The following is a 57,671-nucleotide window of genomic DNA, read 5'->3' as shown; positions in this document are numbered from 1 at the left end:
TCGTGATTAGCGGTTAAAGTTTCTGTACTGTGCCCATTGGGTTCTTTTGCTTGCGCTAAAGGATGAGAAGTACTGTCCTGTTCTTGACTCCGTTGCTGTTCTTGTGATTGATGCTTTCATAATTATTGTTTTAAATTGTTCGTTATGATTTTTGATGTTACAAAGGTGCTATAGAACTTGCAGCAACCTGTAGGAGCTATGCGCAGAACTATGTAAAGTTTCAGGAGGGCATAAAAATTATGGCGCGGCAATGTAACTTATGACGCAAAAGATGCTTTTTCCTCTAAATCGATGGCCGTTGGCGATAACGCATAATTCTCTATATTTTCCCTAATTTAGAGCCAGCAAAAAACAACATGTCAAATCCATCGGCCAAAAAACCAAACTTTATAGAACAAGCGGAAGCCCTAATTCTGGAAAATTTGGCCAACGAACAATTTGGGGTGTCCGAACTTGCGGAAGCTCTGCACATGAGCCGATCCAACCTGCTCCGGAAGATCAAGAAACAGACACAGCTTTCTGCAAGCCAGTTTATACGTCAAGTCCGTCTTAAGGAATCAATGAAACTGCTAAAGGAAGATTCTTCAACGGTTTCCGAAATTTCATATCAAGTAGGTTTTGGAAGCACTTCCTATTTCATTAAATGCTTTCGAGAACAGTACGGATATTCTCCTGGGGAGCTTGGAAAAAGTGATGTAGAAGTTGAAATCGAACAGATTAAACCAAACTATTTGAAACTATACCAATGGCCGATTATTGCTGCAACATCCTTAGCACTGATACTTGTAGCCATAATACTGTTCAATAAAAAGGATGCTATAAATGAACCGAAAATTGAAAAATCCATTGCAGTATTGCCCTTTAAGAATGAGAGCAGCGATTCCACCAATCTTTATTTTGTAAACGGACTGATGGAATCTGCTTTGAACAACATTCAGAAGATTGAAGACCTGCGGGTCATCAGTAGAACCTCGGTAGAGAAATATAGAAAAACGGACAAGGGTATTCCAGAGATTGCCGAGGAGCTGCATGTGAACTACTTGGTAGAAGGTAGCGGTCAGCGTGTCGGTGATCAGGTGTTGCTCAACATACAATTGATCAACGCTTCTACGGACACCCCTATTTGGGTAGAACAGTACAGTCGGGAAGTTGAGGACATTTTTGAATTGCAAAACGACGTGGCCAAGAAAATTGCAGATGCCATTGCAGCCGTCGTAACACCGACAGAACTGGAGCAAATTGAAAAAAAACCAACTGAAAACCTATTGGCCTATGATTACTACCTACAGGCATTGGACCCTTATTATTCTCGCTCAGAAGAAGGCTTGGAAAAGGCCATTTCATTATTCGAAAAAGCTATAGAACAGGATCCAGAATTTGCCCTCGCCTATGCCAACATCGCTATCTCATACTATCTTCTAGAAATGTCGCAAATAGAGAAACAGTACACCGAAAAGATTAACAGCTTTGCGGATAAGGCCTTGCTTTACGATTCAAAATCCGCCGAAAGCTTGGTCGCAAAGGCCTTCTACTATATACAAACTAAGGAGTACAAATTAGCCTTACCACATCTTAATAAGGCACTGGAGTATAATCCTAATTCATCGTTGGCAGTACAAATGCTTGCGGAATTTTATTCGCATATGCTGCCCAATACTGATAAATACCTAGAGTACGCATTAAAAGGGGTTCAGCTAACCGTTGCTAGTGATTCCATTACTCAGAGCTATACGTATTTACAACTAAGTAATGCGCTTGTATCGTCAGGATTTGCAGATGAAGCTTTAAAATATATTAACAGTTCGTTGGATTATAATGCTGAAAATTTTTATGCTCCACATTTAAAGGCATTTATACTGTTCGCCAAGGACGGTAATATTGAGCGTACAAGGAATTTGTTGATAAAGGAATGGAAGAAAGATACGACTCGGCTTGATATTTTACAGGACATAGGGAAGTTGTACTACATCGAGGAAAATTATGACAGTGCCTACTTCTATTTTAAAAAATTTGTGGAAACCAGGGAAGCAAATAGTCTGGATATTTATTTACAGGAAAATGTCAAAATTGCACTGGTCTATAAAGAGATGGGATTGGACAAGGAAGCTGAGAAACTATTTAATGATTTCTCTGAATATTGCGAAGGAGATCAATCCATTTATAGAAGTGTGAATCTGGTTTGGAAATACGCTTATGAAGGAAAAATCAATGAGGCTATCGAACAGCTTAGAATATTTTCCGAAACAGAGAATTATCTGTATTGGTTTTTATTAATCGAAGATGAACCATTGATAAAACCATTAAAGAGCCATCCAGATTTTGAGGAAATTATGCAGAAAATTAAGGATAGATTTTGGAAAAATCAGGCCGAGTTAAAAATATCTCTGGATGAAGAAGGCTTGCTATAATCCGTTAAAAAGCTTAGCTATTAATTCAAGGTTTTCACATAACGTAATTCCAAGTACCGTTTCATTTTATTCTTATTGTTTTTTATAACTTCCTTTTTCTACAAATTCTATCTTTTATGAAGGTCACCTAGTGTAAGAACAATTTCAATTTATCATTACAGATTCTTTTTACCTCTAATCCCTTTTACGCGATAAACCTTTTTCTGGATTCCCCCGCTTACAATGGAATTAAAATTTGAGAATGTTGTTTTGACCGATTTGTTTACCTCTTAAAAGAATTATCCGGTCAAAAAAGCATTTTTAAGAAAAGACCAAAAGATAAAACCTTTTAAAATCAATTAATTATTAGGTTTTAAATGTTAAGAAATATTAAAATAGAGTTAGCAGGATTCGAACCCCTATCTATTACTAATCTTCTCTTATTTAATATTGTGCACATTACAAATATTATTAGGAAAATTTATAGAAGTTCAATATTTTTATAAAGTAAACCGTATACGGTAGCGTATACGGTTTACACTAATACAGTAAAAATATATTTAATAACTACTTGTTTTTCAATAGGTTGTAAAACTAAAAAATAGCGGTTAAAGTTCATAAAAAGAAGGTTTTTAATTGAACTACCATTAAATCCTATATTACTAATAGGTGAGCTATCGAATGTTTAGTTTTGCGAAATCAATATACCAATAATGCTTAACAAATTAAGGATTTTAATAAGTATACCCCTAATTTTTGCAATAACGCTAAATGCTGAGGGACAGGACAATGAGGAGTAAAATTGGATTTTTAATAACAGCAAAGATCTGTCCGAACTTTGGGAATTGGATGATGAACACCATCGGGGTACTTTTCTGATTACTTCGTATAAACCAATTTATTTTAGTCTAGCTAAATATTCTTCTAACACCAATAAGTTTCCGCAATCCGAAAATTCTGATATGGCCTTGGAGGCACCGGTGAATTTAGACCCGATAGAGGCTAAATTTCAGCTTAGTCTCAAGACCAAGATCTTTCATAAAATGCTAAAAGGCCATTTAGATTTATGGGTCGCATATTCTCAAACTGCGTTTTGGCAGATTTACAACAAAAAACTCTCAAGACCGTTCAGGGAACTTAACTACCAACCGGAAATCATCGCTAATGTTCCAGTTAAGTTTCCGTTGTTAGGTTTTGAAACAAAGATGGTGGGCCTATCCATCATTCACGAATCCAACGGACGTTCAGACCCTATTTCAAGAAGTTGGAACCGTATTGCCCTGCACGCCGGCTTTGAGCGTAATAATTGGCAGATTGTACTTAAACCCTGGATTAGAATAGACAGTAAAGTAGATGATAATGAAAATATATCCGACTTCATAGGGAGAGGGGAAGCTGACGTAGTTTACGATTGGGGGAGACAACGATTTAGGGCAGTAGCAAGACATTCCCTCAACTTTGGTACTAAAAGTAGGGGTAGCATTCGATTAAATTGGTCTTTCCCGATTTTTGAAAATTTTAATGGCCATTTGCAATTATTCGATGGTTACGGAGAAACACTAATTGATTACAATCACAGGCAAACGACCTTTGGTGTAGGGGTATCTTTGATAAATTGATAAATTCCTTAATTCAACACTTAATAAACTTATTTCTTAGAAAAGTTGATTTTCATACATTTGACAAAACACTAGTACCATGAAATATAGACTACTCACGTTATTCCTACTATTACCCTTAATACTATGCTACGCCCAAACCCATTCGCATATGGGTGCTAAACCCATGAACTATCCGGATATTGAAGGCTATAAGACCCTCAAGACGGATTTGCACATGCACACCGTATTTTCTGACGGAAATGTTTGGCCAAACATTCGCGTTCAAGAGGCATTACGGGAAAACTTGGATGCCATTTCGCTGACCGAGCATTTGGAATATCAACCTCATCTGGCAGACATTCCACATCCAGACCGTAACCGTTCCTTTGTACTGGCTATGGAAGAAGCCAAAGAACATGAATTACTGATCGTTCATGGTTCGGAAATTACGCGTAGCACCCCAATGGGACACAATAACGCGGTTTTCATTAAGGATGTAAATCCTATTTTGCAAGAAGATGCGGCCGATGCTTTCGCAGAAGCGAAAAAGCAGAATGCCTTTGTATTCTGGAATCATCCGGCCTGGTATGCACAGGCGCCTAAAGGGAATCCCGTTTTGTCTAACTTTCAAAAAGAGCGTATTAAAAATGGTGAACTCCATGGCATTGAAGTCATCAACACCTTTGATTATGCCGAAGAATCCTTGGCCTTAGCTTTGGAGCATAACTTGACGATTATGGGTACGAGCGATATTCACGGTCTTATCGACTGGGACTATACCGAAAAGGGAAACCATAGGCCCATAACCTTGGTTTTTGCCAAGGAAAAAACCTTAGAAAGTATGCAAGAGGCTTTATTTGCCGGAAGAACCGTTGCAGTTTACAATGATTTGTTAGTAGGAAAAGAGGACTATTTGAAACCACTTATCAAAGCCAGTATAGAAGTATTGTCCGTGAGCTATGTTCCTGAAACTACTGTTTTAAAATTAGAGCTGAAGAATAATTCCAGTAGTGACCTGATGTTCGAGAATGTCATGGAGTTTACTTTTTATGATAGCTCTCCGGTTTTCACCATAGCTGCTGGGGAGACCAAAATGCTTCATGTTAAGACGCTCGAGGAAATCCAGACCCTGTCACTTAGGTTCAAAGCCTTAGGAGCTTATACCGCTCCAAAAGTACAACCTGTGATCGAGTGGAATATTCCTGTGAATAGGTAAATTTCTATTGTAGTTAAAAGGCGGTCCAAATCTGATTGGATAATTGGACGGTATTTTCGAGGTGAATACTCTTTTTTACAAAGTTTCATTTACCGTCTACATAATCCTGTAAATAACTATACCGCTTTGTCAACTTGCCATTTTTGGTCATTCTGGCCCGCTCAAGGACACCTTCCTTATCTCCATTGAAAAAGGCGGGTATCACATTCTTTAAGAAGGCATCTCCAAAGCCCAAGCTGGCGTCCCGTGGTAATTCACAGGGCAAATTGTCCACTGCCATTACCGCTATCGCTTCTGGATTTTTAAAATCAGTTTCCGATTCTGTTTGTGGGTCATACCCATAAATTGGATCGGCAATCGTTGATGGACGAATGGTACTTGCCACGGGACCATCAATATCGCAGCTTACATCCGCCACAACACTGATTTTAAAATCGGGATGTTTGGCGTCCTCACGTGTGTAGAGGTAAGGTGCCCCTTGACCATAAAAATGACCCGCGATATAATAGTCGGTTACTTTTGCAAAGCGAAAGAAATTGGATTTATATGCTTCAGGATTTGCGAAAAAATCGGCTTTGTTTCCACGAACCCCGTCTTTGCGTTTATTATATTCACCCGCATCTATCTGACAGTAGACCGGTTCATCAAATTCTTCTTCCAAATACTCGGTCACCGTTACCCGTCGTAGGCCCATACCATCCAACATTTCCCTAGAACCGTTGCCTACCCTTCCCCTACCCGTGAGCAGTACTTTTATATTGGGGAGTTGAAGCTTTTTTAGCTTGGAAATAAGTTCCTTTTGGTCCGCTAGATTCTCCGCTTTTGGTAACTGGAAAAGGCCAAATTTGAGTCCGTAGGCCCTAAAACCATTGTAAGCCCCAACAATACCGGCATATCTACCAAAGGCTACCAAACGTTGCCCTTTCTGGTCCGTAATGACCTCGTGGTCGTACAGCTCGATATTCTTTTCTAGAATTGCCTGGAGTAACTCCCTATTGTAGGGTTGTTCTTTTATGGTATGAGAAAAGAAAAAGTATTGTTTGTTGGCAATAAGATTTTTGATTGGAACTTCCTTTACTCCCAGTAGCACATCGCATTCTTCCATAGAATCGGCTACCGTAATACCTGCAGCCCTATATTCCGAATCGGAGAAAGTTCGAATCGGTGAGGGTTCTACAATAATTGCGGCTTCTTTATGATTTGAAAGGATTTGTTGGCAGGCGGCCGGGGATAGTACAACGCGCCTATCCGGCGGGTTTTTACGTTCTCTTATAATTCCGAATTTCATGGAAAATCAATGGATTTTAGAAGCTTATTTTCTTTATGGTAATAGCTTGTTAAAACTTTCTGCCAAAATTGGGTATGGCATTAAATTTGTCTAAAATTAAGTTGATTTGTAGCGGTACGCAAACTATTTCTTCCTTTCGGAGAGAAGTGTTAGCTTTGCTGCCTCCTCCAAAGGCGGACGGGCGCGTTAGGGATAGAGGCAAGTACCGTGTACGGCCGATAGCCCGACCCTTCATTTGGAGGGGAACGCTAATATTAATTACAATAAGTTCTTTGAAAAAACAATGAGCAGAATGAGGTCCTGAAATGAATTCAGGACATAATTCGATCAAAGTAAGTAATACTTACTTATCTCATTATGGGGCCGACTGGTTTTGACAGCGAGACCAATGGCATTGTAAGCATGCCGAGCGCTGGGGTACAGCTCGTTAATATCATACTTCACACTTTTAATTGGCGATAATAATTACGCTCTTGCCGCGTAATCCGAATTATAGTAGGATTATGCCTCGTCCCTACTAGGTAGGGAAGCGAGATGTTCCTGGGTAGCCCTTGTTGATGGCGACCCATTTAGGAGCACCAGAAAAATCAACATAAGGTTGTTGCTCGCTTTGGTAACGACACTAAAACTTTAAGAAGCTAAGTGTACGATAGGCAGTTCTTGGTCGGTCGTGCATCGAAAATCAAGTAAGGACTAAGCATGTAGAAAGCACTGGCGTTGCTTGTTTGGACGAGGGTTCGAATCCCTCCGGCTCCACTAAAGTCAAAATTTTAAAAATGGAATGTAAAGGCAAGCAAATAAAAAGTTCGCTTTTTGCTTTGAGAGCTGAGCATTTTACAATCCATAGGATTGAAATTTTGATTTTAAACCACGGTAAGGAGGACAAGGCGTCAGCCAATCCCTCCGGCTCCACATTACTCACAACTGTGTTGTGGATAAAATATAAAATCCCATCAAGCTAGCTTGTTTGGGATTTTTGCTTTTAGAAATCATGGCTGATTATAGCCTCGAAAATTGTATTTGGAGAAAGGAAGCAATATGGATATCCAATCCTCCGACTCCACTACAAATAAAGGTACCCTTTAATGACTTTTAATATTTTGGAAGGTCTTAATCCGCAACCGACAAGCTCGCAAGAGGACAAAAAAGTTCTCCCAAACCCCTTCTTTACAATTGGCGGTTAGCTCATCAAAACATAGCCAAAACAATTGCCAAAAACACTTCTCTGGATTACATGATAATTGTCATGATTTATCCTAAACATTGAACCTAATTTTACGGTATAAATCATAAAATCTTACAATTATGAATACCTTATATTCAAAATTTAGCACTGATTGGGATGATAATTATATTGGCTATTCAGCCCTTTCAATTATACTTTCGACTTGTTTAGGGGCAATTGCCGTGATGTCTATTTTTACTCATGGTAGTGGACTTTTTCAAATGCTGCAGCTTTTGGTCATTATTGTCGTTTCCACAGCTGTACTAACGTCTATTCTAACGGTTCAAAAACCCAAATTAGTGCTGAAGTCTGTGATTGCCAGTGTTATCGCTTGTTCGATATTATTAATCCTAAATTCCATTTTTTAATATCGATTAATCATATTATTTCCTTGTTCGGACGTAGTTAATCTCTTCGCTCTACGATTAAGTAATATCCCAATGGCCAGTAGGTCACTGGGATTTTTTATTGGCGAGATTGGACCTAGTAGTGAAATCCTCTATTTCATAGATTACCGTGGAGTAAAGGAATACCTGCCCAGATAATCTTGATTGAATCAGGATATTACTTCAAAATCTCATATTCAAAGTGCTATTGAATATATTGATAGCGCCATAAAATAATTAAGTTTTCCTTAGGAAATAAATACCATAAAAAATTTATATTAGAAAGTGGCAAATGGAGCAGCGGCCATAGCTGACAAACCAACTTTTTTAAAATGTACTCTGAACTTAGAAAAAACTTCAAATTCCTGACTTTTTCAGGTGGTATATTACTGTTTGTTTTAGGATGTTCTCCCAAATTTTCAAACGTTGACCTTCCCATAGAAGATCTAAAAGAATTCTCGTATACTGGCACTGGTGTCTTAGAAGATAAGTGGTGGACAGCCTTTGAAGACGAGGACCTGAACGTATTGATAGATAGTGCATTGCAATCGAATTTTGATTTGGCCGCCACGTGGCAGCAATTCTTGGCCGCCAAAGCTACCGTATCTAGGGAAGCCGCTGATAAATGGCCGCAAATACAAGCTTCGGCGCAAACTGCGGAAAATTTTCCAGTTAACGATTTTAGAGGTGGTGAAAATACACAATTGGGGCTATCGGCCTCCTACGAGGTGGATCTATGGGGCCGTATACGAACCGCAGTGCAAGCTGAAAAATTTAGGGCTGAAGCCAATCTTTTCGATTACCGCACCGCGGCCATATCACTTTCTGCAGAAATTGCTTCCACTTGGTACCAATTACAGGCTGCCAAACAACAGTTAAAAATAACGGAGGAACAGATTGCTACCAACGAAGATATCATCAAGCTCATACGCTCTCGTTTTGTGGGCGGTCAAATTAGGGCCGTGGACATCCTAAGACAGGCGCAACTGTTGGAAAGTACCAAAGAACAACAAATTATATTCAGTACGAGTGTCAGCCTTTTGGAAAATCAACTAGCCGTATTACTAGGAAGGCAACCCCAAGAAAATAGTACATTTGAGTACACTTATTTGCCTATTTTACCCGAGCTACCGGAAACCGGACTTCCTTTAGAATTAGTGCGCCGTAGGCCCGATTTGCAACAGTCCTATGCCCTATTACTTGCGGCAGACCGTGACATGGCCTCGGCCGTAAGAAACAAGTACCCCAGAATTTCTATTAATACCCGGGGCCAACTCCGATCTAACAATTTTGCCAACCTCTTTGATAATTGGGCCTATTCCATTGCAGGAAATTTATTGGCTCCCTTGTTCTACGGAGGGCAACTGAGTGCCGAGGTCAATAGGACAGAAGCCATAAAACAACAAAGACTCTATGAATATGGCCAAACCACATTGGTAGCCTTTCAAGAAGTGGAGGACGGTCTGGTGCAGGATATGATGCAAAAACAGCGGTCAGAAAACATTGAACGTCAATTGGAACTGGCCGCCAAAAGCAATAAGCAGCTTCGGGTGGAATTCTTGAATGGTTTTAGCCCTTATTTGGATGTCCTTATTGGCTTAGATCAAGAACAACAGTTACGCCGCGATTATGTATCCGCACAGCTGCGGCAGGTTCAAGTACGCATTGGATTGTACAGGGCTTTGGCCGGTGGTTTTGAAACTGGGAGGACATTGGAGAATTGAGTAAAAGGAACAGCATATTATGAATAACAAAAAAATACTTTTGATTTGCTTGGCCATTCTTGGTGGTGGTTTAATCATCATGGCACTCATTTTTTCAACAGAGCCGGAAGCCCAACGGGAAGGTGCATCAATTGAAACCGCTATGTTGGTTGACATAATGACGGTAAAGAAAGACACTTTTGAGCCTGTAATAGTGGCTACTGGGACCGTACAACCTGTTGAGGACGTTAATTTGAGTCCGTTAGTTTCGGGGCAGGTCATTCGCAGAGACCCTTCCTTTACCCCAGGTGGCTTTGTTAAAAGGAACCAAGTTTTGTTACAGATTGATCCCGCCGATTACCGCAATACACTGGAGCTTCGTAAGAGCGAATTTATGCAATCCCAGACCACCTTGGATACGGAAATGGGACGACAACAGATTGCGGAACAAGATTTACAACTTATCGCCGATGATTCCCTATTTGGAGATAATCCACTGTCTGAAGAAGAGCGACAGCTGGTACTCAGAAAACCACAGCTCAATGCCGTAAAAGCTACCATAGGTGCGGCGAAAGCCTCCGTAGACCAAGCACGCTTAAATCTTGAACGAACAACCATTCGGGCGCCATTTGATGCCCATATACTCAGTCAAAATGTGACCAAAGGCTCTCTAGTCGCTCAGGGCGATATATTAGGGCGTATCGTAGGCACAAAAGAATACTGGGTAGTTGCTACGGTACCAGTTTCCAAATTGCAGTGGTTGAGTTTTCCGAACAGCAATTCTGAAAAAGGAGCACCCGTCCGAATTGAGAATCCTTCAGCGTGGCCGGATGACGCCTACCGCGAAGGATATCTGGATAGACAGATAGGTGCACTTGACGGTCAAACACGGTTAGCCCGTGTTTTGGTCAAAGTAACGGATCCATTGGCGACTACCGAAGAGATGAAAGGAAAACCGAAATTGATGATCGGTACCTTTGTGGAAGTCAACATACAAGCGGATGCGATACCCGATGTGGTGCGCCTTAATAGGGATTACGTCAGGAGCAATGAAACCGTCTGGGTCATGAAAGATGGTAAATTGGAAATAAGAAAAGTCGAAATCGTACTTACGGATGATATATATGCCTACATACGAAGTGGGTTGGATGATGAGGAAAAAGTTGTCATTACCGATTTAAGTACGGTAAGTAATGGTATTGGTTTGCGAACAGCGTCCGATAAACAGGAGTCGGAAACAGAGCAATAAAAATGGCCGAGATGGAAAAGAAAGAAACTCAGAAAACAAGAAGAAAAGAAGGCGCCATTGCTTATATGGCCAGAAATTCCATTGCTACGAACCTATTGATGTTGATATTACTCGGTGGTGGGCTATTTACCATGTATACGATACAAAAGGAGGTATTTCCTGAATTTCAGCTGGATTTTGTTGAAGTTTCCGTGGCCTACCCCGGTGCGTCTCCCGCAGAGGTAGAACAAGGTGTGCTGCAACCCGTGGAGGAGGCCGTACGCGGCGTACAGGGAATTAAAGAAATTGTATCCGAAGCCAATGAAGGGTCGGGACAAATTAGCATAGAACTGGTTGCAGGTTCCGAACGGATGACAGCGTTTCAGGACATAGACCAGGCCATTAACCGTATCCAGACTTTTCCAGATGATATTGAACGACCCGAGGTGCGCTTACAGTCCCGCCAACGGGATGTATTACAAATTGGACTTTACGGGGCCGCGGATATCTGGACATTAAGGCAGCTTGCAGAACGTCTTCGTACCATCCTTTTGAACAATCCGGAAATCACCCAGGTAGAATTGGGCAACGTACCGGACTATGAGACCCGAATAGAAATCCCAAGACGCACGCTACAGAAGTATAATCTCACCTTGGGTCAAGTGGCGGATATCATTCGTCAGAGTAGCAATGATGTACCAGCAGGTTCCGTACAAACGCAGAGTGGTGAAATTTTACTCCGTATGCAGGAACGTAAGCAATGGGCAAAAGAGTATGGTGATATTACCATCGTATCCTCTGAAGAAGGTGCAAAAGTTACCCTAAATGATATCGCAACGATTACCGATGGTTTTGAAGAAACAGGATTCCATGGGCAATTTAACCAAGAGAACTATGTGGAATTACGAATTTTTCGAATCGGTGACCAATCGCCCTTAAAAATCGCCGATATCACAAATGGTATTTTAGAAGATTTTCAGCTACCACCAGGCATTAAGTTCCGTACCGATAGCAACCGTGCGGCAGACTATAGGGAACGTCTTTCGTTACTGACAGAAAATGGGATTCTTGCCATCGTTATTGTATTGATTATTTTGACGCTGTTTCTAGAATATCGTTTAGCTTTTTGGGTGATGATGGGGATGACGGTCTCCTTTATCGGAGGAATGATTTTTTTGCCACTTATCGGCATCAGCGTTAATATGATTTCCATGTTCGGTTTTCTAGTGGTCCTTGGTATTGTTGTAGATGATGCCATTGTGGTGGGCGAAAATGTCTATGAATACCGCCAAAAAGGACTAAGTCCCATGCAGGCGGCCATTGCGGGCACAAAAGATGTCTCCATGCCCGTAGTGTTCAGTATTGTCACCACAATAATTGCTTTTGTTCCCCTGCTTTTCATGCCCGGAGAAACCGGAAAATTCTGGCAGCCGCTCCCTGCGGTGGTTATTGTTATTTTGGCCGTTTCTCTGCTCGAAGCCCTTTTTATACTTCCCTCCCATTTGGCCCACATCAAAAAGAAAGAAACGAAAAATAAATGGGTGCTGAAGCTAGAAGGATGGCAACGTTCTTTTGCTAACGGATTTGACCGGTTCATAGACAAGCGATACCGTCCATTTCTTGATATCTGTCTGAAATATAGGTATATCACGTTGAGTGCCGCTGTTACGCTATTACTTATTGTCGGGGGATATGGCTATAGCGGGCACATGGGAATGATCATGATGCCCGAGGTTGCTGCAGACGAAATTGAAGCCGGGGTTCGCTTACCTGTAGGTACCACTCCTGATCAAGCCGCAAAAGTAGCTCATGACATCTCGGAATCCACACAACGTATGTTCGAGGAACATAATCTCTATGAAGTCGCGGAAGGGATAAAAACCAATGTACGGGGACAGAATTTTATCGATGTCGAAATCGTGATGCTTCCGCCCGACCAAAGAGACATTACCGCCGCAGAAGTTATCGCCTTATGGCGCGATAATATCGGTGATATTGAGGGGGTAGACCAAATTACCTTTGAGGCCGAACGTGGACCCGGTGGTGCTAGGCAAGATATCAGTATTGATTTAAGCCATTCCGATATCGAGGTGTTAGCGCGCGCTAGTTCAGCTTTTGTAGAACGGATGAAGGCTTTTTCAAACACCCGTGATGTTACCGACAATTACAACAAGGGAAAAATGCAGTACGACTTTAAGTTGTTACCACAAGGACGTAATCTTGGCCTTACTTCCGATGAAGTGGGGCGCCAAGTGCGGAATGGGTTTTTCGGTGCTTTGGCCATGCGACAGTTACGGGGCATGAACGAAATAGAGGTACGGGTAAAACTGCCTTTGGAAGAACGGAAAGATATAAAGAACCTCGAAAAATTTCTCATTCGCACTCCTAGTGGCGTTGAAGTTCCCCTGATGGATGTGGTAGAAATTGAGGAACGGGAAGCCTTTAGCAGTATTAACAGAAGAGACGGCCGAAGGGTAGTGAACGTAGGTATGGATGTTGAACCTGCCAATGCCGTAGGCCGGGTCATAGCCTCGGTGCAGGAGGAAACCTTACCTCAATTAAGAGCCGACTTCCCCGGAATTACTTGGAGTTTTGAAGGTAGCCAAGCCGATATGCGCGAAAGCACAAATACGTTGAAAGCTGGTTTTTCCATTGCGATGCTATTGATTTATGCGTTATTGGCCATCGCTTTTAGTAGTTACTTACAACCGTTAATTGTGATGACCGCCATTCCGTTTGGGATTGTGGGAGCGGTCATCGGCCATATCTTATTAGGATATGACCTATCGCTGGTCAGTTTAATGGGGGTTATTGCTTTGTCGGGCGTAGTGGTAAACGATTCCCTCATCATGATCGATTATGCCAATAAACGGAGAAAAGAAGGCGACCCCATTTACCAGTCCATTCATGAGGCAGGATTACGAAGGTTTCGCCCCATTATTTTAACCACTATGACGACCTTTGGAGGTCTTGCACCCATTATTCTAGAAACTTCCAGTCAGGCATTTTACCTAATTCCGATGGCAATTTCCTTGGGATTCGGTATTGTTTTTGCCACGGCCATTATTCTCGTTATTGTGCCTTGCCTGTATCTGACTTTGGAAGATTTACGTCTTTTGATGGTAAAGGGAAGAACCGTAAGGGAAGTGGATGTTTCTGAAACGGCTGATACTAAGAATCCGGTGCTTGCCGATAAATAACAATACTTCTGGGAAATGATAGTTGGAACCATGTGATAATCGGGAACAATGCGTTAATAATGCTTTTTTTAGAGCAAAAACTGAATGCCATATACTTTTATCTTTATCATCGGTCAATAAAATCATTAACCCAAAACAAGTAGAACCATGAACATATTTGAGGCATTGCGTAAAGATCACGACATCCAAAGAGAACTTCTTAAAAAATTAGTGCAGACTTCTGGTGACACTAAGCTAAGGGACAACATCTTTAAAAGTTTGAAGAATGAATTGGAAACACATGCCGATGGTGAGGAGCGTTTTTTCTACAAACCCCTAATCGATAGCGATAAAACCCAGCAGAAGGCTAGGCACAGCATCGCTGAACATCATGAAATTGACGAATTAATCGAGAAACTGGAAGAAACGGATTATGATTCCTCCGCTTGGCTGAAAATTGCAAAAGACTTGCAAGAAAAAGTGGAGCATCATTTAGAAGAAGAGGAACACGAAGTTTTTCAAATGGCCGGTAAAGTGCTCTCAGAAAATAACAAGGGAAAATTAGCCGATGAGTATGAAAAGTATATGGAAAAGAATCGGTAATACTAATTACGGTGCACCCTTTTATCTGAATGGTATTTGACTTTTGGCAAATACACCCACTCCGTATAGAAATTCGTACATAAGGTAGCTTTTAATTTAATAAGGTTTTCCAAAAGCAAGATTGTAACTTCTTGCATTCAGTAAGTTTTTCATTTTTTAAAATCCTGCTTTAAAAAGTTGGCAATGTCCTCGGCTATAAGACTTCTCCCATAATCGTTCCAATGCATGTCATAAATTAAAGTGACCGGTTTTTTTGCCCTTTTAAAACCTTTAGAAAAATCTATGTACTCTATGCCATTGGAGATACAAAAATCAAGGAATTTTGTGTCGGTAACCCTACTATCTAAAAGCAATACCGTTTTTTCTTTATTAAAACCATACGTCTCCATCAATTTTTGGAAATTAGCTATTCTTGCGCTTACCGGACTTGGTTGGTAGGGTGGTATCTCCACTTCGCTTCTACCTCTCAAATAATTAATTCCATATAATATACCACTGGCCACTTTTTTAATGGGAGCTACTAATCCGTGTCTAGACCCATAAACCCAAAGTTTACATTCCTTTCTGATTTGGAAAAGTGGAGAATTCAGTTTGTCAATTAAGGCATAGTCTGCCTTGTGTTGAGCGGAATCAAAATCATTTTTAAACTTCATGTAGAGTATAATTTTATCTACATCTATTAGTGTTTCCTGGTAAGCATCTACCAAATGCATTTGATATGCCATAGACGACCCGGTATAACCATATTCATAAACCTGAATTCCAGGCATCAATTCCTCTATTTTCTTACCTAGAGAAGCTGAATAATCTTGGTGAAATCCTTCTATAAAAGAATCTCCAATAAGCGCCACTTCATAGGTGTCTTTCGTTGGTGAAAATTCCCTATACGAATTAAATCCCGAGTCGTTAATAGCGTATTCTGAAAAATTCTGCCGGCGATTACCCGTTACATAATAGCCCGTGGAACCTGGCACTCGCTTCTCTACTCCATATTCATCAATCATTTTTGGTGGGTCGTCCGCGTATAAATGGAATATCCTAACCAAGGCCTCCATTACCAAAAGAACGAGACCTAGATATATGAAAAATTTCAAAATAAATTTCTTCACCGCTACTTAGAATTGAAAATAGATAAATGATCGGTTCACCCCATCGTCATAAAATAATAAAATACTAAAAGCAATTACGGCATATAATGAAAACCGAACTAAAGCCGATTTAAAGGCAAAAGGCCTACGCTCATCCTTTCGAATAATATATTCATATACTACAAAACATCCTATTAAGATATAGAAATCAATCATACGGTATCCCATGGGATGGGCATACCAGTCAAATTGAAAATCTGTGAATATCGAATCAATATAACCAAATGCGTTTGAAATGGAATTTGACCTAAAGAAAATGCGGGAAAAAGTAACCAGTCCAAAAGTCAATAGTACCTGCCCGACCTCCGTTAAGGAGGGTAAATACGAGTTTTGACCTATTACATTGCCCTTATACATTCGATTTCTCCCCATCAGAAATACCGGGATGTATAGCATTGCATGAAAAGCGCCCCAAAAGACGAAAGTCCAATTCGCCCCATGCCATAAACCACTTACGACAAAAATGACGATGATATTGAATACCGAACGTTGTTTGCTTGCGCGCGAACCTCCCATGGGAATATAGAGGTAATGCCTGAACCAAGTAGATAAGGAAACATGCCACCGTTGCCAATATTCCGCTACATTTCGCGAAAAATTCGGGAACTTAAAATTGGACATTAATTCGATACCGAAAAGCTTTGCAGTCCCTATAGCGATATCGGAGTACCCACTAAAATCACCATACACCTGAAAACTAAAGAAGACTACGCCAAGAATCAGGGTTGAACTGGGGTAGGTGTCATAATTAAGAAATATATCATCTACCATGGGCGCCAACGAATCGGCTATTGCTATTTTTTTGAACAAGCCCCACAATATCAATTTTACACCATCACTAGCCTGTACGTAATTAAAAATCCTCCGCTGTTCTATCTGTTTCAAGAGGTTGGAAGCGCGTTCAATGGGGCCGGCAACTAACTGCGGAAAAAAGGATACAAAGGCTGCAAAAGCGATAAAATTCTTGGTGGGCTTAAGTTTTTCGTAATAAATATCAAAGGAATACGATAAAGTTTGAAAAGTATAAAAGGATATCCCCACGGGTAAAATAATTTGTAGTGTCCAGGTACTTTTGACGGTATAACCAAGCAGTTCCAAACTCTCTACAAGGGAATCCGCAAAGAAATTGTAGTATTTGAAAAAACCTAAGAGGCCAATATTGACCATTACACTTAGTGTAAGCCAAGCCTTTGCCTTTTTCTTATCGGTACGATTTTTATGAATGTAATGTCCTATCGTATAATCCACCACAGTGCTAAGAACAATCAAGAAAAGAAAACGCCAATCCCACCAACCATAAAAAATGTAGGAAATAAGAATTAGGAATAGGTTTTGAATTTGCAGGCGTGCCTTGGATAGCATCCAATAAAGCCCAAAGACCAAGGGAAGAAAAATTGCAAATTCAAGTGAGTTAAAAAGCACCTTGGTTTATTGGTTTCTGGTTTAGCTGGAAAACTGGACTAAAATAAAGAATGCAATTTAAAACTGGAGACTTTTTATTGATAAAGGACCTCGTACCTATTATGAGCGAAAGCCTACCATCCCTTAACTTCAAAACCATAACCTTCAAGATCCTATTGTGCTTAAACAAAACAAATAGAGGTATGTTCATTCCCATAAATTATAAGATTATATTTGTTTTGAGCTTAATACCTATAACTTTGAATTTTTAAATTTACCCTCGATCTCATTTAAAAAACATGATACTTATGAAAAATAGAAAAAGGCAGGTATTTTTTTCTGGATTGTTTTCTCTGAACAATTTTGTAACATACACTCTCGTTCTTCTGTTTACCGCAGCTTTTTTTCCTGCACGAACGTGAAAAAAGTAACCTATTTTAATGACTTGGGTGATGCCCAATTTGAAGAAATTGGCGAAACCTTGGAGCCGGTGCTTCAAAAAAATGACATCCTCAGCATTACCGTAAGCAGTTTAAACGTAGAAGCCGCTGAAATGTTCAATGTCGCTAACAAGACCTCAACACTCAATGGCGCCACAAATGGAAGACCATTGCCCACCTCGGGATATTTAATTGATCAAGATGGCAATATTCAGTTTCCATTCATAGGAAGTATTATGGCAGCCGGACTCACTAAAAAGGATTTACGCCAATATATAACCAAAGAATTGATTATTAGGAAACTTCTTTTAGAACCCATTGTAGACGTTAGGTATCTTAATTTCAAGGTGTCGGTTCTGGGTGAGGTAAATAACCCTTCGGTTTTCACCATTCCTAGCGAAAAAGTCACCTTATTGGAAGCCCTGGGATTAGCGGGCGATATGACCATATATGCGCAAAGGGACAATGTCTTTTTAATTAGCGAAAACGACGGTGTCAAAACTACGAAGAGAATTGATTTGACCACCGATGAACTTTTTACCTCGCCTAATTATTATTTGAAATCCAATGACATTGTGTATGTACAACCAAATAAACGAAAGGTCCGGACAACATCAAATACCCCACAATGGTTCACCGTCATTTTAAGCTCCTTATCCCTAGCCATCATTGCCATAACTAATTTGTAATAAAAGCAATTTTTCTGATTGCTTCATTAACTACAATTCGTGAAACTTGACTTTTACTTCGGTTTCTTGGTATTATTTTGAATGTCCGGTTCAAAAATATTATACAGCTCCGTAAGAATAAGAGGCTTTAATGCTAAGTTTAGAATCGTTCAATATTAAGGCAAGATTCTTAAAATTATCAGAGAGTTTACTATTACCTAAATTTTCTAAGGTGGCCCTCTCCGATAGACCTGCGCGCGCTATCAAGAGCATTATATCCGCATATTCTGAAATAAGCGAAGTATCGGTAACCAACATCATTGGGGCAGTATCCACGATAATATATTCATAGGATTTCTTTACATCCGTAATAAACACTTCAAAGCCTTCACTACTTAATAATAATGGTGCGTTGGGGGGTACAGGTCCGCTAAGACAAACTTTGTGATTAGTGGCTTTTTCTAAACCTGGATATATGAATTCCTTTGTACTACGGTTTGGCTCGCTTAGAAAGTCGGACAGGCCCTTCGTTGATTTCCCCATACCAAAAAAATCATGCAATTTTGGGTTTCTTAAATCCGCCCCTACCAACAGTACTTTTTTGTTCAAGCTGGCCAAAGCCACAGAAAGGTTATAGGCTAACAAACTTTTACCCTCACCCTCCATTGCGGAAGAAACATATATCACCTTGCCATCACTCTTATTTTTTGGTAACAAATATTTGAGGTTACTCGCCAATATGCGAAACGATTCTGCCATAAGGGACCGGTCGTTGATATCCACAAAGACTTTATGGTTCTTTAAATGTGGAATTTCTGCAATAATAGGAATAGTAGGCAGAAGCTTCTCCAAATCCGCTTTGGTATTGATTTGGGTGTCCAATGTATTTTTAGCGAAAATAACTGCGAAAGGCAGGAATAGCCCTAAAAGCCCAGCAATTCCCAATACGACCAATTTTTTTGGTGCTACCGGTTTGTTACTGGTTTCTGCATAATCCACGACTTTTACCGATGGCGCGGTTACTGCAAAGTTTATGGCCGCTTCCTCCCTTTTTTGTAATAATAAGAGAAATAAATTTTCTTTTATACTCTGTTGGCGCTCAATGGAACGTAGCATCTTTTCCTTCTCCGGTAAACCTGCAAAAGCAGAGCTGGCCTTGGATCGCTCCGAATTGAGACGGCCAAGGGAAGTTCGCAATTGTCTTTGGTAAACATTTACCGTTTTTAGAATATTAACTTTCGCTCGTTCCAGCTGCTCGGAAAGCGCCACCATACTAGGATGCCCATCCCCAATGGTCATTCCCAATTTTTCGCGCTCCAACGCCATTTCATTGTAATTGGACACCAAAGTACTTAAGCTGCTGTTATCCAATCCAATATCTACCGGCAACAGACTATAGGCAGATTGGTTGACCACGGTTTCCTTCAATAGGTCAGATAGGGAAAGTTGGGTCTCCAAGTCGGCCACCTGATTTTCGGTCTCGGATTTGCGCTCTAAGGAAATTCCTGCGTCCGCCTCAATATAGGAGAGGTTGTTCGTGCGTTTAAAACTTTCCTTGCCCCCTTCGATGGAATCCAGTTCCGTGGAGAGGTACAAAAACCGCTCGTCTATAAAATCCAATGTTCGTTTAGAAACCTGTTGTCTATCCAGAATACCGTCTTGGTTGTATACGGTTATCAGGGTATTTAGAATGGCCTCCGAGCGTTTATAACTTTCCCCTTTTAAAGCCAATGCAACAATTTCGCTATTTTTACTAGTAGGTTGCAGCTGTAAGTCTTCTTCCAAATCCTCTACCGCCTGCTGTTTGGATTTTAAAACTATCTCATAATCGATTTCCAGATGTTCATTAATATCCGTTGTAGGTGCTAACGAAATTTGAAATGGTAATTGGCTCAACGTCGTGTCCAATTCAAAAAAATTAACTTTCCAAGAACGATCTTGTTCATCTGTAACAGCTATATGGTCTATCGCTAAGCGCACCCCGAATGTTTTTGGCTCCACCAAACTATCCTCGGAAACATCCTTGGTCACTCTAAAGGGGGGATTCCAAATTTGGGTTGTTTTAATATTCCCCTTTTCGTAATAGGAAACATCTAAACGTAGTGTATCACTTACCTCGCTCAACAGACGATAAGACGTTAATATCTCTATCTCATTGTCCATATTAATTTGGCCTGAACCATTCAACAAGGAAAGTGGATCGGTAGTGACGTTCATTTCTTTGGTCTCGTCAATAATCTTGATTTTTGCCGTAGACTCATAGGTATTGGGAGCATATCTCAAATAAATAATCCCTAGTATAATGCAGAGTAATAGACTTACTAAAAACCACGGCCAGTAACGTAAGTACTTGGACAGCGTTTCCTTAAGATTAAATGAATCTCCATCATCGCTGATATCCAAGGTAAAGGGGGCGTCTTTCATAGCTATATCATCAATTGAACCAAACAGGGGTAAATTTAATTAATCATTCGTTAATCTTAGGACATGAGGGTAGCTAATCTCTTTCTTTCCACAGATTTTCCCATCCTAAATCTGCAAAACAAGGTCCTTGCGTCATCTCCGCATACTTAATATCGTTATGAAAGCCATTCCATTCTAATACGTGAAGCTCCTCATTTTGGTCTATCGCAATATCCCAGCCAATACAACCTACATAAGGTATCTTACTGTGTAAGTTGGTGCACAGTTCAACTATCTCGTTGAATTTTGGTATTTTCTTATGCTCAAACGAGACGCTGCTATCGGGATGGGAGGTCAAAACTGACCAGTTCTGTAAATGACCCTGATTTTCAAAAACTCCTGTTCTGAGTTCTATAGGTACAATTACTTGTGCTTTGGCATTGATATAAGTTTCACCCAACCTACCTAATTTAGCATAAGCAGCACGCGCTGAAACATCATTATTCGTATCAATAACCGTTGTTACGCGCAAAGTGGCTAAAGCTTCAGAACTAAAATTCTCAAAGAAACTATGGTGTCTTACCCTTGATTGAAAAACACCATTTCCCAAAGATTTTATTTTGTCCAAGGAAAAGTTTGCTTTATTAAAAGTATAAATTCCTCTGCCTTTCAAAGAATTGTCTAATTTGAAGAAAATCTCATTATGATTTTTGAAAAGAAATTCTTCTAACATTTCAGGAGACATTATTTGTCGATTCTTCGAAAGCCATTTTCTATTGACATAATAGGCGAGATCTGGAAACTTATCCGTACCAAAAACAGCATTTGTAAACATATTATTGAAAGATATTTTCCCGTAGTCGCCCTGTAATTTGGGAACTACGATTTCCCCATAATAATTATCTGGAATCCAACCTTCCTTAAACACCCCGGCCCATAACGTATACACATAAAGCCAAGGCGCATAGCGTTTGGAACCAAAAACGTCCACGGCATAGTCATCTGCCATTTTCCTATTTTGAGCGGAGAGTTTACCCCTGGTCAATCCAATTTGAGTTAAAATTGAATTGGCTTCTTTTTTGTGTAAGTAGTGATATCTCTTATTTTCTACCTTTTGAAAAGCCGATTTTATAATTTGGATGGTTCTCATATAAGAGCAATTGAACATGGTTGAAAGAGAAATAATTTCATTTATACTCCAATTTCAATGGTTTTTCTTTAAAAGCTTGTAATTAAAAACTTCTGCTATAAACTTAGGGGTAGACACTAAATTACGTTCTGCCAAACGTTTGGGGTCTTTTATAAAACGTGGCAGCCATTCTAAGCCTAACTTTATCCAAAAGGGATGCGAGCGCTTTACAGTACCGGCGTAAAAATCAAATACCGCACCAATAGAGCAAATTATAGGCGGAGAGAGGAATTCTTTATTAAGATATACCCATTTTTCCTGTTTTGGGGCCGTCATCCCAACAAAAAGCACTTGCGCATCGCTTTTATTTACCTGGCCGTACATTTTTTCGCTATCGGCTTGCGTAAACTCAGTTTTATACGGCGGTGAATGTGTGGCTATGGTTACACGTGGAAAGTCTTTCTTGGCCCTATCCCTTATTAATTCCAATGTTTCTTCTGAGGCTCCCAAAAAAAAACAAGACCCTTGCACGCTATTTAGATGTTCCATTAGGTATATGAAAATGTCATAGCCGGCTATTTTTTTGATTTTGCGCTGTTCCAATACTCGTGCTGCCCAAACAATGCCTATACCATCAGGTAATAATACATCGGCTTCCGTTAAGGCCCTTTTAAAAACACTATCCTTTTTCGCAATACAGTAACTATGTGGATTTATAGTATTAATGATCATCTTTCCCTTGAAAGAAATTTCGGGGTAGGACGAGGCTATAGTGTAGTTTAAAAGCTTCATTGTACTAAATCTTCTAGTATTTCATGAAAACGGGTCTCAAACGCTTCTAACGTAAAATTTGCTTCATAATGCTTTCTACCTGCTTCTCCCATTTTTTTCCGTAATTCTGGATTCTTTATTAAAATCTCCATTTTATCTGCAAGAGCAACCTCATTTTCCTTTTCTACTAAAAATCCTGTTTCTCCGTCTTTAACGATATCCCGTATTCCTCCTTCAAATGTTGAGATTAGGGGCAGACCAGATTGCATGGCTTCTAATAAAACCAGAGGAAAACATTCATTATAAGTTGGGAATACAAAAATTTCATTTTTCGCGTAAGCCTTTTCTTTATCCAAACCATATTTTGGCCCTTCATAGGTTACGTAATCTTGTAAACCTAAAGAGCTAACTTCCTCTTGGAATCTCTCCACATCGATATCGCCTGTATTTCCTATAAAGTTGCAATGAAAAATTACGTTTTTCTGAACCAGTAACTGGCAAGCCTTTAATAAAACGTATACTCCTTTAGAAACAATAAGGTTAGATAAAAACAATAATTGAACCCTTTCTTTGCTTTCCTGTTTATCTATTCTTTCATTGATGTTTTCAGGTATACCATTTGGACAAATATAAACCCTTCCTTTGGGCACGTATTTCTCTATGTCCGAATATAAGTGTTCGGAGAGCAGAATTACCCTTGTTTTTTTGAAAACTACTTTGTATAGGAAATGATCCAACCATCTGTGCTGTCTTTTACTTACCCCTTTGTTGTGAAAATGAAATACCACTTTACAGCCGAATAGCTTTACCAACAACACAATAAGCGCATCCTTATAAAAACCTGCTCCAGAGGCAGTCAAGGTAAAATAGACGAGCTTGGGCTTGGCGGAAATTAAACGATTGAAGGATGTCCTAAGAATCATGAAATAGCGTTTTACCTTCAACCATCCAGCACGTCCAATCTCATCCACACGAACGGAGGTTCCTAAATTAATATACTGCATATTAAATGTGGTGTTTATGCGCTTATTTCCCATGATATACTGTCCCACCATGGCCGCCCCGTGAACAGGAGGCGGATAATGTAAAATAGAAAGGATACTTTTGGTTTTTCTTGCTTTTTCGTCAAGCAGTATCAAGTATAGGTCTATTAGATTTTGGTAAATCTTTTTCTCAGTATATAACGTATCGGCTTTAATCTTGGCATTTTTACCTAAGAATACGCATTTCTCATCGTAATAAAATAAATTCTTTATGGCCTTGGCCAAGGCTACAGCATCACCCGGCTCTACGAGTATTCCATTTTCCTGATGATCTATAATGTCGGCCATGGCCCCTAGATTACTTGTAATTACCGGTTTTGCAAACTTCATCGCAGTGGTTATTACATTCGGAAAACCTTCATACCACTTGCTTGGCGCTACAACAATCTTGGATTCTTCATACAACTCATCCAAAGCTTTGCCGGCAACAAAACCTTTCCAGAGCACATTTTTGGGAGCATTTGTTTTAAGATGGGACACGTTGCTGTTTACACTTCCCGCGACAACAAATGGTATTTCGGGTAAAAGACTGGCCGCTTTCAGAAATTCTCGAATACCTTTTTCTTCACTGACCCTTCCTATAAACGATACGTATTTTGGGGTAATTGGTCTTTGTATTAATGTAGTCTTGGGCAGGAGACCGGGAAGTATAAATAGTTTATGTGCCGGTATACCGTTATCAATAAACTTTTGCCGCTGAAAAACACTTTGTACGATGTAGGCATCCATATTCTTGGTGACGCCCCAGAATGCACGGGCTATAAAATTACGCAGAGCATACCCAACACTTTTGGGCACATCATTCTCGCAATTTTTTGAAATACAGTTTAATTCCCTGACGCCACTTAAACACTTTTCGCAAATATTCCCTTGTCCGTCTAAATGCAATCCCGTAGGACAGAACAACCGATAATTGGGGCAGCGCATGACCAAAGGAATACCCCTACTTTTTATACTTTTTACTATACCGGGTGAAATAAACGGATACAGGTTTTGAACTTGTACAATATCCGGTTCAAAATCATCCAGTAAAATTTTAAGTTCTTTGACCGCACTAGGATTATACACCCCTGAAAAAAAAGCTTGAATCTTTTTTGTGGTGGAATTATTGATCACATCGGAAAATCGTCTAAACCATTTTACCTGGTGCCCATTAGATTCTAGTATCTCTTTCAAGGACTCCGCAGCATGTTCCTCCCCGGAATTATTACTGGCATAATTATTATGAATAAAGAGAATCTTCAATTTTTTTCGTGATTTATATTCAATTCTACCCAACTGCCGAACTCAAAATCCTTTTCCTCTGGATAAAAAACACCAAAACCATTACAAGGGTAAAAAGTCATCTCACCAAAGTAAATCTTGCCGTCCACGTTGTAAAAGTCTACCCTTACGAACTTAAATTCATTTGATAAGGTTCTTGCCAATTCTACCATAACCTCCAAGTTTTTGGGTTTAGGCAAATCCTCATCAGATTGCGGATACCAAAGCCCAAAAGGTAGTCTATTCCAATCGTGATCGTAAAAGTTGAGGGTGTGGTTAATAAAGCGATCGCGGTCTATTTGTATATGTTTGGGTTCGCCATGGAAGCAATGAAATTTGTAATCCACCACCGCACTCTCGTTCTCATTTTCCAAATATTGTTCACAAATAATACGTGGTGGTACATTTTTATAGGCGTGTTCTCCCCAACGTTCATAAAAGTTAGTTTTTAACCATTTATTCATGGTTTGTTTGGCGTTCGCAATATCAAACTGGGATTTATCCCTACATATAAGGATCATGTCTGCCCCATGAGTACCTTTTAGCACAAAAGATGCCGGTAAATTCTCAAAATCAATGGCTTCTACGTTTTCATAAACACCGTATAGGGTATTTAAATACTGACCTCCTATTTTGGTAGTTACGTATTCCCTAACCGCAAATTTATCTACCAGCTTGGTATATATAGGCGCACGATCGTATAAATTTTGCCAAATTATCTTAGCCATTAAAGTGTCTGGAGCTCTCAAATTTAAACAGCGTTTAAAAGTGATAAAATATCGGATTTGGTAGTACTGCTTATCAGTAGTAATTTTGCGTAAACACTTTAGCGCTGCTCTTTTTATACTCGTTTTTAACGGACTTTCTTTGGTATTCATAATACATAATAACAGTTAATCAACGTGTATTTTTTAATTTTGATAGTAGGGTATTTACTTTTTCATCAAAACTAAAAGGCATATAATTGTTTCTAACATTTTTTATGGAACTTTCTAACACATCCGTTTTTATAAGTATGGCTTCTAATTTCTTGATCAACTCATGAACATTATAGGGATTAAATAAGTCACCATTCTCTTTAGTAACCAAAGTTGCAGCTCCAGCCAGCTCTGAGCACAGAACTTTGCTCCCTGCTAACAAGGCTTCGTTTACGACCGCACCAAATGGCTCGTGTATGCTTGGCAATACAAAGACTTGAGAGATATTATACCATGCTAGCAAATCTAATCCCTCTTTGCTACCTAAAAAATGAATATTGTCGGATAAATTTAGGCTAGCAACTTCTTCATTTAACGTTTCTTCCAGGGGTCCAGCACCAACAAGAATTAGCTTCCAATCAGATGTCTTTAATGAAGAGCAAGCTTCAAGTAAAAGAGAAAGATTCTTAACTTCGGCCAAACGACCAACATAAAGAATAATTTTATAGTTCGCCAAACTATATTTTTTTATTAAACTATTGGATAGCTCCAAGCTTTGGTCCAATAGCGCTCTAAAACGTATATCGCTATGGATAATAGGCAATTCTAAGGAGTTTATTTGAGAAGAAATGTTTTGCTTAACCCATTCACCAACTAATTTACTCGGATAGATTACACCATCTATTCTTTTAGCAATAAGATTTCGAAGAATCAAACGGTATCCTTTTCTTTCCTTAATATTTTCCAAGCTATCATCACAAATGGTATATAGTTTAAATTTCTTACCCCAAAGCCAATAATAAATGAAAGTGGAAAGGGTAACTTGATTAAACTCACAGCACAATACTACATTAGGTCGTTCTTGTTTCAGCAAATTACCTAAACCAAAAACAAAAAAACGTTTTAGAAAGGTAAACCCGTTCTTTAAGTAATTTATCTCAAAATTACACTTATCACTCAAATAGTTTTTTGAAAAGCTATGATACGCTTGCCAAGGATAATAAAAGTAAAAAGAGGGTTCGAAACGCGTTGCTAGTTCGTTAAAAAAATCTATGCGGTATGGAGCTAAGGAAGGGTGAAAAACTAGTATTTTGTTTTTATGTTTCATTAAACTATAACCAAACCAAACTTATTCTTAAGAATTCTAAAAGCGCGCCGAGCTTTGTCACATAGCCTTTTTGTTATCGAAAACTTCCTTTTAAAATCCTTTATAATATTCTTATTTATATGCAACTCCTTTTCAAATTCAAATTCCGTTTTAAGGCTTTGATCCAAGGGAGAGATAAATTTGAATGCACCAGAAGTATGAGTCGCTGACTCTGAAAGACCAATACTATTAACTTTTGAATTGCTGGGAAATACTGTAATTAATCCCTCTTTAAATTGGTGATAGCACCATCTTATGGCCCAAGAATCTATTTTACCACTCATTTGATTGTGTAACATATAAGGCAAGTCACTAGAAATACTGAAGAACTTATATCTTTTCAACGGACTTTTCTTAAAAGTTGAATAGTCTCTTACTTCCCAATCAATATGCTCCCATTTATTGCTCCATGTACCCCAACCCCAAGAAGATGCCCTTAATCCCACATAGAAATCCTTATCATAATTTTTTAAGCTAGGCAAATTCATTGTATACCCTGAAATAGACATTACTTTAGGGTGTGTTTCATAAAACTCTAGGGCTTGATTCATAAAGTTCAGAAAGTTAGGAGAAGTAAGCAAATCATCCTCTAAAACAATTAGGCTATCATACTTCTTTAAAACTTGTTTAACACCACTAACAATAGAATTGGCTAACCCATTATTTTCTTCAGACTCATGGATTTCAATGGATTGGAAACCGTCTATAGTTTTCAAATATTCGCGAACCATTTTCACTTTCTGATATTCCATATCATTTTTTGGCCCATCTGAAAATATTATTAAATTACTATATGGTGCTAAAAAATTCCGTTGTAATGCTAATATCGTTTGTTTGGTTTCATAAATCCGATTATAGGTAAAAAGTACTATTGGTGCAATATCTTTCAATTATTTTAATTTAGTATGACCAAATTTTTTATTAAAATCAATAAGAGTGTTCCGACACATAATCACAAAAATCCCTTAATACTATTCCCAAAAACCAATAAATAAGATTTTCTCCATGTTATTGTAATGCCAAATACTATCATAAAATTCAAATACAAACCACGAGGCAAAACTTAAAAAAGCGAAAATGATGACGATTCTATTTTTTTTGAAAAAATTATTTACCTCTATGAACTTAGTAAAAAAGTAAACCGCCAAAGGAAATAGAAAATATAAATAAAATGAAAATCTTAATGCTATTTCCGTATCATTATAATTGAATGTTATAAAAATTAGGAAAAGCAAACTGATATATAAAAGTAATGCCCTATTTTTTGATCTCAGTTTCAATCGCAGAATATAAAACACCCCAACAATAAAAAGAAACAATAAATAATTAAGTATACCCAAATTTTCAAAATTGAGATCGCTATCCCTATTTTGAATTCTCTCTATTCCATAAGAGAGTACGCTATCATCAGAATATTGTAATACGAACAAATTAGAGAATTGAAACAGTAGCAATCCAAAGAAACCAAAACATGCAATAAGAATAAGCAATACAGTTTTAGTAGGTCTCAGTCTTCTAAAAAGGTAGACCAGCACATATAAAAAGGAACTGGTATGAGTAAAAACAGCTGAAATAAACAAAATTAATCTTCTCTTATTGTAAAAGGCAACATCTATTATAAATAAAAGAAGAATAGTAGCTGCTAAAAATTGACGTAATAAATGTGCCGATAATGAAAAAAGGTTTGGAAAGAGAAATAGTGATAATAGACTTATAAATAATATTTCTTTGGATACTTTGAAAGCATTATGCATGCGCAACATCGCAATGCCCATTATGCCATAGCATAAAGTAGTATGGATGATTAAATACACTTCAAAGAACCCAAACGAAAAGTAAAATAGTATGTAATTGTATAGAAAAAATACAGGTTCTTTACCTAAATAAAAAAGATAATTAATAAGATTATAATTAGGTACATCCTGGTACCAAATTTCATATAATTCTAAATCACTTTCTATAGTTTTACCGGAATTAATAATCCCTAATAAGACAGAAGCAATTACTATAAAAAAGGTAATTTTTTTTGAATCAAATTGTTTTTGAAAAACCAAATAAAAGTAAGTACTTATAACGCCGGTTAATGGGGATAATAAAAACAACAAAGTAAAGAATATGTAAAACATTAAATTCCTTTTCAGTTACCTCTCAAACATGTGCATACGCAAATGAACTCTTAGATTGAAACTATTCTTCTATAAATCAGGTATTGCGTAACCTGATAAAAAATGTTTTCCAAAAACATTGTATAAAATACTCCATAAATGCCATAGCTACTTACCATAAAATATCCTAAAACTACTGCTATAATACTACGCGGAATATATACCCAAAAATCAACATCCGTACGTTTAATAGCCGTTAAGGCAATTTTTATAGGTTGAAAAAATATAATTACGCTTTGTATTATAAACGGAAATATTACCAACAAACCTAAATTGGCATATTTTTCGCCAAAAAATAAATTCATTAAGTTCTCTCCAAATAAAAAGCCTGTTGCAAGAACAATTATACTCATCATGCCAAAGAACCAAAAACACTGCTTTACTAAATCACTTACCTTATTGAAATCCGTATTCAGCCTTACGAACAATGGCAGTAGATATGAGCCAAATGCTTTCAACAAAGGGGATATTATACTTCCAATACTTAATAGAACACCTAAAATTGCAACATCTTTTTTATCTACTATAAACAATAACAACCATGGATAAATATTTGAGGATATATGAAAAAGAAAATTACCGCCTACTAGCCATTTACCCACATGCCAATTTGCCTTCCAAAAATGAACTTGATTAGAAAATGTATACTTAATAAATCTGTAATTTTTAACATAATATACTAATGAAAGTCCAAAATATATAGTGGATGCAGAAACTAAATACACAAAAATATCACTTACATTAAAAAACCATATATATCCCAATAAGACAATTAAAAATCCTGAACATAGTAGACCATAAATCATGTTTTGCCTTGTCCTTCTTTCGCTCAAAAGTAATTCTCTCACGAAATAATATGAACTGTATGAAATGATAAAGAAGGAAAATATAAGCACATCTGGACCATTCCACTCCTTAAAAGAGAAAAAGTATATAATTGGAAAAAGCAACAAAATAATTACCGTAAAAATTAATTTGCTGTTTAGTGCGAATTGAAAATAATCTATACTTCTTTTGGAATCCTTGTAATCATTAAGGTTAATAGCGTAGGGTTTTGAAATGAGAGCACTTTGTAAGCCCAATACAAAGACAGTAAGCGTGATTAGTAGAACAAAATCAGCATATACCAAAACATCATAAGTTCTAGCCAGAATTATAGTAGTTGCAAATGTGGTAACACTCATAAAGAATTGGTCCAATAGAACACTAAACAATTTCGGTAGTTCTTTTGAATTCTTGATTTGGATAATGGAATTGAAATTCAAAGAGTATTATTTTAAGGTATGAAGTAGATATAAATATCAAAACTCCTAAATGACAATTGTCAACATTGTTTTTGTATAAACCAATTATAGGTCTCTTTAATCCCAACTTCGAAACCAATTGAAGCTTCCCACCCCAATTTTTTTAATTGGGTAACATCCATCAACTTACGTGGGGTGCCATTGGGTTTGTTACTATCCCAAATTATGTCGCCGGTATGCCCCACCGTTTTTTGAATGAGCAGTGCCAAATCCTTTATAGTCAAATCAACTCCAGTCCCCACATTGTACAAGTATCCCGGCAATTCGTTTTCCAACGCAAAGACCACCGCTTGTGCCATATCATCTACATGCATGAACTCCCGTAGCGGGGTGCCGCTGCCCCAGAGGGTGACAGGTACATTTCCATTTTCCTTAGCTTCATGAAATTTACGAAGCATGGCCGGCAACACATGGGAGCTTTCCAAATCAAAATTATCATTTGGGCCGTACAGATTGGTCGGCATTAAACTCACAAAGTACTTGCCATGTTGTTCCCGTAAGGCTTGGCACAACTTAACCCCAGAAATCTTAGCGATGGCATAGCCCTCATTAGTGGGTTCCAACGGTCCGGTCAGCAAATACTCTTCCTTTAAAGGCTGTGGTGCCATTTTAGGGTAAATACAAGAGCTGCCCAAAAAGATAAATTTGGTAACATTATGCTCTTGTGCGCCTTGAATCAAATTGTTCTGAATACGCATATTATCCATCAAGAACCCGTACTGATCTCTCTTATTGGCCAATATACCTCCTACCCGCGCCGCTGCGTCTACTACCACTTCCGGTTTTTCTTCCCTATAAAATTGGGTGACCGCCTCTTGGTTCCGCAAATCCAATTCTTTGCTAGACCTCCCTATAAGATTGGTATAGCCCAAACCAAGTAACGCCCTCCAAACGGCGGAACCGACCATACCTTTGTGCCCTGCGATATAAATTTTAGAATCTTTATTCATAATAGTTCAAGGTATCAAAACCACCTTGGTGCAAGTGCTGGTCTTTTTCCATCAGGTTCAAATCGCTCTCCATCATTTCCTTTACCAAGGCCGTGACATCATATGTAGCTTCCCAGCCTAGTTTTTCTTTAGCTTTCGTAGGATCCCCAATCAGCAGTTCTACTTCCGTAGGCCGATAGTACTTTGGGTCTATATTTAGAACTTCCTTACCTATTTCCATTTGATATTGGGGTAGGTTGCAAGCTTTCACATAACCCTTTTCATCTTCTCCCTGTCCGCTGAATTCCAGTTCTACGCCTATTTCTGCAAATGCCATTTTTACAAAATCGCGCACCTTGGTGGTCTTACCAGTAGCAATGACCCAATCTTCGGCTTTATCGGCCTGTAAAATCATCCACATCATGCGTACATAATCCTTGGCGTGACCCCAATCCCGTTGCGCGTCCAGATTACCCAAATACAATTTGTCCTGTAAACCCAGGGCCATGCGCGATACTGCACGGGTAATTTTTCGGGATACAAAGGTTTCCCCACGAATGGGCGATTCGTGATTAAAGAGGATGCCATTGCAGGCAAACATGCCGTAGGCCTCCCTATAGTTTACCGTAATCCAATAGGCATATAGTTTGGCCACCCCGTAAGGGCTTCTGGGATAAAACGGAGTGGTCTCCGATTGAGGGACTTCCTGTACCTTGCCATACAATTCTGATGTTGAGGCTTGGTATATCCTCGTTTTCTTCTCCATACCCAACAGACGCACCGCATCCAAAATCCGCAGCGTTCCAATTCCATCAGCATTGGCGGTATACTCGGGCACTTCAAAAGAAACGTGCACGTGGCTCATTGCTGCCAAATTGTAGATTTCATCCGGTTGTATTTCCTTAATTAACCGGATAAGATTGGTACTATCTGTCATATCCCCATAATGCAGTACAAAGTTTCTATCCTCCACATGTGGGTCCTGGTACAAATGATCAACGCGATCCGTATTGAACAAAGAAGACCTCCTTTTTAACCCATGGACGATATATCCCTTTTTGAGGAGGAATTCGCTTAAGTAGGCCCCATCTTGCCCTGTAACTCCGGTTATAAACGCTATTTTATTTTTCATAATTACACTTATGCGCAAATTTGTTGCGGCGCTTTAAACTTTTACAAACTATTTGACCGAGAAAACGAACGCATCGTATATAGGTGAGAATTGCAATATAGTACAATTCAAATATTCTCTGAAGTTTTGTGTAGATTTCAAAATACCATCTTGAGTTTTCTAACTATTTTCTTGTGGAACTTTCTTTGGGTATTTTTCCTTTACCTTTTGAAATATTCGAAGTCTATGAAGTACCTTTTTTTGAAAATAGGATTCGGTATCATTTTGTTTCTTGGTAGCCGTGTTTAAAATCTTGGCGGGCCGATTTTTTTTCTCCTTCTCGATAATGGAATAGTTATCCGAGGAAACAGTCTTATTTAAATGCCTTGCTTTAGCATACATACCCTCAAATTCAACTTCCAAGGCTTCGTTTGATAAAGGAACCTCCATGGCTTCGAGATTTTTATTAGCATTTAGCATGAATGGAATTAGGTATAATGCGATTCCAAATACCAAACAACAAAAAAGTTGAAAATGGATGTAAAGATTTTGGGTCACCAAGGCAAAAGCGATGACGGTTAAATTGGTTACCGCAATGGTCAAACTTGCCATTTTGTGACTTGAGCCCAGGTCTAAAAAGCGATGGTGTATGTGGTTGCGATCTGCACTAAAGGGACTTCTTCCTTCTCGAATTCGTATGATGAAAACACGGAGCACATCCATCATAGGATAGGAAAGCACAGCTATTGCGATGATAGGTGCATTTTCCAATGGAAATTCCAGATTCTCTCCTAAAAAGTTGAGATTTAAAAATGCTACGGCCAAATAGGCCATAATGAAGCCGGTGAACAAGGAACCCGAATCGCCCATAAAGAGTTTTTGTTCCTTGGAAAAGTTGTGAACCAAAAAACCAATGAGCGCCCCGATCAATAAAAATGAAGCCAAGGCCATAAAAGCGTTTCCGTTCAGGGCAAAATAAAGTCCAAAAAAAGCGCTGGTTAGAATACCAATTCCGCCAGCAAGGCCATCGATTCCGTCTATAAGGTTAAAAGCGTTGATAATGAGGATAAAAACGAAAATGGTAAATAGGACGGAAATCCAGTAGGGTAGCTCCCCCACCCCGAAAACGCCATCCATTCCCAGAATTCTTAAATCCGAAGCAAAAACAACAATAGCGGACGCTAACAACTGACCACTAAATTTTTTCTTGGGAGATATGACCAGTAAATCATCCTTAAGGCCCAAAAATAATAACAAGATAGTGGAACCTACCAAGGCCAATACTTTTACCAAATCTGAACGTTCCAATTCGGTAAAAATACTCATCAAAATAATTCCTAAGGCAAAGGTTATGAAAAGACCAACCCCTCCTAAAGTGGGGGTCTTATCCAAGTGCATACTGCGCTCACCGGGCTCATCCATCAAATCCTTTTTATGGCTAAGATGAATAATCACAGGGTATATTCTTGCGGAGAAAAGGTAAGCTGCCAGAACAGCTATTCCGCTAAGAACGTATAGATTGTTAAATACATTTGAAATGTAGGTCATTTCTAGGTTGGTTTTCAACAACTACGGAAAGCAAAAAATAAAAGGATTATTCTTAATTTATTCCTTAGATGCTCAACGAAGTTACTTGTGGTTTTTACTCATTTTTGGGGAAAATTTTAGACTATAAAACGAATTAAACCAACCTCACTCTTTATTATTACAATTACTTTTTCTTTTCAATAACATTATTCTCGTTTGTGGGGTTCTTACTACTAATTTAATCAAAAATATAGATTTTAAGGGCTAAAACTAATATACTCGATGAATTGTTATTAACGACTTTTCCAAGAATTGTTTGTAAAAAAGCGCTGGTTACATGTTTTTTTGACAAAAAGAAAAAATATACAGACGAGATTGAGAATTCCTGAAAAAAGACTGAAACGGAATAAGGATAGTACAATTTTAATTTTAAGTAAAAAGCCCATATTTCAATCCATTTAGCCAGAGAATTTCTTCAATGGAGAATGAAAAAAATGGTTGAGAGGGTATCCGAAATTCATCGAGTTTGATGTTTTGATGGAATTTAAGAGTATACTGCCAGTTTAAAATTGTCTAGGGAGGCGACCTATGAATAGGTTCTCGATACTATTTTCTGCCGAAAATCACTGGAACTGACCATATCACCATTAGTAATTCCGACTAACAAGATTCAAACCCGATACCACTTCGATTGTTTTCAAAGTAGCCATAGCCGTTTAGAAAATGTATAAAGAAGCAAAGTAAATCATAAAGATTTCATATTAATCATGTTAGGTGTGGCATGATCTTTAGACTGTAAGGCAAGCAATTTCACTTATCCCATTTCAGTACATCCAACAATAGATAATTCTATAAATTGAAGTAACTTTAAACCACAAACCTAAGAATAGTAATTGTACTGCATCGTTGACATAGAAACCACTGGAAACGGAATCAAAGGAAACCGTATTACCGAGATTTCCATTTTTAAATATGATGGGCATGAGGTGGTGGACGAATTTACTTCCTTGGTCAATCCACTATGTGAGATACCCTACTTTATCACCGGACTTACCGGTATTGATAATGATATGGTAAGGGATGCACCGTTACTCGAAGTTATAGCGCCTAAAATCATAAGATTTACCCAAGATAGCATCTTTGTGGCCCATAGTGTAAATTTTGACTACAACGTCATAAAAAATGAGCTCCGTCTGCTCGGCCTTAATTTTGTTCGGAAAAAACTTTGTACCGTCCGCCTATCCAGAAGATTATTTCCAGGCTATAATTCTTATAGTCTTGGTAAACTGTGTTCTGCCATTGACATTCCTTTGCAAAATAGACATAGGGCACGCGGAGACGCACACGCAACAGTTCTCTTATTTCATAAGTTGTTGCGCGCCGAGGGGGCATCCGCAGTTTTCAAGCAATTTCTGAACGCAAAATCTCAAGAAGCCACCTTACCCCCTTCTTTGCCCAAAAGCGAGTTTGACAAATTACCATCAACTCCGGGAGTGTATTATTTTAAAAACGCGCAAGGCAAAATCATTTACGTCGGCAAGGCTATCAACATTAAGAAAAGAGTATTAAGTCACTTTTATGACAAGAGTAGCAAGGAGCTGAATTTGTGTAGGGAAACCGTTCATTTGGATTTTGAGGAAACCGGCAGTGAGTTGATTGCCTTATTGGAAGAATCGGAAGAGATTAAAAAGTATTTCCCAATACACAATAGAGCCCAAAAAAGAAATATTCAACAGTACGGTATTTTCTCTTACGAGGACAGAAACGGGATAGTACACTTGGCCCATAATAAATTAAAAATGGTTCCAAATCCCCTGGCCATTTTTTATAGTATCACCGATTGTAGACAATTTTTGGAAAGTCTCTGCTCAACTTTTGAGCTTTGTCCAAAATACTGCCATTTACAGGAAAATATAGCGACTTGCTCGCATTACAAGATAAAACAGTGCTTAGGTATTTGCTCTAGCCTAGGACATTTGAAAGAATACAATGCTCGGGTAAGGGAAGCCGTCTTATCCCTGCAAAATCAGAAAACCGATTATGCCATTCGCCTAAAAGGGAGAACAGTGGAAGAGGAGGCTTTTGTACTCATACGGGAAAATTACTACGTAGGTTATGGATTCATACCAACGTCTGAAAACATTCAACAGTTAGAGGAGTTGGATACCTTTTTGAAACCTAGAAAAAACACCTTGGAAACACAGCGGCTTATAGCGACTTACCTGCGCAAAAATCCTAATTCTGTAATAGGTCTGGAAAAAGAAATGATGGATTCCAATTGAATCTAATCGTTCAATTTACGATACATTTTAAGCACGAACAGTAGCCAGATCATAAAGATGACTGCAACTATAATCGAGTATATTAAAATAAAATCCACTACTTCTTATACTTTAAATAATTCATGAACCCGAGAATTGTTGGAGCCCAAAAAGCGATGAATATGGCATCCAGCTTTTTTCCGCTTAAAAACAAAACTTCAGATACTATAATAATGGATAGCACTACCAATAGCATGATGCAGTTCATAACTCCAACACGCTCAATAAAATTTTTAATCATCTCCGTAATACAAATCCTACTTAAAGGTATTAATTATTTTATTTCGATTTAAGATTTTCTTAAGTTTTTTTTAACACTTAACAATTTCTTAATAAATTGTAAAATTAGCACAATTTCCAACACCTCTCTCCTTGAGTTTTTAGCTAAATAAAATTGAAGAAAAACCCATATTACAATGTAGTTGGACAAACATAATCCGTTACCTTGGCCCCCTCTTTTTTCAAAGCTCCGAATCCACCCGCGACATCAATCAAATTATGGATACCCCTACTCTTAAGAATTGAGGCCGCAATTACAGATCGGTAGCCTCCCGCACAATGTACTAAAAAATCCTCTTTTTCGGGGAACTTGGCCAAATGCCTATTCAATTCGCTCAACGGTGTATTTTCAGCACTTTCTACGTGTTCCGATAGATATTCACTTTCCTTTCGAACATCAAAGACCGGTATGGATTCCGATTCTAACTTCTCCTTGGCTTCCGAAGCGGGGATAGATGCTATGCTATCCGTTTCCTTTCCAGCTTTTTTCCACGCATCAAGACCTCCTTTTAGATATCCAATTGTACCATCAAAACCTACTCTGGACAACCTGGTAATGGCTTCCTCTTCTTGACCCTTTGGGATTATTAAAAGTAAGGGCTGTTTGGTATCGGCGATCAGGGCTCCCACCCACGGGGCAAAATCCCCGTTGAGCCCTATAAAAATGGAACGAGGGATGTGTTCCTTTACAAAGTCATTTTGATGACGAACGTCCAGCACCAAAGCTTCGGTCTCATTAGCCGCTAATTCAAATTCATCGGGATTAAGAGCGGTAGTACCTCTATCCAATACGTCCGCTATATCCTCGTAACCCTCTTTGTTCATCTTTACGTTCAACGGAAAGTATTTCGGTGGTGGCAAAAGCCCATCCGTTACCTCCTTCACGAATTCCTCTTTGGTCATATCCGCACGCAAAGCATAGTTCATCTTTTTCTGGTTCCCCAATGTGTCCACAGTCTCCTTCATCATATTCTTACCACAAGCTGAACCTGCTCCATGCGCAGGATAAACGATAACATCATCCGCAAGCGGCATTATCTTATTTCGAAGGCTATCGTACAAGGTTTCCGCCAGCTGCTCCTGTGTTAAATGTGCTGCTTTTTGGGCCAAGTCAGGCCGGCCGACATCACCCAAAAACAAGGTATCACCAGAAAAAATAGCATGATCCTTTCCATTTTCATCCTTCAATAGATAGGTGGTGCTTTCCATGGTATGACCAGGTGTGTGCAAGGCTTTGATCGTAAGTTTACCCAATTTAAATTCCTGCCCATCCTCGGCAATAATTGCATCAAAGGAGGGATTTGCAGTAGGTCCGTAAACGATAGGTGCACCAGTCTCTTTGGACAAAGTAACGTGACCGCTTACAAAGTCAGCATGAAAATGTGTTTCAAATATGTATTTAATTTCCGCATTATCCATTTCCGCCCTTTTTATGTAAGGTGTTACTTCACGCAATGGATCAATTATAGCGACTTCACCGTCACTTTCAATGTAATAGGCACCTTGTGCCAAACAACCTGTATATATCTGTTCTATCTTCATATTGTATTATGTTCTTTACTTAAATATTGCCTGTACTACTCTTTTTCGAGAGGAGCTACGTTCTTTTTACGACTATTCTCATAGGCTACCCACGACCCTACCGTTGATTCGATTTCAGGATTCTCAAAGCAGGCAACCGCTTCTTTAGTTTTCACAAATAAGTTCTTTTTATCCAATTCTTCAATAATACCCGTACTAAAAATGACATCCCTTGTAGGTCCTATAGCCCCAGCAATGTAAAACTGTAATCCTAAATTATGAATTTCGCGTATGGACTTGGTTAAAACATCGACGCCAGTTGCATCAACATAATTTATGGCCTCCGCATTCAATATGACTCCTTTGAGTTTTGGGCCTTTTTCCTTTATGTAATTGAATAATTCTCTTTTAAAGAATGAAGCATTTCCAAAATACAATTGTGAATCAAAACGCACAATCAACAAATCTTCCCTGACTTCAACCTCATCCCCAAACCGTAAAACATTTTTGTAATAGTCCGAATTCTTTATATTTCCTAACTCTGCAAAATGCGGTTTAGAAGTTCTATAAACCATAAGTAATAATGAGCAAAGTACACCAATTAGAATTCCCTCCGTAATTCCTATGAAAAGCGTAATCAAAAAAGTTACAAGCAGAATCAAAAACTCGTCCTTTCGGCTCTTCCAAAGATTCTTGGCATATTCAATATCGATAAGCCCGTAAACTGAAACCATAATTATACTTGCGAGGATCGCATTGGGCAAGCTACTGAAAAAGAAGGTGAAAAAAAGTAGCGTCACTAGGACTAAAACCACACTAAAAATAGCTGCTAAATTTGTTCTGGCCCCTGATTCTTGGTTTATCGCGGAACGTGAAAAACTTGCCGTTACAGGGAAAGCCTGTAAAAAGGAGCCCACCATATTTGCGCTTCCCAAGGCTATTAACTCTTGATTGGGTTGTATGGTTTCTTGTCCGCTTTTTTCCTCCAAGGCCTTTCCGATTGAAATAGCTTCTAAATAGCCAACCAAAGCTAAAGCTAAAGCTATGGGCCATAATTTTTGAATATCTTCCAGTTGCACGCTAGGTACGACCAATGAGGGAAGGCCCAAAGGTATTTCGCCCACTAATTTTGCGCCATATTGCTCTAAGTCGAAAGCATATACACCAAGTATACCCAAAACAACTATTATTAGTATTCCCGGAATATTCTTGTTCCATTTTTTTAACCCGATAAGTATCAAGATACCAATGGCGCCTATGGCAAAATCGTAAAAATTGATATTCCCTAGCTGGCCTATGGCGTTTATGAACAATTGATGAAAACGATTACTACCGGGAATAGAAGTCCCCAGAAGATGTTTTAACTGGCTTAACATAATTATGAGAGCTGCAGCGGAAGTAAAGCCGCTGATGACAGGTTTGGAAAGGAAATTTACCAAAAATCCCATTCGCAGCACCCCAAACACAAATTGCATCATGCCTACCATTAAGGTAAGCACCGCTACCATAGCAATATAGTTTTCTATGCCGGTTATCGTCAAGGTACCCAACCCCGCAGCTACCAAAAGAGAATCCATGGCTACCGGTCCAACCCCAACTTTTCTAGATGTACCTAGGATAGCGTAAACAAGAACCGGAAACAATGAGGCGTAAAGGCCATAAACGGGTGGTAAACCTGCAATCATGGCGTAGGCCATACCCTGTGGAATCAAGACGATTCCAACAGTAAGCCCGGCCATGAGGTCCTTTAGGAAGTAGGCTTTTTTATAATTGGTAAGCCATTGTAAAAAAGGTAGATAACGCTCCACGATACAAAGTTACGTAATAATGCCAGTTTAGTTGGTTTCTTAAATGCAATAGCTTACAGCATTGCGTTGAATTCCAATGCTTTTTTTACCCAGAAATCCAGGTCCGATTCGGCATCAAAGGCTTCTGGTGACAAAAAGAGAAAACCCTTCATGGGCCGCCCAGTAAAATCCATTTTTCTGCTCCCCTTTTTTTGTAACAGTAACTCATAATTTAGTTTTCCAACGCGTACCATGAGTCGGTCTTGGTCGGCACTTTTATCTCTATCCACGCCGATACACATCTTACCATTGACCATAAAAAGGAGGCCACCCATCATTTTCTTCTCCTCTATTTGTCCGGCTCCCTTTAACCGCTGTCGTACCCTTTCCACTAAGTAATCACTATAGGCCATTGTAAACTATTTAGGACTTAGCTGCACCTTAAAGACACTTTTCTTTTCCGTTAGTTCTTGGAATCCTCGATGCAAGTTATCCTGCGTAACTGCATACGGATAAAAGGTTATAGGTTCAATACAGACCATGTTGGCAACCTCGGTCCAAAGCATAAAGGACTGGAAACCTTCCGTAGTAATTTCGAGTGTTTTCTCATCGTCCAACAAAATCTTTTGGCAGTTTTTTATTTCCATGGCCCTACTTCCTACCGCCATGACTTCTGGAATTGTAACCGATTTGCTTTCCGTCCTTATAGTAGCAGCTTCGGTACGCACTTTGAAGGCTGGGTGATACCCCAACATAAATGGCATGCCTTCTTCCCCTTCTACTTCAAAGGTTATTTGCAAACCGTTTTCTTTTAGTTCGTACATTTTTCGAAATCTAAAATCGTAAGGCCAAAATAATTGTTCAGCGGTAGATTTCTTCGGAAACTTGGAGTTTACAATTTTGGACTTGGCGGTATACTTCTTTTGAAACAAGGCCGAGGTTTCCTCTTGGGTAATCAATTCATAATCCATCTCCCTTAACAAACCATGTTGGTCTTGGACAGCTTCCCCGCGGGGAGTAGTTACTTTGAATTCAGCTTCATTTGTAGGTCCAATGATCGGGAACATCTCCGTATCGGAGTTTCTCCAACCAGGGCTTCCTTTTTGATGGATAAATTCATGACCGGAAACTTGATAGCTTACGAGCTCACCAGCATCGATCTTAACTATTTGATTATCTATCTGAAGTATTACCATATTTGGATTTGTTCAATATATGAAACCTTTATCCTGAAGGACGATGTAATATGCCCCTATCGTTGAATTTAAAACTTGCTCTAGCGAACCTTCTAAAGTGCACTTATTTCAGCATCCAACCAAGTTAGGCGATTTTCGACCCAAGTTTTTAAATAGTCCGTTTCTTGCTCATAAGTAGTACCAACGAAATTATTAGGCCAGACATATGTTCCCAAAACGGGCCATAGCGTAAAATTAGTATCCACCGCCCCAGATGCATTAAGTATTGTCAAATAACCCTCGATTTTACCTTCTATGGCGCCATTGGATAAGGCTCCTCCCCGTAATTCTTCCCACCTCGTTTTTAGCCTTGATACATAAGCCGGATCTTCCATCAAACGTTCCCACCAAAAAGGTAAAAGCCAAAAATCATCCGGACATCTTTCGTTAAACTTGTAAGCCCAAACGTTGGTTTCTCCTCCAGAACAATAATTAGCATTCCCAAATGCAAGATTAAAATCCCAAATGGGACCCATATTCAACTTTCCATTTTTATCCTTGTGCATAAAGGTGCTGAGGCGATAGCCGTCAACATTATTTGAGAGTTCGTTTAGTATGAAGAAGTCAATAAAGCTATCCACGTCTATATAGGCCGAATAGCCCGTTACTGAATCCGTGAAATTTTCACCTGCCAAAGCATCCTCGAATTCAGCTACATAATTAGATATATAGGCTTTCTGCTCTGGCGTAATATCCTCTGCGTCGGGTTCCTCATATAGGAAATAAATTTCTTGGTCCAGATTGGCCAAGTTAGGCGGGTAGGCGGATACGAAGCTATTTAGTTCATTGTACCCCTCCCCTAGGTTAGATCCAGCGGTTTTATCAATTTTTAATATATAGCCACCGGTGAGGTCCTTACCGGAATTTTCATCCTCTTTTAAGTTATTGATATCAATGCGATTGGAATCGCGTTTTAGCTTTTCCATAAAAACATAGACCCCCTTCGGCACTCCATTAATTTCCACTTCTACGAATTGGGTCCTACTGGCATATCGTTGTATGTCTCGCGACAAATCATAAATCAACATATTACGAAAAAGGGATTTATCACTATACGGCGCGTAAAGAATCCAATCCTCTTCTTCAGGAAAGTCCAAAAGCGATACATCCAAATCCTCATTCGCGGCATCCCAAGTCTCAAATCCATATGCTTTTTTTGGAAAAAGCTGTGAAGTAGCTCCCCTAATCTCAATACCCATATAACCATCATAAACAATGGCATCTGCTTTAGAAATCGTAAACGTTGCGTTTATTTTAGGTTCATCAACAATCTCTGCCCCGTTGGTAGAAATAGAAAATAACGGTAGTTTGTCTTCGGGACGTATGCCCATTTCCTCCTCTCCTTGTTCCTCTTCCTCGTTCTCTCGTATTATAGTATCATCCGAAGAACAGTTTATGAATATTAAAGAGAGTACCAATAGCAATAAGTTACTTGCGGTACTGAAGGAGAGATAATTAAATTTGCGCATCTTTTTTCTCTAAGATACCAAAAAAGCCGTTGCTATTCCAAAAAGCCTTTCTCGCGCATCCATTCGTCATTGAACATCTTACCTACATATCGGCTTCCATGATCATGGAAAAGAACGACTACGACATCATCTTTGGAGAAGTGCTCTTTTAATTGTAAAACACCCTTAATGGCAGCACCGGCAGAATTGCCCAGAAACATCGCTTCTTCCTTCGCCAGACGCTGGGTATAAATAGCGGCATCTTTATCCGTCACTTTTGTGAATCCGTCAATGATGCTGAAGTTTACATTGAGCGGTAAAATATCTTCTCCAATGCCCTCCGTAATGTAGGGGTAGATTTCGTTCTCATCAAAAATTCCGGTCTCATGGTATTTTTTAAATACCGACCCGTACGTATCCACTCCCCAAATTTTTACATTGGGGTTCTTCATTTTCAAATAGGACCCTACGCCGGATACGGTGCCTCCGGTCCCTACCCCCACCACAAAATGGGTTACTTTACCATCGGTCTGTTTCCAAATTTCCGGACCAGTACTCAAGAAATGTGCCTTGCAGTTGGAGGGATTGTCATATTGGTTTACATACCAGGAATTGGGTATTTCCTTGGCCAATCTTTTTGCCGTGCTGTAATAACTTCTTGGGTCTTCAGGGGCAACATCCGTGGGACAAACATGAACTTCGCTACCTACCGCCCTTAGAATATCCATCTTCTCTTTTGACTGCTTATCACTGATGACGCAAATCATCTTGTAGCCCTTAACGGTTGCCGCCAATGCCAATCCCATTCCGGTATTACCAGAAGTACCTTCGATGATGGTACCCCCAGGTTTTAATACGCCCGCTTCCTCAGCATCTTTTATCATTTGCACGGCCATACGATCTTTCACCGAATTACCGGGATTGAAGGTCTCGTACTTCGCCAAGACCAAACAGGGCAAATCCGCCGTAAGTCTATTCATTTTTACCAGTGGCGTATTCCCGATGGTCTCCAATATATTTTCTGCGTAATCCATTTAAAATTTATTCAAACTTTATCGCCTTCACCGGCGTTATTTTAGTAATGATGTAAGAAGGAATCAGGAGCATTAACAGGCATAGCACCAGCACCCCAATATTCAAGAAAAGAACCGTTAAAAAATCGATATGCACCGGAATATACTCAATATAGTATTCCTTTGGATTCGGGAACTTGAACAACCGGAATTTCTCTTGTACTAAAATTACTCCAAGACCTATCAGGTTTCCCCAAAACAGCCCAATTCCTACTAAGTAAGTCGCATTGTACAAAAAAACTTTACGTATGCTCCAGTTGGTCGTACCCAATGCCTTTAAAATACCGATCATGGGAGTGCGCTCCAGAATAAGCACCAACAAAGCCGTAATCATATTTATACCTCCTACGATAATCATAATACCTATTATAAGGGCGATATTAAAATCGAACAGGTTTATCCACTCAAATATCTTATAATATTTATCCTTTAGGGTTCTCGTATCTAACGTAGAAACTGTTTTTCCAAATATCTCTTCGCTCTTTTCATCGATATCCTTAAAATCCTCCAAGAAAACCTCAAAATTACCCACCTCATCATCAGTCCATTTATTCATGCGTTGGATGTGTCTTATATCGATGAGCATAAAACGGGAATCTATTTCTTCGAACCCGCTATCATAAATACCTTTAATGGTAAATTTTCGTTGATTGGGTATTTGGTTCGGGTCATCTTCACGCGGAAAGAACGTAAAGAAGGAATCACCCACTTTAAATTTGAGTTTGTTGGCCATAAGGCGAGACATAATGACATCAGAATTCAATTCTCTGGAGTAATCGGGTAATTCGCCCGCGACGATATACTCTTGAAGTTCCGACCATCTGAAATCGCTTCCCACTCCTTTCGCCAAGAGTCCTTCAAACGTCTCCGCGGTTCTAATAATACCGGCTTTCGTAGCCACTGCTTGCACATGTACCACGCCGTCCACCGTGTTGAATTCTGGATAAAATTCCTGCACCTTGGAGACAGGTGCTACGGAAACCTCTGAGTTATTGTTATCGTAATTATAGATTTGAACATGCCCGTTAAAAGCCGTTACTTTTTCCCTAATTTTATATTTAAGACCTACGCCGGTCGCAATGGCGATTAACATCATAACAATTCCGATAGCTATGGCCGCAATCGCAATTTTTATTATCGGTGCAGAAATGCTAATTTTATGCTCCTTTCCCGTAATAAGCCTTTTGGCTATGAAATACTCTAGGTTCAAATGATGTTGTTTTTATCCAAGTTCAAAAGTACAGTTTTATTATCGTTTTTGGTATTGACCGCTTGCGGAAACCAACCCAAACAGAACGTAGAGAACTTGGATAACAAGCCTTTGATTTTAACGGAAAAATCCAGCGATTCCATTATCGTGGCAGCAAATAGGACGGGCGAATATCTGCCATTTTTGGAAGGTAAAAAGGTGGGTATTGTTGCTAATCAAACCAGTGTAATATTTAAGACGGATGGTTACACGCATTTGGTTGATTCTTTGCTTGCTTCCGGCATTAGCATTCAAAAGGTGTTTGCGCCAGAACATGGCTTTCGTGGTCAGGCCGATGCTGGAGAAAAGGTAAAAGATGGTATAGACACCAAAACAAATCTTCCTATTATTTCACTTTATGGCAAGAATAGGAAGCCCTCTGCTGAGCAGTTGACGGGGCTTGATATTGTTTTGTTCGATATACAGGATGTTGGGGTTCGCTTCTACACGTATATAGCAACGCTTCAATTGGTCATGGAAGCCTGTGCCGACCAAAATATTCCGGTTATTGTTTTGGATAGGCCCAATCCGAATGCGCATTATGTGGACGGACCAACCATGGAATCGGCACATACCGGTTTTTTGGGAATGACCGAAATTCCTTTAGTTTATGGACTGACTATTGGGGAATACGCCACTATGATCAACGAAGAGGGGTGGTTAAATGGAAACAGAAAAGCCGAACTGACCATTGTTCCTTTGGATAACTGGTCTCGCAATATGGAATATCACTTACCCATACGTCCGTCACCAAATTTGCCCAATGATACTTCCATCAGCTTATATCCGAGTTTAGGCCTTTTTGAGGGAACAAACGTCAACGCCGGTAGAGGAACGGAATATCAATTTCAACGCTATGGCGCCTCGTTCTTGGATGCTACGCAGTATGATTTTAGTTACGTTCCCCAACCAAATTTTGGCTCCAAAAATCCTAAGGAAGAAGGCAAAATATGCTATGGGAAAGATTTATCGCAAATATCACGAATGAATAGGGTTTCCTTGGAATGGCTTATTGACGCGTACCAAAACAGTACTGACAAAACTAAATTTTTTAATACCAGCGGATTTACCAAGCATGCTGGAACTGAAACATTGCAACAGCAGATAGAAGCTGGACTTTCGGAAACTGAAATTAAGAAGACCTGGCAAGATGATTTGAATCAATTTGAAAAAATTCGTGCCAAATACTTAAGGTATTAGCCCTTATAACTACCGATATTGTTATGCGGTTTAGTTAACCAAAAAACCAACTATTTTTCAAAACTATCCACGTATTCAATCCATCTGGTTTTGTATTTTTTAAAATAAATGGACCCAATACCTCCTACCAAAGCACTGGCAATACCTACCATCGCATAAAATATTCCAACTACGTTGGCATCTAGTTCGTAAATAAGGGGAATTCTTGTAAAAATCTCAGCGGAAAAAGCACAATACAATCCGATAACGCTCCAGTACATAAAACTAAAGTGCAAAGTCAAATAATTGGCGGGACGCCTTAACAAAATAGGAACCATTCCAGCAAACAGCGTTGCACTGCTTATGACCGCAAACACGTGTAGTATTCCAAAGGTACCATGTAGCCGATATATCATGAAAGAGGTTAACAATACCAAAAACATAGATACGACATACAAATAACCTACTTGCTTATGGGTTTTGGTACCTTTTAAGGCCCATAGCACAAAAGTTCCGGATAAAAGTGCACAAATTGAAGCTACAAAGTGAATGACACCAACGGTATTGGAAAGCATAGTTGAAAGTTTTATCCAAAACTATCTTATTACCTTCTGTCCTTAAAAAACATATCACCCAATTACAACTTTTAGGGAGTGAATTGTAGATTTTGAGGGATGAATAAAACCGATACTATCTTGTCGTATTAGTCTCTTGAAATATGGAAAATGCCGTCGCCCTGATTTACAATTGGCGATTGGTTCACACACAGGACATAACCAGGATATGTAGATTTGATAGTCCGTTCAAAATAGCCGAAAGGGTCGGAGATACTTCCTAACACGGTACCTTTTTCAACTTTCTGACCTATGGCGATTATAGGATGAAACATTCCAGAATACTTTGCCCTTAGCCAACTTGAAGAATTGATTATGATTTGCTCTTTGCCCAATTCATGAGATTGGGCCAGTTCTGCAGTGAAGTCGCGCATTCCCAGATGTTGCATCACTCGCAGCGCACCATTTATTCCTACCGCTGTGGTGTGCTTATCTATATGAAGCGATTTACCCCCTTCAAAAAGCAATATTTTTTTATCCAGTTTGTAGAGCGTCTCCCGAAAGGATTTTTCCCTTCGCACTGATTTCACGATGAAGGGTGCACCGAAGACCGTAGCAAGTTCCATACTAGCTTTGTCATTCTTTCCAATACGGACCTGAGGAGCATTAAAGCGACTATCACCACCTGTGTGGTAGTCGATGCAGTAATCTACCAAAGGGGCTATCTCATTAATGATGTGGTAGGCAAACCTACTTGCCAATGAACCTCGTGGACTTCCGGGGAAGACGCGATTTAGGTCCCGCCCGTCAGGAAATTGCCTTGTTTGATTTAAAAATCCAAAAACGTTTACCACAGGAATACAAATGACCATCCCCTTCGTCGGCTTATTGTATTTTTTGGATATAAGTTGCCTTACAATTTCAACTCCGTTAATCTCATTCCCATGAATACCTCCGGTAATCAAAATATTGGGGCCATCCTCCTTACCCCTCTCCACGATAATTGGAACCTCTATCTTCGTGCGGGTGTGCAACTTGGCTATATCTAAACTTAATTGGACACCCTTACCTCTAGAAATGGCTTGACCTAATATTTCAATTTTCTTACTCGACATTCCGCTCAACGTACTGTATTATTTTACTTGCAATGTCCTTTCCCGTTGCAGCCTCTATGCCTTCAAGTCCGGGAGATGAGTTTACTTCCAAAATTAATGGACCTCTTGCTGATTGTAACATATCCACTCCGGCAACACCAAGCCCCAATACTTTGGCTGCTTTTATAGCTGCATTTTCTTCCTCGTCAGTAAGTTCGATGATGTTCGCAGAACCGCCCCTGTGGAGGTTTGAACGAAATTCACCCTCTTTACCCTGCCTTTTCATGGCACCAACTACGACACCATCTATCACAAAAGCCCTGATATCGGCACCTTTGGCCTCCTTGATGAATTCCTGAACGATTACCCGGGCCTGGAGTCCGTTAAAGGCTTCAAGTATGGATTCTGCCGAATTACGATTATCCGCCAATACCACCCCAAGGCCTTGTGTACCTTCTAGTAATTTAATAACTACAGGAGCGCCACCTGCCTTATCTATAATGGCTCCGACATTCCTTGAATAGTTACTGAAAACTGTCTTAGGCAGGCCCAAGCCAGCACGTGACAATATTTGCAGGCTTCTTAGTTTATCTCGTGATCGGACCAAGGCCTGCGATTCTACTGAAGTAAAAATCTTCATCATTTCAAATTGCCGCACTACAGCAGTACCATAAAAGGTTATAGAAGCTCCGATACGAGGAATTACTCCGTGGACTCCCTCTATTTCCTTACCTTGATAAATGAGTCCGGGTTTTTTCTTTTCGATAACTAGGTCACATTTAGAGTGATCTACTATCTGCATTTCATGTCCCTTATCAGTACCGGCTTCAAGAAGGCGTTTGGTGGAATATAAATTTGGATTTTGGGAAAGAATAACGATTTTCATAGAAGAGGTTTGTTTTATAATTTTATTGATTTGAACTAAAAGTATGGTATTGACTTACGCTTTCCTATAATGGCGCAACAACGCACGGCATAATATACAGTTTTATACTCGGCTTACCGTTACCTTGTGATATTTAATAATGGCTGTAATCCATAGATAATTGGATTCATTCCGAAAAGAGGACAGTGAATCAAAATCAGTATAAAAATTGCATTGGGAAACCCTTAATAATCTTACGTTCAATTGAATTCTGTAGCATTTCTAGAGATCGACTATACCAACCGCCAATTGAATCCAAATTATAAGGAATACTGTAATGATGAGAAGATAGGTAATAAGTTTGAATTTGGGTTTGGCTACTTTTTTAGACGCAAAGGCTAGCGACAGACCAAGACCTGATAAAAGAAGAAAAAATACTATAAAATCCAATAATGTCCACTGTACTTCTTTGGTGGACTGCATAGCAATAAATGGTATCAGCAATAGAACCAACGAAATCACAAGTACACGCTTTATAATTTTGCTAGATATCACCATAACTTGCGGTAACAGGATTTTTTTGTTCATTTAAACCTTGTGTAGTAGGCCTCCTATATTTATGAAAGGGTTGTTTAAGCAAGCCTTTAATACTGGAGTTTTCTTTCTCATCAGGAAAGGTATCCACTCCATAGACAATGGTCTCCCGTTCCATATGCATGTAAGTTCCAAAAAGACGGTCCCAAAAAGAAAAAATATTCCCGTAATTGGAATCTGTATAGGGCAACTTGTAATGGTGATGCACCTTGTGCATATCCGGAGAAATCAATACCCAACTCAATGCCTTATCCAAACCTTTGGGCAACTTAATGTTCGCATGATTAAATTGAGAAAGTACAACGCTTAAACTTTGATAAAGCATAATCACCCCAATTGGCGCTCCTACAATAAACACCCCAACTAATGTGAATATATAGCGTATTATACTCTCCAAGGGATGATGCCGGTTTGCAGTAGTGGTGTCCACGTTGTGATCGGAATGATGTACCAAATGAACCATCCATAAAGGCTTTATTTTATGCTCCGTCCAGTGTGCAAAATAGGCACCTATCAAATCCAGTAACAAAAGCCCCAAAAGCACATAGGCCCATAAAGGCATTTCCGGCAACCAATTGATGATTCCAAAATCATTTTGGACTGTCCAATCCGAGGTTTTCAAAAGGATAAAAGCCAACGGAAAATTTACAAGAATCGTGGTCATCGTAAAGAAGAAGTTGGGTAAGGCATGCCGCCATTTTTTATAGCCCACACTGAATAAGGGAACTATTCCTTCTAAAATCCAAAAGAAAGTGATACCTCCGACCAAAATTAAAGAGCGATGAACGGATGGTATCGTTTCAAAATAGTTGATGATAGTTTCCATAACTTAAAGATAGTAATTTCACAGAATAGTAAGCCTTGGCGGAAGGTAGGTTCAAAATTTTTTTCCATTTCAAACAGTAATCGAACCTGAACTCATCTACCAATTATTGTTTTATGTTCATCCCTGATTACCGATTTTCCTCTTCATCTCCTCAACAATGTTAAAAGCCGCCGGACAAATCGCGACGTTTTTCAAGGTAAGATGACTTATTTGCTGAAATTTTTTCCGGTCCGTGTGCGGAAATTCTTTGCATGCCTTTGGTCGCACGTCATAAATGGAACAATAATTGTCGGCTCCCAAGAAGGAACACGGCACTTGTTGTAGTACATAATCGCTATCCTCATCAACACGCAAATATGTGTCTATGAACTTCTGGGGTTTTAATCGTAAATGCTTGCTAATACGATCTATGTCATGGTTCGTAAAAAGTGGCCCTGTGGTTTTACAGCAGTTGCCACAGTCGAGACAATCCGTTCTTTGAAATTCGGTCTCGTGCAAATTTTGCATTGTGTAATCCAGGTCTTTGGGCGGCTTCTTCTTAAGCTTTGCAAAAAACTTTTTATTTTCCTGATATTTCTCCGCTGCCTTTTGCGGTAATTCCCGAAGCACTTCCTCCATAAATGAATATTTCCAATTCAAAGCTAGGGAAGTCTTCCTAAAAAAAGGATTTTTGTAGCTTAGAAAGCATGATTTTGAAAAAAGATGTTTTAGGAAAAGCTTTGTTGGATTACCAACATGGACAGTATACAGAAGATATTAAAACATACTCCTCTCTTGACGAGGAAGATATTTTGCCACTACCGTATCTTTTCAGGTCATATGAAGAAATGCCATCCTTGGAACAGAAAGCTTTAGAACTTTGTAGGGGAAAAGTGCTTGATATTGGTTGCGGAGCGGGAAACCACAGTCTGTATCTTCAGGAAAAAGGGCATGATGTAGTTGCCCTGGATTCCTCTAAGGGAGCCATAGAGGTCTGTATGCAAAGAGGTGTTCAAAATACTTACTGTGGGGAGGTACTTCATTTTTATTCCGATCCGTTCGACACCCTATTGTTATTAATGAACGGCATAGGTATTACCGGGAAATTAAGATATCTGGATGACATACTGAATAAATTCAAATCGCTGCTAAATCCAAACGGACAAATTCTGCTGGACTCCAGCGATATTATCTATATGTTCGAGGCAGATGAGGATGGGGGGCACTGGGTTCCCAATGATAGTACGTATTATGGTGAAGTGGACTTTTCGATGGCTTATAAAAATTTGAAAAGCGACCCCTTTCCATGGCTTTATATAGATTTCAATACTTTGCGACGTGCCGCAGAAAACAACAATTTAGTATGCGAAATGATAAGTGAAGGGGAACATTACGACTATTTAGCAAGATTATCCCTTAAATAATAATAGCAGGCACGTTTTTTGCGTTATGCTGATATAAAAATTGTTATGAAGAATTTCAAAGTTTTGTTGGTCTTAAGTTTATTCATGGGTATCCTAGCTTGTTCTAAAAGCAACAATAATGACGACGACCCACTACCAAAGGCAGTAGATAAAACGGCCAATTTGTTAGCAACCGGTGCATCTGGTAATGATATCCTTTCCAACAGCTCTTTTGATAGATTGCTTGTAGAAATTGGCTATGTAAGAGGATTTAGACCTACCAACGAGGCTATGACGGCTTTCACCGACTTTCTAAGGCAACATACCTTTAAAGAAACTATTGAAATTGTTTACTCAGAATTGGACTCCCCGAACGAAGAAGACCTGACCTTACAGGAAATTGCCGATTTAGAAGAAGAGAATAGGACAGCTTACAATGATGATTCAACTTTGGCTGTCTATATATATTTTGCGGATGCACCATCTGAGGGAGACGAAGAAGATGAGGGTTTGGTAACCCTAGGTGCTGTTTACAGGAATACGTCCATGGTTATTCATGAAGTAACCGTACGAAAATTGGCCGCCCAAAGTGGCCTCATTTTCGACTCCGATGTGGAGACGGCCACCCTAAACCATGAATTTGGTCATTTGTTCGGTTTAGTAGATTTAGGCACGGATATGGTTAATCCACATGAGGACCCTGAAGCTCAAAACCATTGTAATGTTCAAGGTTGTTTGATGCGTGCCGAACTTCAATTTGGAACTCCGGCAGGAAAATCCAACCTATCCGCGGCAAAAATTGCCTATGAGGATGGTGTAGCATCTGGATGTATTTTATCCGGCAATTCAGTTTTGAAAATGCTTCAATCCCCAACCGGTAAAATTGCGGCTCCGCCCGGTTTAGATGATGAATGCATTTTAGACCTACAAGGTAACGGAGGACGATAGGGGTTTGAGGTTTTAGGTTTGAAGCTTGAAGCTTGAAGCTTGAAGAAAAACGACATTTGCTTTGGAGTAGCAACCATCCGTACCAACTTTTCAATTTCTATAATAACTGGCTATTAAAATCAAGGTATATTCAAGTATTTATGGGTCTGAAGGGAAACTTTCCACTTTGGATTTTGCATTACGTAATCCACGATTAAAGGGGTTACCTTATCCCTAACACTCCACTCTGGCTGTAAGTAAAGAATACAATCCTTATTCGTTAGCGCTGCCTGTTCCTCTGCAAAAACGAGGTCATGCTTATTGTAGACGATTACTTTCAGCTCATGGGCTTTATCGTAGATTTTCCCAAAAGGCAGTTTATTTTTTTTCGGAGAGAGGCATATCCAGTCCCAGTCTCCCGTGAGCTCATAAGCCCCAGAGGTCTCAATATGTGTCTGAAGATTTTTTGCCTTTAAGGCATTGGTAAGTGGCGCCATGTTCCAGGTCAAAGGCTCACCACCGGTAACTACTATAGTATCCGAGTATTTTGCAGCATTATTTACTATGATATCGATTGCAGTAGGTGGGTGGGTAGCCGCATTCCAGCTCTCTTTTACGTCGCACCAATGGCAACCTACATCACAACCCCCGACTCGAATAAAATATGCGGCCGTTCCTTTGTGAAAACCTTCGCCTTGAATGGTATAAAATTCTTCCATGAGGGGAAGCATTTCTCCTTTGTCCACTAATTCCAATACAGCATCCTTTACCATTCGGCAAAGATAGGAATAACAATTCCTTAAACTAAAAACAAGTTATTTCAATAAAGGGATGAGATTGAAAAATCTAGTACTGAGGAATATCTATTAAAACATTGGTTAGTTTTCAATGATGTAGACTGGCACCTGAATTATTAGTTTTTAAGCGTGTGGATTAACTTCAAGGTTTCTCTGACGGAATTTTCCAAGCCTTTGAAATCCTTGTCAACTAGAACTTCTTTACTGATTAGCTTTGAACCCATTCCAACGCAGGTAACTCCCGCATCAAACCAAGCCTTAAGATTTGCTTCATCGGTACTTACTCCACCTGTAGGCATAACGCTGGTCCATGGTTGAGGGCCTTTGATGGCCTTGACAAAATCGGGGCCATAAATATCCCCTGGAAATAGCTTTACGATTTCGCAACCCATTTCTTCGGCTCTGTTAATTTCGGTTAGAGATCCACATCCTGGAGACCACAGTACTTTTCTTCGATTACAGACAATTGCTATATCTTCTCTTAACGAAGGGGTTACTATGAAATTAGCCCCCATTTGCAAGAATAAAGAAGCAGCTCCAGCATCGGTTATGGAACCTACGCCCATAATCATTCCGGGCAGTTCCTTTATTGCATATTTGTTGAGCTCCGAAAACACCTCAAAGGCGAAATCGCCCCGGGCCGTGAACTCCATTAACCGTGCTCCGCCATCATAACAGGCTTTTAAAACCTTTTTCCCTAATTGGATATCTGGGTGATAAAATAAGGGAACCATTCCAGTTTCCTTCATTACGGTTGCTACTTCAATTCTAGAATATTCTGCCATTAATTGTGATTTGTTTTATCTAGCGACTCTTCCAGAAGCATCGCCACCCATTAATTTTTCTACTTCTTCTACCGTAACCAAATTGGCATCGCCCTTAATGGTGTGTTTTAAACATGAGGCGGCTACGGCAAAATCTAGCGCATTCTGATCATCCTCTGGATATTTGAGCAAACCGTAAATAAGGCCGCCCATAAAAGAATCCCCACCTCCAACGCGGTCTACGATATCCGTAATCTGATACTGTCGGGTTTCATACATTTTGGCACCGTCCCATAAAACACCTGCCCACGTATTGTGTGATGCCGAAATGGATCCTCTAAGTGTGGTGATCACTTTTTTCGCTTTCGGAAACTTTTGCATCATCTGCTTACAAACCGATAGAAATGCTTCCGCTTTAACATCATGTCCATCTTTATGAACGTCCAAACCTTCTGGATGAATGCCAAAATGCTTTTCGGCATCTTCCTCGTTTCCGAGTATAATGTCACAATAGGAGGTTAATTCCGTCATTGTCTTCTCACGGTCACCACTATAATTCCACAATTTTGCACGGTAGTTCAAATCCGTAGAAATCGTGATGCCCTTTTTATCCGCTGCTCTTAACGCTTCCAAACAAACATCAGCGGCACCTTGCGAAATGGCCGGGGTAATGCCCGTCCAATGAAACCACTCAACACCATCAAAAACAGCATCCCAATCAATCATTCCCATTTCAATTTCTGCAATAGCGGAATGAGATCTATCGTAGATAACTTTACCCCCTCTGCTCACCGCGCCGGTTTCCAAAAAATAGATGCCCAATCGGTCCCCTCCGTAAACGATTTTATTGGTACCTACACCCCTCTTGCGCAATTCCATTAAAGCACATTCCCCAATATCATTTTTGGGCAAACGTGTTACGAACTCCACTGGAACTCCGTAATTGGCCAAAGAAACTGCTACGTTGGACTCACCTCCGCCATATACTACATCAAAACTATTGGTTTGCGAAAACCGCAAAAATCCGGGAGGCGACAAACGCAACATGATTTCTCCAAACGTTACAACTTTTTTCATCATATCAAGATACCTTTATTAAATTTAAATCCATAATATCAATTACTTCGCTACTAAAAATATGAATCTTCTTTGTAAATATTTGAATTATGTAAATAGCCTAATAGTTGACTATTCGTAAGCACATGTTATTTACACTTTACTATTGCCTAAAAATCCGCTATTTTTATCAAAAATATACCACATGGGTTCCAAGGAGGAATTTTTTAAACATATTGAGGAGGGATACAGCACTAAGGGCGACTTTATTGTAATGGGAGCTGCAATGCTAGAGGAAGAGGCAGTAACCAACGCTTTGGTAAAAATACCATTGAAGACGCTTAACCGTCACGGCTTAATAGCCGGGGCAACAGGTACCGGAAAAACAAAAACCTTACAGGTTTTGGCCGAAAACTTGTCCGACAAAGGTATTCCCGTTTTGTTGATGGATTTAAAAGGAGATTTGAGCGGGTTGGCACAACCCAGCCCTGGACATCCTAAAATAGACGAGCGCCATGCGAAAATAGGAATCCCGTTCGAAGCGAAAAGCTTTCCGGTAGAGATACTCTCTTTATCGGAGCAAGATGGCGTTAAGATGCGGGCCACGGTATCGGAATTTGGTCCTACCCTATTGTCCCGCATTTTAGACTTGACGGAAACACAGGAAGGTATTGTAGCCGTCATTTTCAAATATTGTGACGATAACAAACTGCCCCTTCTAGATCTTAAAGATTTTAAGAAAGTATTGCAATACGCAACAGGCGCAGGAAAGAAGGAATTTACCAAAGATTACGGTCGAATTTCAACGAGTTCTACAGGTACCATTTTAAGAAAGATCATTGAACTAGAGCAACAGGGCGCCGACCTCTTTTTTGGCGAAAAATCCTTTGAAGTCGATGACCTAACCCGAATAGATGAAAATGGCAGAGGTTATATCAATATATTAAGGTTAACCGATATTCAGGACAGGCCCAAGTTGTTCTCCACCTTTATGCTGAGTCTTTTAGCAGAAATTTATGCGGAGTTTCCAGAACAAGGTGATAGTGATAGGCCGGAACTGATTCTGTTCATAGACGAGGCTCATCTTATTTTTAAGGAAGCGTCGAAAGCTTTGTTAGATCAGATTGAAAGTATTGTAAAACTAATCCGATCAAAAGGCATTGGACTTTATTTCGTTACCCAGAACCCAACCGATGTGCCGAACGAGGTTTTAGCGCAACTGGGATTAAAAGTACAACATGCGCTCAGGGCTTTTACCGCAAGGGACCGAAAGGCAATAAAGTTAACAGCGGAAAATTATCCGGAATCCAAATTTTACGACACCAAGGAAGTTCTTACCTCATTGGGAATTGGTGAAGCACTTATTTCCGCTCTGGATGAAAAAGGGCGACCAACCCCTTTGGCGGCCACTTTATTGCGGGCTCCCATGAGTAGAATGGATATCCTTACGGATAACGAACTTACCGATGTCATTAAAAAATCGAGTTTGGTGAAGAAGTACGGCGAGGTCATTGATCGCGAAAGTGCGTATGAAATTCTGAACGAGAAAATTGAAAAGGCCGAAGCTTTGGCCGAAAAAGAAAGAGCTAAACCACAAAGCAGAAGAACTAGTACTAGAACAAGTACAAGGCAAAATCCAGTAATTAAAGTATTGACGAGCGCAACTTTTATTAGGGGCGTACTCGGTGTACTCAAAAAAGTGATGCGTTAAAATTTATGAAATCAATCAAAACAATCATTTTACTTTTCTCACTAATCCTTTTAACACAATGCCAAGAGGACAAAGACCCTAAATTTCTGATAACAAGCAGACAAGTAGGCAATCTGGACAAGAATAGCTTGGCGCGGGATTTGGAACTCATCTATGCCGATGATTCCCTTGTGATGGATACCGTTAAACTAAGCTTTGGCAGTGGTGCAAGCAAAATCAAAGTTTTCGAAAAAGGTGGGTCGCACTTGTTGACCCTCACCCCTAATTTAGATAGTATACCCAAAGTACAGAACGTTCAAATTAACGACGCAAGGTTCGCTACGGCCAACGGAATTACTATTAAAAGTACTTTTAAGGATATCAAAGAAAAATATCAAATCAAGAAAATCATCACCTCCATCAATAATGTAGTCATACTACTCAAGGACAGCGATATTTATTTCACCATTGACAAAACACAGTTACCAGCAAGTCTACGTTATAGCGCCAATACCAATGTGGAAGAGGTTCAAATACCAGATACCGCTAAAATTAAGTACATGATGATTGGGTGGGATTAGGCCAAGTCAGAACAATATCTATATTCTATAAGGTCTACTTTATTCCAAATCTATCCTTATTGTTCAACACTTTTGGACTATTCATTTGCATCCATTCCGTTAGATCTATCAAACGTTCCACATATTTTTTACCAAAGTCAGTAAGGCTATATTCCACGCGTATGGGGACTTCCGGATACATTTTTCGGGTAAGGTAGCCGTCCGTTTCCAAAACCTTAAGACGTTCACTCAATACCTTGTTGGATATACCGTAAACATATTTTTTCA

Annotated in this window: 47 protein-coding genes and 1 other RNA gene (1 of these 48 only partly in view); 16 read left to right on the top strand and 32 right to left on the bottom strand. The window is 39.4% G+C overall.

Annotated features, from left to right (window positions below):
• Window positions 1–356: 356 nt before the first annotated feature.
• From N8A89_RS12330 to N8A89_RS12320, 3 genes are all read left to right on the top strand, one after another.
• Window positions 357–2,408, top strand: coding sequence for a helix-turn-helix domain-containing protein (locus N8A89_RS12330; protein ID WP_054557957.1), 2,052 nt, complete (start codon window positions 357–359; stop codon window positions 2,406–2,408).
• 785 nt (window positions 2,409–3,193) lie between these two features.
• On the top strand, window positions 3,194–4,006 hold the full coding sequence (locus N8A89_RS12325; RefSeq protein ID WP_281543274.1) for a phospholipase A: 813 nt from the start codon (window positions 3,194–3,196) through the stop codon (window positions 4,004–4,006).
• A 79-nt stretch (window positions 4,007–4,085) separates the two neighbouring features.
• Entirely contained in the window at window positions 4,086–5,204 is a 1,119-nt protein-coding gene (locus tag N8A89_RS12320) for an Sb-PDE family phosphodiesterase (protein ID WP_281542536.1), read from the top strand.
• An 85-nt stretch (window positions 5,205–5,289) separates the two neighbouring features.
• Here N8A89_RS12320 and N8A89_RS12315 read toward each other — a convergent pair whose 3' ends face one another.
• The gene (locus tag N8A89_RS12315) at window positions 5,290–6,492 is read right to left on the bottom strand and encodes an NAD(P)-dependent oxidoreductase (protein WP_281542535.1); all 1,203 of its coding nucleotides are present in this window, start codon (window positions 6,490–6,492) and stop codon (window positions 5,290–5,292) included.
• 359 nt (window positions 6,493–6,851) lie between these two features.
• Here N8A89_RS12315 and ssrA point away from each other — a divergent pair.
• The 6 genes from ssrA to N8A89_RS12285 all read left to right on the top strand — a co-directional run bounded on the left by ssrA (window position 6,852) and on the right by N8A89_RS12285 (window position 14,816).
• Window positions 6,852–7,251: a transfer-messenger RNA gene (ssrA, locus tag N8A89_RS12310) on the top strand.
• Window positions 7,252–7,797: 546 nt separating this feature from the next.
• A complete protein-coding gene (locus tag N8A89_RS12305; protein ID WP_281542534.1) occupies window positions 7,798–8,085 on the top strand; it encodes a hypothetical protein in 288 nt (95 codons plus the stop codon).
• Window positions 8,086–8,435: 350 nt separating this feature from the next.
• On the top strand, window positions 8,436–9,827 hold the full coding sequence (locus N8A89_RS12300; RefSeq protein WP_281542533.1) for an efflux transporter outer membrane subunit: 1,392 nt from the start codon (window positions 8,436–8,438) through the stop codon (window positions 9,825–9,827).
• Window positions 9,828–9,846: 19 nt separating this feature from the next.
• The gene (locus tag N8A89_RS12295) at window positions 9,847–11,055 is read left to right on the top strand and encodes an efflux RND transporter periplasmic adaptor subunit (protein WP_281542532.1); all 1,209 of its coding nucleotides are present in this window, start codon (window positions 9,847–9,849) and stop codon (window positions 11,053–11,055) included.
• Between the two features lie 11 nt (window positions 11,056–11,066).
• Window positions 11,067–14,234 (top strand): efflux RND transporter permease subunit, encoded by a 3,168-nt coding sequence (locus N8A89_RS12290; RefSeq protein ID WP_281542531.1) that lies wholly within the window; start codon window positions 11,067–11,069, stop codon window positions 14,232–14,234.
• A gap of 147 nt (window positions 14,235–14,381) precedes the next feature.
• The gene (locus N8A89_RS12285; RefSeq protein WP_281542530.1) at window positions 14,382–14,816 is read left to right on the top strand and encodes a hemerythrin domain-containing protein; all 435 of its coding nucleotides are present in this window, start codon (window positions 14,382–14,384) and stop codon (window positions 14,814–14,816) included.
• Between the two features lie 149 nt (window positions 14,817–14,965).
• Here the strand turns inward: N8A89_RS12285 and N8A89_RS12280 are convergent, their stop codons facing one another.
• Window positions 14,966–15,910: a hypothetical protein gene (locus N8A89_RS12280; protein ID WP_281542529.1), complete on the bottom strand. Its 945-nt coding sequence runs from the start codon at window positions 15,908–15,910 to the stop codon at window positions 14,966–14,968.
• 21 nt (window positions 15,911–15,931) lie between these two features.
• Window positions 15,932–17,386 carry an MBOAT family O-acyltransferase gene (locus tag N8A89_RS12275; RefSeq protein WP_281542528.1) on the bottom strand — a complete coding sequence of 485 codons (1,455 nt, stop codon included), beginning with the start codon at window positions 17,384–17,386 and terminating at the stop codon, window positions 15,932–15,934.
• 397 nt (window positions 17,387–17,783) lie between these two features.
• On the opposite strand from N8A89_RS12275, the gene N8A89_RS12270 reads away from it, so the two are divergent.
• Window positions 17,784–18,494 carry a polysaccharide biosynthesis/export family protein gene (locus N8A89_RS12270; RefSeq protein WP_281542527.1) on the top strand — a complete coding sequence of 237 codons (711 nt, stop codon included), beginning with the start codon at window positions 17,784–17,786 and terminating at the stop codon, window positions 18,492–18,494.
• 99 nt (window positions 18,495–18,593) lie between these two features.
• Here the strand turns inward: N8A89_RS12270 and N8A89_RS12265 are convergent, their stop codons facing one another.
• From N8A89_RS12265 to N8A89_RS12210, 12 genes are all read right to left on the bottom strand, one after another.
• The gene (locus N8A89_RS12265) at window positions 18,594–20,897 is read right to left on the bottom strand and encodes a GumC family protein (protein WP_289644388.1); all 2,304 of its coding nucleotides are present in this window, start codon (window positions 20,895–20,897) and stop codon (window positions 18,594–18,596) included.
• Window positions 20,898–20,970: 73 nt separating this feature from the next.
• On the bottom strand, window positions 20,971–22,026 hold the full coding sequence (locus tag N8A89_RS12260) for a sugar-transfer associated ATP-grasp domain-containing protein (RefSeq protein WP_281542524.1): 1,056 nt from the start codon (window positions 22,024–22,026) through the stop codon (window positions 20,971–20,973).
• A 54-nt stretch (window positions 22,027–22,080) separates the two neighbouring features.
• Window positions 22,081–22,797, bottom strand: coding sequence for a WecB/TagA/CpsF family glycosyltransferase (locus N8A89_RS12255; RefSeq protein ID WP_289644387.1), 717 nt, complete (start codon window positions 22,795–22,797; stop codon window positions 22,081–22,083).
• Window positions 22,794–25,064, bottom strand: coding sequence for a glycosyltransferase family 4 protein (locus tag N8A89_RS12250; protein ID WP_281542523.1), 2,271 nt, complete (start codon window positions 25,062–25,064; stop codon window positions 22,794–22,796). The genes N8A89_RS12255 and N8A89_RS12250 overlap by 4 nt, the downstream gene beginning before the upstream one ends.
• Window positions 25,061–25,810, bottom strand: a complete 750-nt coding sequence (locus N8A89_RS12245; protein WP_281542522.1) for an ATP-grasp fold amidoligase family protein — start codon at window positions 25,808–25,810, stop codon at window positions 25,061–25,063. Before N8A89_RS12245 ends, N8A89_RS12250 begins: the two co-directional genes overlap by 4 nt.
• A 169-nt stretch (window positions 25,811–25,979) precedes the next feature.
• Window positions 25,980–27,107 (bottom strand): glycosyltransferase, encoded by a 1,128-nt coding sequence (locus N8A89_RS12240; protein ID WP_281542521.1) that lies wholly within the window; start codon window positions 27,105–27,107, stop codon window positions 25,980–25,982.
• Window positions 27,107–28,036, bottom strand: a complete 930-nt coding sequence (locus tag N8A89_RS12235; RefSeq protein WP_281542520.1) for a glycosyltransferase family protein — start codon at window positions 28,034–28,036, stop codon at window positions 27,107–27,109. The genes N8A89_RS12240 and N8A89_RS12235 overlap by 1 nt, the downstream gene beginning before the upstream one ends.
• Window positions 28,037–28,117: 81 nt before the next feature.
• Window positions 28,118–29,251, bottom strand: a complete 1,134-nt coding sequence (locus tag N8A89_RS12230; RefSeq protein WP_289644386.1) for an EpsG family protein — start codon at window positions 29,249–29,251, stop codon at window positions 28,118–28,120.
• A gap of 71 nt (window positions 29,252–29,322) precedes the next feature.
• Window positions 29,323–30,510 (bottom strand): lipopolysaccharide biosynthesis protein, encoded by a 1,188-nt coding sequence (locus tag N8A89_RS12225; protein WP_281542519.1) that lies wholly within the window; start codon window positions 30,508–30,510, stop codon window positions 29,323–29,325.
• A gap of 125 nt (window positions 30,511–30,635) precedes the next feature.
• Window positions 30,636–31,565: a GDP-L-fucose synthase family protein gene (locus tag N8A89_RS12220; protein ID WP_281542518.1), complete on the bottom strand. Its 930-nt coding sequence runs from the start codon at window positions 31,563–31,565 to the stop codon at window positions 30,636–30,638.
• Window positions 31,558–32,676, bottom strand: a complete 1,119-nt coding sequence (gene gmd / locus N8A89_RS12215; protein WP_281542517.1) for a GDP-mannose 4,6-dehydratase — start codon at window positions 32,674–32,676, stop codon at window positions 31,558–31,560. Before gmd ends, N8A89_RS12220 begins: the two co-directional genes overlap by 8 nt.
• A 159-nt stretch (window positions 32,677–32,835) precedes the next feature.
• Entirely contained in the window at window positions 32,836–34,203 is a 1,368-nt protein-coding gene (locus tag N8A89_RS12210) for an MraY family glycosyltransferase (protein WP_289644385.1), read from the bottom strand.
• Window positions 34,204–35,075: 872 nt separating this feature from the next.
• Between N8A89_RS12210 and N8A89_RS12205 the strand changes: the two genes are divergently transcribed.
• Window positions 35,076–36,464, top strand: a complete 1,389-nt coding sequence (locus N8A89_RS12205) for an exonuclease domain-containing protein (RefSeq protein ID WP_281542516.1) — start codon at window positions 35,076–35,078, stop codon at window positions 36,462–36,464.
• Window positions 36,465–36,561: 97 nt separating this feature from the next.
• Here N8A89_RS12205 and N8A89_RS12200 read toward each other — a convergent pair whose 3' ends face one another.
• The 8 genes from N8A89_RS12200 to N8A89_RS12165 all read right to left on the bottom strand — a co-directional run bounded on the left by N8A89_RS12200 (window position 36,562) and on the right by N8A89_RS12165 (window position 45,056).
• Entirely contained in the window at window positions 36,562–36,744 is a 183-nt protein-coding gene (locus tag N8A89_RS12200) for a hypothetical protein (RefSeq protein ID WP_281542515.1), read from the bottom strand.
• 170 nt (window positions 36,745–36,914) lie between these two features.
• Entirely contained in the window at window positions 36,915–38,324 is a 1,410-nt protein-coding gene (locus tag N8A89_RS12195; protein ID WP_281542514.1) for an MBL fold metallo-hydrolase, read from the bottom strand.
• A gap of 35 nt (window positions 38,325–38,359) precedes the next feature.
• Complete coding sequence (locus N8A89_RS12190) at window positions 38,360–40,111, bottom strand: SulP family inorganic anion transporter (RefSeq protein ID WP_289644384.1); 1,752 nt, start codon at window positions 40,109–40,111, stop codon at window positions 38,360–38,362.
• 53 nt (window positions 40,112–40,164) lie between these two features.
• Window positions 40,165–40,503: a TfoX/Sxy family protein gene (locus tag N8A89_RS12185; RefSeq protein WP_289644383.1), complete on the bottom strand. Its 339-nt coding sequence runs from the start codon at window positions 40,501–40,503 to the stop codon at window positions 40,165–40,167.
• A 6-nt stretch (window positions 40,504–40,509) separates the two neighbouring features.
• Entirely contained in the window at window positions 40,510–41,286 is a 777-nt protein-coding gene (locus tag N8A89_RS12180) for an aldose 1-epimerase (protein WP_281542512.1), read from the bottom strand.
• Window positions 41,287–41,378: 92 nt separating this feature from the next.
• Complete coding sequence (locus tag N8A89_RS12175) at window positions 41,379–42,794, bottom strand: CotH kinase family protein (RefSeq protein WP_281542511.1); 1,416 nt, start codon at window positions 42,792–42,794, stop codon at window positions 41,379–41,381.
• Window positions 42,795–42,826: 32 nt separating this feature from the next.
• Window positions 42,827–43,807, bottom strand: a complete 981-nt coding sequence (locus N8A89_RS12170; RefSeq protein ID WP_281542510.1) for a PLP-dependent cysteine synthase family protein — start codon at window positions 43,805–43,807, stop codon at window positions 42,827–42,829.
• Between the two features lie 7 nt (window positions 43,808–43,814).
• Window positions 43,815–45,056, bottom strand: a complete 1,242-nt coding sequence (locus N8A89_RS12165; protein ID WP_281542509.1) for an ABC transporter permease — start codon at window positions 45,054–45,056, stop codon at window positions 43,815–43,817.
• A 3-nt stretch (window positions 45,057–45,059) separates the two neighbouring features.
• Here N8A89_RS12165 and N8A89_RS12160 point away from each other — a divergent pair, with 3 nt between their 5' ends.
• Window positions 45,060–46,295, top strand: coding sequence for an exo-beta-N-acetylmuramidase NamZ family protein (locus tag N8A89_RS12160; RefSeq protein WP_281543385.1), 1,236 nt, complete (start codon window positions 45,060–45,062; stop codon window positions 46,293–46,295).
• 50 nt (window positions 46,296–46,345) lie between these two features.
• Here N8A89_RS12160 and N8A89_RS12155 read toward each other — a convergent pair whose 3' ends face one another.
• The 5 genes from N8A89_RS12155 to N8A89_RS12135 all read right to left on the bottom strand — a co-directional run bounded on the left by N8A89_RS12155 (window position 46,346) and on the right by N8A89_RS12135 (window position 50,825).
• Window positions 46,346–46,849, bottom strand: a complete 504-nt coding sequence (locus N8A89_RS12155) for a DUF2306 domain-containing protein (RefSeq protein ID WP_281542508.1) — start codon at window positions 46,847–46,849, stop codon at window positions 46,346–46,348.
• A gap of 128 nt (window positions 46,850–46,977) precedes the next feature.
• Window positions 46,978–47,943, bottom strand: a complete 966-nt coding sequence (locus N8A89_RS12150) for a succinylglutamate desuccinylase/aspartoacylase family protein (RefSeq protein ID WP_281542507.1) — start codon at window positions 47,941–47,943, stop codon at window positions 46,978–46,980.
• The gene (gene rimK / locus N8A89_RS12145; protein WP_289644381.1) at window positions 47,933–48,808 is read right to left on the bottom strand and encodes a 30S ribosomal protein S6--L-glutamate ligase; all 876 of its coding nucleotides are present in this window, start codon (window positions 48,806–48,808) and stop codon (window positions 47,933–47,935) included. The genes N8A89_RS12150 and rimK overlap by 11 nt, the downstream gene beginning before the upstream one ends.
• Before the next feature lie 523 nt (window positions 48,809–49,331).
• Entirely contained in the window at window positions 49,332–50,207 is an 876-nt protein-coding gene (locus N8A89_RS12140) for a sterol desaturase family protein (protein ID WP_281542506.1), read from the bottom strand.
• Between the two features lie 117 nt (window positions 50,208–50,324).
• Window positions 50,325–50,825, bottom strand: coding sequence for a YkgJ family cysteine cluster protein (locus tag N8A89_RS12135; protein ID WP_281542505.1), 501 nt, complete (start codon window positions 50,823–50,825; stop codon window positions 50,325–50,327).
• Between the two features lie 68 nt (window positions 50,826–50,893).
• Here N8A89_RS12135 and N8A89_RS12130 point away from each other — a divergent pair, with 68 nt between their 5' ends.
• Both N8A89_RS12130 and N8A89_RS12125 read left to right on the top strand, forming a co-directional pair.
• Window positions 50,894–51,610, top strand: coding sequence for a class I SAM-dependent methyltransferase (locus tag N8A89_RS12130; RefSeq protein ID WP_289644380.1), 717 nt, complete (start codon window positions 50,894–50,896; stop codon window positions 51,608–51,610).
• A gap of 45 nt (window positions 51,611–51,655) precedes the next feature.
• Window positions 51,656–52,537, top strand: a complete 882-nt coding sequence (locus N8A89_RS12125; protein ID WP_281542504.1) for a hypothetical protein — start codon at window positions 51,656–51,658, stop codon at window positions 52,535–52,537.
• A 119-nt stretch (window positions 52,538–52,656) separates the two neighbouring features.
• Here the strand turns inward: N8A89_RS12125 and N8A89_RS12120 are convergent, their stop codons facing one another.
• The 3 genes from N8A89_RS12120 to N8A89_RS12110 all read right to left on the bottom strand — a co-directional run bounded on the left by N8A89_RS12120 (window position 52,657) and on the right by N8A89_RS12110 (window position 55,154).
• On the bottom strand, window positions 52,657–53,289 hold the full coding sequence (locus N8A89_RS12120) for a 7-carboxy-7-deazaguanine synthase QueE (protein WP_281542503.1): 633 nt from the start codon (window positions 53,287–53,289) through the stop codon (window positions 52,657–52,659).
• Between the two features lie 140 nt (window positions 53,290–53,429).
• Window positions 53,430–54,098 (bottom strand): bifunctional 4-hydroxy-2-oxoglutarate aldolase/2-dehydro-3-deoxy-phosphogluconate aldolase, encoded by a 669-nt coding sequence (locus N8A89_RS12115; RefSeq protein ID WP_281542502.1) that lies wholly within the window; start codon window positions 54,096–54,098, stop codon window positions 53,430–53,432.
• Between the two features lie 15 nt (window positions 54,099–54,113).
• Window positions 54,114–55,154 (bottom strand): sugar kinase, encoded by a 1,041-nt coding sequence (locus N8A89_RS12110; protein ID WP_281543384.1) that lies wholly within the window; start codon window positions 55,152–55,154, stop codon window positions 54,114–54,116.
• 184 nt (window positions 55,155–55,338) lie between these two features.
• On the opposite strand from N8A89_RS12110, the gene N8A89_RS12105 reads away from it, so the two are divergent.
• Complete coding sequence (locus tag N8A89_RS12105; RefSeq protein WP_281542501.1) at window positions 55,339–56,844, top strand: helicase HerA-like domain-containing protein; 1,506 nt, start codon at window positions 55,339–55,341, stop codon at window positions 56,842–56,844.
• 5 nt (window positions 56,845–56,849) lie between these two features.
• The gene (locus N8A89_RS12100; protein WP_281542500.1) at window positions 56,850–57,404 is read left to right on the top strand and encodes a hypothetical protein; all 555 of its coding nucleotides are present in this window, start codon (window positions 56,850–56,852) and stop codon (window positions 57,402–57,404) included.
• A gap of 34 nt (window positions 57,405–57,438) precedes the next feature.
• Here the strand turns inward: N8A89_RS12100 and N8A89_RS12095 are convergent, their stop codons facing one another.
• On the bottom strand, window positions 57,439–57,671 hold the 3' portion of the coding sequence (locus tag N8A89_RS12095; protein ID WP_281542499.1) for a winged helix-turn-helix transcriptional regulator. The gene runs 196 nt beyond the window's last position; only the last 233 of its 429 coding nucleotides appear in the window; its start codon lies off the right edge, out of view; its stop codon occupies window positions 57,439–57,441.

It is taken from the genome of Maribacter aestuarii, from assembly GCF_027474845.2.
Lineage (GTDB): Bacteria > Bacteroidota > Bacteroidia > Flavobacteriales > Flavobacteriaceae > Maribacter > Maribacter aestuarii.
The sequence above is the reverse complement of the archived record's forward strand: the minus strand, read 5'-3'. Positions and strand labels throughout refer to the sequence as shown.

Bases quoted from the DNA above. Each gene is read 5' to 3' on its own strand.
- N8A89_RS12330 (WP_054557957.1), top strand. From the start codon at position 357: ATGTCAAATCCATCGGCCAAAAAACCAAACTTTATAGAACAAGCGGAA.
- N8A89_RS12320 (WP_281542536.1), top strand. From the start codon at position 4,086: ATGAAATATAGACTACTCACGTTATTCCTACTATTACCCTTAATACTA.
- N8A89_RS12315 (WP_281542535.1), bottom strand. From the start codon at position 6,492: ATGAAATTCGGAATTATAAGAGAACGTAAAAACCCGCCGGATAGGCGC.
- N8A89_RS12305 (WP_281542534.1), top strand. From the start codon at position 7,798: ATGAATACCTTATATTCAAAATTTAGCACTGATTGGGATGATAATTAT.
- N8A89_RS12300 (WP_281542533.1), top strand. From the start codon at position 8,436: ATGTACTCTGAACTTAGAAAAAACTTCAAATTCCTGACTTTTTCAGGT.
- N8A89_RS12295 (WP_281542532.1), top strand. From the start codon at position 9,847: ATGAATAACAAAAAAATACTTTTGATTTGCTTGGCCATTCTTGGTGGT.
- N8A89_RS12290 (WP_281542531.1), top strand. From the start codon at position 11,067: ATGGAAAAGAAAGAAACTCAGAAAACAAGAAGAAAAGAAGGCGCCATT.
- N8A89_RS12285 (WP_281542530.1), top strand. From the start codon at position 14,382: ATGAACATATTTGAGGCATTGCGTAAAGATCACGACATCCAAAGAGAA.
- N8A89_RS12265 (WP_289644388.1), bottom strand. From the start codon at position 20,897: ATGAAAGACGCCCCCTTTACCTTGGATATCAGCGATGATGGAGATTCA.
- N8A89_RS12260 (WP_281542524.1), bottom strand. From the start codon at position 22,026: ATGAGAACCATCCAAATTATAAAATCGGCTTTTCAAAAGGTAGAAAAT.
- N8A89_RS12255 (WP_289644387.1), bottom strand. From the start codon at position 22,797: ATGAAGCTTTTAAACTACACTATAGCCTCGTCCTACCCCGAAATTTCT.
- N8A89_RS12245 (WP_281542522.1), bottom strand. From the start codon at position 25,810: ATGGCTAAGATAATTTGGCAAAATTTATACGATCGTGCGCCTATATAT.
- N8A89_RS12240 (WP_281542521.1), bottom strand. From the start codon at position 27,107: ATGAAACATAAAAACAAAATACTAGTTTTTCACCCTTCCTTAGCTCCA.
- N8A89_RS12220 (WP_281542518.1), bottom strand. From the start codon at position 31,565: ATGAATAAAGATTCTAAAATTTATATCGCAGGGCACAAAGGTATGGTC.
- gmd (WP_281542517.1), bottom strand. From the start codon at position 32,676: ATGAAAAATAAAATAGCGTTTATAACCGGAGTTACAGGGCAAGATGGG.
- N8A89_RS12210 (WP_289644385.1), bottom strand. From the start codon at position 34,203: ATGACCTACATTTCAAATGTATTTAACAATCTATACGTTCTTAGCGGA.
- N8A89_RS12200 (WP_281542515.1), bottom strand. From the start codon at position 36,744: ATGATTAAAAATTTTATTGAGCGTGTTGGAGTTATGAACTGCATCATG.
- N8A89_RS12195 (WP_281542514.1), bottom strand. From the start codon at position 38,324: ATGAAGATAGAACAGATATATACAGGTTGTTTGGCACAAGGTGCCTAT.
- N8A89_RS12185 (WP_289644383.1), bottom strand. From the start codon at position 40,503: ATGGCCTATAGTGATTACTTAGTGGAAAGGGTACGACAGCGGTTAAAG.
- N8A89_RS12180 (WP_281542512.1), bottom strand. From the start codon at position 41,286: ATGGTAATACTTCAGATAGATAATCAAATAGTTAAGATCGATGCTGGT.
- N8A89_RS12175 (WP_281542511.1), bottom strand. From the start codon at position 42,794: ATGCGCAAATTTAATTATCTCTCCTTCAGTACCGCAAGTAACTTATTG.
- N8A89_RS12170 (WP_281542510.1), bottom strand. From the start codon at position 43,807: ATGGATTACGCAGAAAATATATTGGAGACCATCGGGAATACGCCACTG.
- N8A89_RS12160 (WP_281543385.1), top strand. From the start codon at position 45,060: ATGTTGTTTTTATCCAAGTTCAAAAGTACAGTTTTATTATCGTTTTTG.
- N8A89_RS12155 (WP_281542508.1), bottom strand. From the start codon at position 46,849: ATGCTTTCCAATACCGTTGGTGTCATTCACTTTGTAGCTTCAATTTGT.
- N8A89_RS12150 (WP_281542507.1), bottom strand. From the start codon at position 47,943: ATGTCGAGTAAGAAAATTGAAATATTAGGTCAAGCCATTTCTAGAGGT.
- rimK (WP_289644381.1), bottom strand. From the start codon at position 48,808: ATGAAAATCGTTATTCTTTCCCAAAATCCAAATTTATATTCCACCAAA.
- N8A89_RS12140 (WP_281542506.1), bottom strand. From the start codon at position 50,207: ATGGAAACTATCATCAACTATTTTGAAACGATACCATCCGTTCATCGC.
- N8A89_RS12135 (WP_281542505.1), bottom strand. From the start codon at position 50,825: ATGGAGGAAGTGCTTCGGGAATTACCGCAAAAGGCAGCGGAGAAATAT.
- N8A89_RS12130 (WP_289644380.1), top strand. From the start codon at position 50,894: ATGATTTTGAAAAAAGATGTTTTAGGAAAAGCTTTGTTGGATTACCAA.
- N8A89_RS12125 (WP_281542504.1), top strand. From the start codon at position 51,656: ATGAAGAATTTCAAAGTTTTGTTGGTCTTAAGTTTATTCATGGGTATC.
- N8A89_RS12120 (WP_281542503.1), bottom strand. From the start codon at position 53,289: ATGGTAAAGGATGCTGTATTGGAATTAGTGGACAAAGGAGAAATGCTT.
- N8A89_RS12115 (WP_281542502.1), bottom strand. From the start codon at position 54,098: ATGGCAGAATATTCTAGAATTGAAGTAGCAACCGTAATGAAGGAAACT.
- N8A89_RS12110 (WP_281543384.1), bottom strand. From the start codon at position 55,154: ATGAAAAAAGTTGTAACGTTTGGAGAAATCATGTTGCGTTTGTCGCCT.
- N8A89_RS12105 (WP_281542501.1), top strand. From the start codon at position 55,339: ATGGGTTCCAAGGAGGAATTTTTTAAACATATTGAGGAGGGATACAGC.
- N8A89_RS12100 (WP_281542500.1), top strand. From the start codon at position 56,850: ATGAAATCAATCAAAACAATCATTTTACTTTTCTCACTAATCCTTTTA.